General features: G+C 64.3%; 49 protein-coding genes and 2 tRNA genes (2 of these 51 running past the window's edge). 30 read left to right on the top strand and 21 right to left on the bottom strand.

What is annotated here, in order from left to right; all coding sequences use genetic code 11:
- Positions 1-1,119, bottom strand: partial view of an acyl-CoA dehydrogenase gene (locus BGP02_RS06575; protein WP_268566736.1) — the 5' portion only. The gene continues 75 nt to the left of window position 1, outside the view; the window shows 1,119 of its 1,194 coding nt (coding positions 1-1,119); it begins with the start codon at positions 1,117-1,119; the stop codon falls past the left edge of the window.
- A 231-nt stretch (positions 1,120-1,350) separates the two neighbouring features.
- On the opposite strand from BGP02_RS06575, the gene BGP02_RS06570 reads away from it, so the two are divergent.
- Positions 1,351-2,199: an IclR family transcriptional regulator gene (locus tag BGP02_RS06570; protein WP_261938154.1), complete on the top strand. Its 849-nt coding sequence runs from the start codon at positions 1,351-1,353 to the stop codon at positions 2,197-2,199.
- Between the two features lie 387 nt (positions 2,200-2,586).
- On the opposite strand, the gene kynA is transcribed toward BGP02_RS06570, so the two are convergent.
- The 5 genes from kynA to BGP02_RS06545 form a co-directional block, all read right to left on the bottom strand.
- Entirely contained in the window at positions 2,587-3,555 is a 969-nt protein-coding gene (gene kynA / locus BGP02_RS06565; RefSeq protein WP_268566735.1) for a tryptophan 2,3-dioxygenase, read from the bottom strand.
- 16 nt (positions 3,556-3,571) lie between these two features.
- Positions 3,572-4,825: a kynureninase gene (kynU, locus tag BGP02_RS06560; protein ID WP_017231668.1), complete on the bottom strand. Its 1,254-nt coding sequence runs from the start codon at positions 4,823-4,825 to the stop codon at positions 3,572-3,574.
- Positions 4,826-4,900: 75 nt separating this feature from the next.
- Entirely contained in the window at positions 4,901-5,566 is a 666-nt protein-coding gene (kynB, locus tag BGP02_RS06555; protein WP_017231669.1) for an arylformamidase, read from the bottom strand.
- Between the two features lie 255 nt (positions 5,567-5,821).
- Positions 5,822-6,286 (bottom strand): MarR family winged helix-turn-helix transcriptional regulator, encoded by a 465-nt coding sequence (locus BGP02_RS06550; RefSeq protein ID WP_017231670.1) that lies wholly within the window; start codon positions 6,284-6,286, stop codon positions 5,822-5,824.
- Between the two features lie 8 nt (positions 6,287-6,294).
- Positions 6,295-6,813 carry a flavin reductase family protein gene (locus BGP02_RS06545; RefSeq protein WP_130026652.1) on the bottom strand — a complete coding sequence of 173 codons (519 nt, stop codon included), beginning with the start codon at positions 6,811-6,813 and terminating at the stop codon, positions 6,295-6,297.
- A 160-nt stretch (positions 6,814-6,973) separates the two neighbouring features.
- On the opposite strand from BGP02_RS06545, the gene BGP02_RS06540 reads away from it, so the two are divergent.
- The 10 genes from BGP02_RS06540 (at position 6,974) to msrA (ending at position 16,689) form a co-directional block, all read left to right on the top strand.
- Positions 6,974-8,023: a 2,5-dihydroxypyridine 5,6-dioxygenase NicX family protein gene (locus tag BGP02_RS06540; protein ID WP_268566734.1), complete on the top strand. Its 1,050-nt coding sequence runs from the start codon at positions 6,974-6,976 to the stop codon at positions 8,021-8,023.
- Complete coding sequence (locus BGP02_RS06535; RefSeq protein WP_261938155.1) at positions 8,020-8,817, top strand: alpha/beta fold hydrolase; 798 nt, start codon at positions 8,020-8,022, stop codon at positions 8,815-8,817. Before BGP02_RS06540 ends, BGP02_RS06535 begins: the two co-directional genes overlap by 4 nt.
- 9 nt (positions 8,818-8,826) lie before the next feature.
- A complete protein-coding gene (locus BGP02_RS06530; protein ID WP_017235003.1) occupies positions 8,827-10,071 on the top strand; it encodes an acyl-CoA dehydrogenase family protein in 1,245 nt (414 codons plus the stop codon).
- 45 nt (positions 10,072-10,116) lie between these two features.
- Complete coding sequence (locus BGP02_RS06525; protein ID WP_286798232.1) at positions 10,117-11,667, top strand: class I adenylate-forming enzyme family protein; 1,551 nt, start codon at positions 10,117-10,119, stop codon at positions 11,665-11,667.
- A gap of 245 nt (positions 11,668-11,912) precedes the next feature.
- Complete coding sequence (locus BGP02_RS06520) at positions 11,913-12,659, top strand: IclR family transcriptional regulator (protein ID WP_017235005.1); 747 nt, start codon at positions 11,913-11,915, stop codon at positions 12,657-12,659.
- 37 nt (positions 12,660-12,696) lie between these two features.
- Positions 12,697-13,434, top strand: a complete 738-nt coding sequence (locus BGP02_RS06515) for a transporter substrate-binding domain-containing protein (RefSeq protein ID WP_017235006.1) — start codon at positions 12,697-12,699, stop codon at positions 13,432-13,434.
- Positions 13,435-13,546: 112 nt separating this feature from the next.
- Positions 13,547-14,215, top strand: a complete 669-nt coding sequence (locus tag BGP02_RS06510) for an amino acid ABC transporter permease (RefSeq protein ID WP_017235007.1) — start codon at positions 13,547-13,549, stop codon at positions 14,213-14,215.
- Positions 14,212-14,988 (top strand): amino acid ABC transporter ATP-binding protein, encoded by a 777-nt coding sequence (locus BGP02_RS06505; protein WP_017235008.1) that lies wholly within the window; start codon positions 14,212-14,214, stop codon positions 14,986-14,988. The genes BGP02_RS06510 and BGP02_RS06505 overlap by 4 nt, the downstream gene beginning before the upstream one ends.
- Positions 14,989-15,007: 19 nt before the next feature.
- Positions 15,008-15,955, top strand: coding sequence for a formimidoylglutamase (gene hutG / locus BGP02_RS06500; RefSeq protein WP_286798231.1), 948 nt, complete (start codon positions 15,008-15,010; stop codon positions 15,953-15,955).
- A gap of 158 nt (positions 15,956-16,113) precedes the next feature.
- Positions 16,114-16,689, top strand: coding sequence for a peptide-methionine (S)-S-oxide reductase MsrA (msrA, locus tag BGP02_RS06495; protein WP_232424681.1), 576 nt, complete (start codon positions 16,114-16,116; stop codon positions 16,687-16,689).
- A 166-nt stretch (positions 16,690-16,855) separates the two neighbouring features.
- On the opposite strand, the gene BGP02_RS06490 is transcribed toward msrA, so the two are convergent.
- On the bottom strand, positions 16,856-17,206 hold the full coding sequence (locus BGP02_RS06490; RefSeq protein WP_017235011.1) for a hypothetical protein: 351 nt from the start codon (positions 17,204-17,206) through the stop codon (positions 16,856-16,858).
- A gap of 420 nt (positions 17,207-17,626) precedes the next feature.
- Between BGP02_RS06490 and BGP02_RS06485 the strand changes: the two genes are divergently transcribed.
- Entirely contained in the window at positions 17,627-19,165 is a 1,539-nt protein-coding gene (locus BGP02_RS06485; protein WP_261939847.1) for an MFS transporter, read from the top strand.
- 169 nt (positions 19,166-19,334) lie between these two features.
- The gene (fabV, locus tag BGP02_RS06480; RefSeq protein ID WP_261938157.1) at positions 19,335-20,528 is read left to right on the top strand and encodes an enoyl-ACP reductase FabV; all 1,194 of its coding nucleotides are present in this window, start codon (positions 19,335-19,337) and stop codon (positions 20,526-20,528) included.
- A 203-nt stretch (positions 20,529-20,731) separates the two neighbouring features.
- On the opposite strand, the gene BGP02_RS06475 is transcribed toward fabV, so the two are convergent.
- The 4 genes from BGP02_RS06475 to BGP02_RS06460 all read right to left on the bottom strand — a co-directional run bounded on the left by BGP02_RS06475 (position 20,732) and on the right by BGP02_RS06460 (position 26,195).
- Positions 20,732-21,865, bottom strand: coding sequence for a DUF72 domain-containing protein (locus BGP02_RS06475; RefSeq protein WP_286798230.1), 1,134 nt, complete (start codon positions 21,863-21,865; stop codon positions 20,732-20,734).
- Positions 21,862-23,073 carry a class I SAM-dependent methyltransferase gene (locus BGP02_RS06470; protein ID WP_261938159.1) on the bottom strand — a complete coding sequence of 404 codons (1,212 nt, stop codon included), beginning with the start codon at positions 23,071-23,073 and terminating at the stop codon, positions 21,862-21,864. The genes BGP02_RS06475 and BGP02_RS06470 overlap by 4 nt, the downstream gene beginning before the upstream one ends.
- A 113-nt stretch (positions 23,074-23,186) precedes the next feature.
- A complete protein-coding gene (gene pdxH, locus BGP02_RS06465; protein WP_017235016.1) occupies positions 23,187-23,834 on the bottom strand; it encodes a pyridoxamine 5'-phosphate oxidase in 648 nt (215 codons plus the stop codon).
- Between the two features lie 282 nt (positions 23,835-24,116).
- A complete protein-coding gene (locus BGP02_RS06460) occupies positions 24,117-26,195 on the bottom strand; it encodes an AsmA family protein (RefSeq protein ID WP_254441004.1) in 2,079 nt (692 codons plus the stop codon).
- Here BGP02_RS06460 and tcdA point away from each other — a divergent pair.
- Positions 26,194-27,030 (top strand): tRNA cyclic N6-threonylcarbamoyladenosine(37) synthase TcdA, encoded by an 837-nt coding sequence (gene tcdA, locus BGP02_RS06455; RefSeq protein WP_502688465.1) that lies wholly within the window; start codon positions 26,194-26,196, stop codon positions 27,028-27,030. The genes BGP02_RS06460 and tcdA overlap by 2 nt on opposite strands.
- Before the next feature lie 210 nt (positions 27,031-27,240).
- Here the strand turns inward: tcdA and BGP02_RS06450 are convergent, their stop codons facing one another.
- Positions 27,241-28,893, bottom strand: a complete 1,653-nt coding sequence (locus tag BGP02_RS06450) for an AMP-binding protein (protein ID WP_286798229.1) — start codon at positions 28,891-28,893, stop codon at positions 27,241-27,243.
- A 408-nt stretch (positions 28,894-29,301) separates the two neighbouring features.
- Here BGP02_RS06450 and BGP02_RS06445 point away from each other — a divergent pair.
- Both BGP02_RS06445 and BGP02_RS06440 read left to right on the top strand, forming a co-directional pair.
- Positions 29,302-29,378, top strand: a tRNA-Arg gene (locus BGP02_RS06445).
- A gap of 154 nt (positions 29,379-29,532) precedes the next feature.
- Positions 29,533-29,609: transfer RNA gene (locus BGP02_RS06440), tRNA-Arg, on the top strand.
- A 169-nt stretch (positions 29,610-29,778) separates the two neighbouring features.
- Here the strand turns inward: BGP02_RS06440 and BGP02_RS06435 are convergent.
- The 3 genes from BGP02_RS06435 to BGP02_RS06425 are packed head-to-tail and all read right to left on the bottom strand — an operon-like array spanning position 29,779 to position 34,315.
- Positions 29,779-31,242 (bottom strand): efflux transporter outer membrane subunit, encoded by a 1,464-nt coding sequence (locus tag BGP02_RS06435; RefSeq protein ID WP_286798228.1) that lies wholly within the window; start codon positions 31,240-31,242, stop codon positions 29,779-29,781.
- 6 nt (positions 31,243-31,248) lie between these two features.
- Positions 31,249-32,982: a DHA2 family efflux MFS transporter permease subunit gene (locus tag BGP02_RS06430; RefSeq protein ID WP_286798227.1), complete on the bottom strand. Its 1,734-nt coding sequence runs from the start codon at positions 32,980-32,982 to the stop codon at positions 31,249-31,251.
- Positions 32,975-34,315 carry an HlyD family secretion protein gene (locus tag BGP02_RS06425; protein WP_286798226.1) on the bottom strand — a complete coding sequence of 447 codons (1,341 nt, stop codon included), beginning with the start codon at positions 34,313-34,315 and terminating at the stop codon, positions 32,975-32,977. Before BGP02_RS06425 ends, BGP02_RS06430 begins: the two co-directional genes overlap by 8 nt.
- Positions 34,316-34,417: 102 nt before the next feature.
- Between BGP02_RS06425 and BGP02_RS06420 the strand changes: the two genes are divergently transcribed.
- From BGP02_RS06420 to BGP02_RS06410, 3 genes are all read left to right on the top strand, one after another.
- Positions 34,418-35,167: a CerR family C-terminal domain-containing protein gene (locus BGP02_RS06420; RefSeq protein ID WP_150563442.1), complete on the top strand. Its 750-nt coding sequence runs from the start codon at positions 34,418-34,420 to the stop codon at positions 35,165-35,167.
- A 201-nt stretch (positions 35,168-35,368) separates the two neighbouring features.
- Positions 35,369-35,842 carry an Lrp/AsnC family transcriptional regulator gene (locus BGP02_RS06415; protein ID WP_017235024.1) on the top strand — a complete coding sequence of 158 codons (474 nt, stop codon included), beginning with the start codon at positions 35,369-35,371 and terminating at the stop codon, positions 35,840-35,842.
- A 65-nt stretch (positions 35,843-35,907) separates the two neighbouring features.
- Positions 35,908-37,095, top strand: coding sequence for an alpha-hydroxy acid oxidase (locus BGP02_RS06410; RefSeq protein ID WP_261938163.1), 1,188 nt, complete (start codon positions 35,908-35,910; stop codon positions 37,093-37,095).
- Positions 37,096-37,579: 484 nt separating this feature from the next.
- Here BGP02_RS06410 and BGP02_RS06405 read toward each other — a convergent pair whose 3' ends face one another.
- On the bottom strand, positions 37,580-38,014 hold the full coding sequence (locus BGP02_RS06405; protein WP_150563440.1) for a hypothetical protein: 435 nt from the start codon (positions 38,012-38,014) through the stop codon (positions 37,580-37,582).
- 135 nt (positions 38,015-38,149) lie between these two features.
- Positions 38,150-39,076, bottom strand: a complete 927-nt coding sequence (locus BGP02_RS06400) for a LysR family transcriptional regulator (protein ID WP_150563439.1) — start codon at positions 39,074-39,076, stop codon at positions 38,150-38,152.
- A 305-nt stretch (positions 39,077-39,381) separates the two neighbouring features.
- On the opposite strand from BGP02_RS06400, the gene BGP02_RS06395 reads away from it, so the two are divergent.
- The 3 genes from BGP02_RS06395 (at position 39,382) to BGP02_RS06385 (ending at position 43,323) form a co-directional block, all read left to right on the top strand.
- Positions 39,382-40,701 (top strand): MFS transporter, encoded by a 1,320-nt coding sequence (locus tag BGP02_RS06395; protein WP_017235222.1) that lies wholly within the window; start codon positions 39,382-39,384, stop codon positions 40,699-40,701.
- Between the two features lie 134 nt (positions 40,702-40,835).
- Positions 40,836-41,624 (top strand): substrate-binding domain-containing protein, encoded by a 789-nt coding sequence (locus tag BGP02_RS06390; protein WP_026132209.1) that lies wholly within the window; start codon positions 40,836-40,838, stop codon positions 41,622-41,624.
- Between the two features lie 148 nt (positions 41,625-41,772).
- On the top strand, positions 41,773-43,323 hold the full coding sequence (locus BGP02_RS06385) for an amidase (RefSeq protein ID WP_286798225.1): 1,551 nt from the start codon (positions 41,773-41,775) through the stop codon (positions 43,321-43,323).
- Between the two features lie 29 nt (positions 43,324-43,352).
- Here the strand turns inward: BGP02_RS06385 and BGP02_RS06380 are convergent, their stop codons facing one another.
- Complete coding sequence (locus BGP02_RS06380; RefSeq protein ID WP_150553051.1) at positions 43,353-43,595, bottom strand: DUF3820 family protein; 243 nt, start codon at positions 43,593-43,595, stop codon at positions 43,353-43,355.
- A 108-nt stretch (positions 43,596-43,703) separates the two neighbouring features.
- Between BGP02_RS06380 and BGP02_RS06375 the strand changes: the two genes are divergently transcribed.
- From BGP02_RS06375 to BGP02_RS06365, 3 genes are all read left to right on the top strand, one after another.
- The gene (locus BGP02_RS06375; RefSeq protein ID WP_286798224.1) at positions 43,704-44,327 is read left to right on the top strand and encodes a cysteine dioxygenase family protein; all 624 of its coding nucleotides are present in this window, start codon (positions 43,704-43,706) and stop codon (positions 44,325-44,327) included.
- 221 nt (positions 44,328-44,548) lie between these two features.
- On the top strand, positions 44,549-46,129 hold the full coding sequence (locus tag BGP02_RS06370; RefSeq protein WP_286798268.1) for a rhodanese-related sulfurtransferase: 1,581 nt from the start codon (positions 44,549-44,551) through the stop codon (positions 46,127-46,129).
- A 168-nt stretch (positions 46,130-46,297) separates the two neighbouring features.
- Entirely contained in the window at positions 46,298-47,422 is a 1,125-nt protein-coding gene (locus tag BGP02_RS06365; RefSeq protein ID WP_286798223.1) for a glycosyltransferase family 9 protein, read from the top strand.
- Positions 47,423-47,628: 206 nt separating this feature from the next.
- On the opposite strand, the gene BGP02_RS06360 is transcribed toward BGP02_RS06365, so the two are convergent.
- Together BGP02_RS06360 and BGP02_RS06355 are read right to left on the bottom strand one after the other, a co-directional pair.
- Positions 47,629-48,789 (bottom strand): iron-containing alcohol dehydrogenase, encoded by a 1,161-nt coding sequence (locus tag BGP02_RS06360; protein ID WP_017235228.1) that lies wholly within the window; start codon positions 48,787-48,789, stop codon positions 47,629-47,631.
- Positions 48,790-48,950: 161 nt separating this feature from the next.
- The gene (locus BGP02_RS06355) at positions 48,951-50,399 is read right to left on the bottom strand and encodes an NAD-dependent succinate-semialdehyde dehydrogenase (protein ID WP_017235229.1); all 1,449 of its coding nucleotides are present in this window, start codon (positions 50,397-50,399) and stop codon (positions 48,951-48,953) included.
- Between the two features lie 245 nt (positions 50,400-50,644).
- Between BGP02_RS06355 and BGP02_RS06350 the strand changes: the two genes are divergently transcribed.
- A complete protein-coding gene (locus tag BGP02_RS06350) occupies positions 50,645-51,466 on the top strand; it encodes an IclR family transcriptional regulator (RefSeq protein WP_286798222.1) in 822 nt (273 codons plus the stop codon).
- Between the two features lie 537 nt (positions 51,467-52,003).
- A complete protein-coding gene (locus BGP02_RS06345) occupies positions 52,004-52,645 on the top strand; it encodes a flavodoxin family protein (protein WP_286798221.1) in 642 nt (213 codons plus the stop codon).
- A 54-nt stretch (positions 52,646-52,699) separates the two neighbouring features.
- Here BGP02_RS06345 and BGP02_RS06340 read toward each other — a convergent pair whose 3' ends face one another.
- On the bottom strand, positions 52,700-53,416 hold the full coding sequence (locus BGP02_RS06340) for a GntR family transcriptional regulator (RefSeq protein ID WP_017235232.1): 717 nt from the start codon (positions 53,414-53,416) through the stop codon (positions 52,700-52,702).
- 176 nt (positions 53,417-53,592) lie between these two features.
- Here BGP02_RS06340 and BGP02_RS06335 point away from each other — a divergent pair, with 176 nt between their 5' ends.
- The 3 genes from BGP02_RS06335 to BGP02_RS06325 form a co-directional block, all read left to right on the top strand.
- Complete coding sequence (locus BGP02_RS06335; RefSeq protein ID WP_150563431.1) at positions 53,593-54,813, top strand: pyridoxal-phosphate-dependent aminotransferase family protein; 1,221 nt, start codon at positions 53,593-53,595, stop codon at positions 54,811-54,813.
- A gap of 187 nt (positions 54,814-55,000) precedes the next feature.
- A complete protein-coding gene (locus BGP02_RS06330; protein WP_017235234.1) occupies positions 55,001-56,278 on the top strand; it encodes an MFS transporter in 1,278 nt (425 codons plus the stop codon).
- Positions 56,279-56,443: 165 nt separating this feature from the next.
- Positions 56,444-57,305 carry the start of an FAD-binding and (Fe-S)-binding domain-containing protein gene (locus tag BGP02_RS06325; protein WP_286798267.1) on the top strand. 2,135 nt of this gene lie beyond the right edge of the window, so the window shows 862 of its 2,997 coding nt (coding positions 1-862); it begins with the start codon at positions 56,444-56,446; its stop codon lies off the right edge, out of view.

Genomic DNA, 57,305 nt, shown 5'->3' with positions numbered 1-57,305 from the left:
GTTGACTACTTCGAGGTTCACCAGATGGCGGGCGATGCCGAACTCATCGGAGATGCCGTTGCCCCCTAGCATGTCGCGCGCGAGACGGGCAACATCAAGGGCCTTGCCGCACGAGTTGCGCTTCATGATCGAGGTGATCTCGACGGCGGCGGTGCCCTCGTCCTTCATGCGCCCCAGGCGCAGGCAGCCTTGCAGACCCAACGTAATTTCCGTCTGCATGTCGGCCAGTTTCTTCTGGATCAACTGATTGGCGGCGAGCGGGCGACCGAACTGCTGACGGTCGAGCACATACTGGCGTGCTGTGTGCCAGCAGAATTCGGCGGCACCCAGTGCACCCCAGGCGATGCCGTAGCGGGCCGAGTTCAGGCAGGTGAACGGGCCCTTCAGGCCAGAGACGCCCGGCATCAGATTCTCTTCGGGCACGAACACCTGGTCCATCACGATCTCGCCGGTGATCGACGCCCGCAGACCGACCTTGCCGTGAATCGCCGGGGCGGAGAGCCCCTGCCAGCCCTTTTCCAGAATAAAGCCGCGAATCTTCTCCTCGCCACTCTCGTCGGCGAGCTTGCCCCAGACGACGAAGACGTCAGCGATCGGTGAGTTGGTGATCCACATCTTGCTGCCGCTCAACTCATAGCCACCGGCGACCTTCTTGGCGCGCGTGGTCATGCCGGCGGGGTCGGAACCGTGGTTGGGTTCCGTCAGGCCAAAGCAGCCGATCCATTCGCCGCTGACCAGCTTCGGCAGGTACTTCTGCTTCTGCGCTTCGCTGCCGAATTCGAAGATTGGCACCATGACGAGCGACGACTGCACCGACATCATCGAACGATAGCCCGAATCCACGCGTTCGACTTCACGCGCAATCAGGCCGTAGGCCACATAGTTCAAGCCCGGGCCACCGTAGGCTTCAGGAATCGTCGGGCCGAGCAGGCCGATCTCGCCCATCTCGCGGAAGATGGCCGCGTCGGTGCGCTCGTGACGAAACGCCTCGAGCACGCGCGGTGCGAGCTTGTCGTTCGCGTAGGCGGCTGCCGCGTCGCGAATCATGCGCTCCTCGCTGGTGAGCTGCGCATCGAGCAACAGCGGATCTTCCCATTGAAACTGTGCATTGCCTGCCATGACCTATCTCCTCCGATGTTCTCGAAAAATGCGCTGACACAATTCTCGTCGGCCCCGCCTGATCGGCCGGCGGACCTTGTGGCCACCCGAACCCATGACGTGCTCCGACTTGACTAAAGTTCCGCAATGCGGAACAATGTTCCAAAACTGAAGTTAGTTTAACACTAAAATTTTTGGCTCGGCAACGGTCACTTGTTGCGCGGGTCGCCCCTTTTTGATGCGGAGCGCGCGATGGTTGTGGTCAAAACGTCCCTGTCTGCCTTTGCCGGTGCGCCGGCGCATGGTGTGCCGCCGTCACATGACGAGCGCAAGTTCGTCACGGCGCTGGCACGTGGTCTTGAGCTGTTGCGTGCCTTTGGGCCTGACGATGTCCTGTTGGGCAATCGCGACTTCGCCGCGCGCACCGGGCTGCCGAAGGCGACCGTCAGCCGGCTGGCCTACACGCTCACTGAATTGGGCTATTTGCGTTACGACGCCGATTTGGGCAAGTACGCGCTCGACGCCGGCGTGCTGGCGCTGGGATATGCCTTCCTGAACGGCACCGACATGCTGACGCTGGCACGTCCGCACATGCGCGCGCTGGCCAAGGAAATGGGGTGTTCCATTTCGCTCGGTTGCCGGGAGGGCATCGACATGATGTATCTCGAGACCATCCGCAGCGATTCGGCGCATCTCACGCTGGGCCTGACGGCAGGATCACGCTTGTCGATGTTGACGAGTTCGATGGGGCGCGTCTACCTGGCGGCCATGACGCCTGTCGAGCGGGAGACGTTACTGGCCGATCTGCACGATGCCTATGACGCGAATCCGACGGCGCTGCGCAATGTCGGTTGGGACGCGCTGAAGTTGGGCGTCGACAAGGGCATCGAGACGTACCGGCGCGAGGGGTGTTGCTATTCGTTTCGCGATTGGCATGAAGGGGTGAACGCGGTCGCGGTGCCGTTGCGCGACGTGAGACAGAACCGATGGCTCGCGATCAGTTGCAGCGGCCCGTCGTCATCGATTCCGGATGCGGTCTTCCGCGAGGAGATCGCACCCCGATTGAAGCAACTCGCCGCGCGCCTCAGTGGGCAGGTGTAAGTCGGTGTAAGTCGGCAAAAGCCGGCAAACGGCGGTGGTCCATCGGGTTGGGGGCCGCCCGCGGCACTCCATTGCCGGTTAAGTCGCACCGCGGGCGGCCCCCAACCCGATTCGCAACCGCCTTCGACGCGACGACACCCACCAACACGACCCGGCCAACAAAGCCAAAACGACCGCAGTAATGACAGCAGAGACGAGCAGAGACGAGCGGGAACGAGCAGGGGAACGTAGGGGCGCACGATGGCGGTGATTGTCCGTCCCCTGACGTAGCGACTTAACCGGCATTGGAGCGGAGTCAGGGGACGGGCAAGCGCCGCAGCCCTGGGCATGTGACAGGGCTGCGTGCGAATCTATGCGATGGGTGTCATCAGCGCACTGAAAAAAACCTCACAGCAACGTTCGCACATGCCAAAGCTCGGGGAACAGTACGACATCGAGCATCTTGCGCAAGTAGGGGGCGCCATTGGTACCACCGGTGCCTTGTTTGAAGCCGATGATGCGCTCGACCGTCGTGACGTGGCGGAAGCGCCATTGCCGGAACGCGTCTTCGAGATCGACCAGTTCCTCGGCCATCTCGTACAGTTCCCAGTGTTGCGATGGGTTGCGATATACCTCGAGCCATGCGGCCTCGACGGTGGCATCGTGCGGCGTCGGCGTCGTCCAGTCGCGTTCCAGGCGTTCAGGGGCAATGGCAAATCCGCGCCGTGCCAGAAGGCGCACCACCTCGTCGTAGAACGAAGGGGCGCCCAGCGCGGCCTGCACCTGCGCGAAGACATCGGGGCGATGCGAATGGGGCTTCAACATCGCCGCATTCTTGTTGCCCAGCATGAATTCCAGAATGCGGTACTGATACGACTGAAAGCCCGATGAGCTGCCCAGCGACGGGCGCATCGACGAATACTCCGACGGTGTCATCGTCGCGAGAACGCTCCACGCCTGCACGAGTTGCTCGAGAATGCGCGACACGCGGGCGAGCATTTTGAACGCGGGGGGCAGGTCGTCGTTGTGCACCGCCGTACGGGCCGCCTGCAACTCGTAGAGGGCAAGCTTCATCCACAGCTCGCTCGTCTGATGCTGGATGATGAACAGCATCTCGTTGTGGTCGGTCGAGCGCGGATGCTGTGCATTCAGAATTGGATCGAGCGACAGGTAGTCGCCGTAGCTCATGCTCTTCGAAAAATCGAGCTTCGCCTCATGCCATTGCGTGGCATCGGTCGGCGCATCCGCCGGTGCGGACGATGCGTCCGGCGTTGCGTCGTCCGGGCCTTGATGGCCGAACGGGCACCCGCCCGATGCGGGCGTCGTCTGGGCCGGGATGTTCTGCGGGTCGGGCGCGCAGGAAGGGGTCTTGCTCATGCTTATGACTCCTCGCTCAGGTCACCGCGCCGCGGCGACGAAACTCGGGCTTGTCCCACGAACCCGTGGTCAGCACGTCACGCAAAATTTCGACAGAATCCCAGACATCGGCAAAGCTCGTATAAAGCGGTGTCATGCCGAAGCGCATGATGCGCGGCTCGCGATAGTCGCCGATCACGCCGCGCGCGATCAGCGCCTGAATCACGGCGAACCCCTCCGGATGTTCGAAGCTTACCTGCGACCCGCGCGCCGCGTGAGCGCGCGGCGTCACCAGCGTGAGCGGGAATTCGGCGCAACGCGCTTCCACCAGTTCGATGAACAGATCCGTCAGCGCCAGCGATTTGCGACGCAGGGCGTCCATCGAGGTCTGCGCGAAAATATCGAGACCGCACTGCACCAGCGAAAGCGAGACGATCGGCTGCGTGCCGCACAGGTAGCGCCCGATGCCATTGTCCGGCGTGTATTCCGGCTGCATCGCGAACGGCGTGCGATGGCCCCACCAACCCGACAGCGGCTGCCAGAAGGTATCTTGAAGACGCTTGTTAACCCAGACGAATGCGGGGGCCCCTGGACCGCCATTCAGATATTTGTACGTGCAACCCACGGCGTAGTCGGCGTTGGCGCCGTTCAGATCGACAGGCACCGCACCGGCGGAGTGGCACAGATCCCACACGCACAGCGCACCGGCTGCGTGAATCTCGGCCGTACGCGCGGCCATGTCGTACATGGCGCCGGTGCGATAGTTCACATGCGTGAGCAACACCACGGCGACGTCGTCGCCCAGCGCGGCAGGGAGTTCTTCCGGCGAATCGATCAGGCGCAGCGAGTAACCGTCGTCGAGCAGGCGCGTGAGGCCTTGCACGATGTACAGGTCGGTCGGGAAGTTGCTGCGCTCGGAGACAACCACCTTGCGTTGCGGCGCGAGGGTGCGCTGCGCATCAAGGGCGGCGGCCATCACTTTGAAGAGGTTGCTCGACGTGGTGTCCGTCACCACCACTTCGCCTTTGCCAGCACCGACGATGGGGGCCAGGGCGTCGCCGAGCGTGCGCGGCAGCGCGAACCAATCGGCCTCGTTCCAGCTGCGGATGAGACCCACGCCCCATTCGGCCGTAATCACCTCCTGGGCGCGTTGGGCCGAGGCCACCGGGCGCGCCCCCAGCGAGTTGCCGTCGAGATAGATCACGCCGGGCGGCAGATCGAATTGGGCGCGCAGCGCGGCGAGCGGATCGGCCGCGTCAAGGGCCAGGCATTCGTTGCGAGAAGACGTCATGGTTTGCGTTTTGTCAGTGAAAGCAATGCGGAAAATGGAAGTCGTGTGTCATGCGCTCGGCGCGGTATGTGTCGCTCAAAGCGAGCGCAGCACCGCACGCACCGGACTCGCATCGAGTCGCATGAACTTGAGCGGCAATGCGATGAGTTCGTAATCGGACGGTGCAATGGCATCGAGCACCAGTCCTTCGAGGATCGCCATGCGATGCGCCCGAATGCGGTGGTGGGCGTCCATCGTCTTGCTCTCCTGGGGATCGAGCGACGGCGTGTCGATTCCGACCAACTTCACCCCATGCGCCGCGAGCAGGTCGATCGTCTCGGGCGCGACGGCGCAAAACGCACTGTCCCAGCGAGCGACGGGGGCCTGTGCATACGTGCGCAATAGCACGCGTGGCGGCACGTCTGTCAGGTAGGGGGCCACCCGATCCGGCGTGACGACCGGCGACGCGCCAACGCAATGAATGACCCGGCACGGCCCAAGATAAGTCTCAAGCGCCACTTCCCCGATAAAGGCGCCGTCGTCGTCGTAATGACGCGGCGCGTCGGCGTGGGCGCCCGTATGCGGCGACAGCGTGATGCGCCCGACGTTGACCGGGCAGCCCGGTCCGATCTGCCACACCGACTGTTCCGAGAACGGCGTGTCACCGGGCCAGACCGGCGTGTCGCTCGAGAGTGGCGCGCTGATATCCCACACGCGGCGCTCGACGGGCGTGTTGGCTGGGCGGTGGCGGGGTTCGGTCATGGGTGTGCGCAAAATCGTCAATCGATATGCGCATCTTAGAAGAATTCGCTTCGCAAGTGCTTGCGTATTCGGGGATGGCGAGGCGTGAAATTGATCGAAAAAATCGTATTTTCTTAATTTTAGGAAAGAATATTCGACAAGATTGCGAAGTGATCGAATATTCGACGATTCGCCGCGCAAGGCGATCTGCGATTTCGGACGCTGCCGCGCGGTGATCGGAATGCGCCTACACGGGCGTTGCGCCCGCTGTGTCCCTTACGTTCCAGACGGTCCCGACGTCCCCTGCGTCATCTCGTCGATCAACCGGCGCAGGGTCGCTTTGAGCAAGGTGGATTGTTCTGTACCGAAGCGGGCGAGCACGCCGGCTTCGTGACGTCGCGCGCTGGCGAGCAGCGGGGTTACGCGCTCACGTCCGGCCTGGGTGAGCGAGACCATCGACTGGCGGCGGTCCGTGGCGCTCTCGCCGCGCACGACGTCGCCGGTCGCTTCGAGCCGGTCGACGATCTTGGTGAGCGTCGGCTGCTTGGCGAGCACGATGTCGGCCAGTTGATTGATGGTGCGCGCGCGACCGTCGGAGAGCGTGGCGAGAACACGCCACTCCGTCACACCGAGCCCGGCCGCCGCGACTTCACGGTGAAATTCGTCGGACACCAGCGTGCTCGCGCGCGCGAGCAGATAGGCCAGGTAGTCGTCGACGAACGGTGCACCGGCGGCAGACATGAGGCGGCTCAGCCGAGCGACTGCGGCTTGTGGAAGCCACCGGCGTGGAAGATCAGCGGCATGCGCTCGCCAACGTCGGCATGTACGCCGCAACGCTCGACTTCGCCAACAAAGATGACGTGGTCGCCTTCGTCGTAGCGGCTGCGGTTATGACATTCGAACCAGGCCAGCGCACCGTCGAGAACCGGCGTGCCCGACGCAGAGAGCGTATAAGGCACACCCGCAAAACGGTCGCCCTTCATCGTGGCAAAACGCTTGCAGATGTCAAGTTGATCGGACGCCAGCACATTCACGGCATAGTGCGAGTTCTCGCGAAAGACCGGCATGCTGCCTGCGCGCGTGGCAAGACTCCACAGAATGAGCGGCGGCGTGAGCGACACTGAGTTGAACGAACTGGCGGTGATCCCGATAAGCGATCCGTCGTCGGCGCGCGTGGTAATCACGGTCACCCCGGTCGCGAATTGACCGAGCGCATGACGAAAGGCCGCGTTGTCGAAATCTGGCGCTGAGGCGCGTTTGGCGTTCACTGTCCCTGCACTCCCGTCCGGCAAATTTGATCGGGTTGATTTGTATGAATATTCATATACTATGGCACGAACAACAGATCGACAAGACGCATGACGGCCAGCCGCGTGCCAGAGGGGAATGTCCCCGGCAGGCGAGAAGGTCAGACGCTCAGGAGACGATATGCTGATCGAGCGAATCGAGCATAAGTGGATCGACGTATTTGCCGAGACCTTGCGGCGCTGCGGTATCGGACCCGGTGATGTGGTGGCGATTGTAGCCGAAACGCAATCCCGGCCTGTCAACGTGGAATTAGCGCAACTTGCCGCCGAATCGCTTGGCGCCGCGCCATTTCGGCTGGTCGTGCCGAGTCGGCGCGTGAGTGCGCCGGTGCCGGTGCGCTCGACCGGCGCGAGCGACGCGCTGGGTGGGTTGGCGCCCGTCGTCGCCGCGCTCAAGGCGGCCACACTGGTCGTCGACTGCACGGTCGAAGGCCTGTTGCATGCCCCTGAACTGCCCGACATTCTCGGCGGCGGTGCGCGCGTGTTGATGGTCTCGAACGAACATCCCGAAATTCTGGAACGTTGCGCGACCGATCCGGCGCTCGAACCGATAGTGCGCGCCGCGATCAAGCGTTTGCGCGCAGCCGCCCAAATGCACGTCACCTCCGCCGCCGGTACCGATCTGCGCATCGGGCTTCGCGATGCGCGTGTGGGCGGCGTCTGGGGCTGGTGCGCCAAGCCGGGGCAGGTGGCCCACTGGCCGGGCGGTCTGGCGCTGGCATTTCCCGCCGCGCACAGCGTGAACGGACAGCTTGTGCTGGCCCCCGGCGACATCAACCTCACATTCAAGCAATATCTACGCGATCGCATCGCGCTCACCGTCGAAGACGACTATGTCGTCGCCATCGATGGCGAAGGTGTGGACGTCGACCTCATGCGCGACTACTTCGCGGCGTGGGGCGATCGCGACGCCTATGCCGTCTCGCACGTCGGCTTCGGCCTGAACCCTCGTGCCCGCTGGGACGCACTCGCCTGTTACGACAAACGCGATTGCAACGGCACCGAGCAGCGCGCCTTTGCGGGCAACTTCCTGTACTCGACCGGTGCCAACGAAGTGGCGGGACGTCACACGCTCGGGCATTTCGACCTGCCGCTGCGGCGTTGCACGATCGCGCTCGACGGCGACGTCGTGGTGCGCGACGGGCAATTGCAAGGCGAGTTCGCGTCATGACGCGCCTCGTGCCCGCCTGTCGCATCGCCGGTGACGGCCCGCTCACGCTCGTGCTGCTGCATGGCATCGGCGGCAATCGTCACGTGTGGCCCGCGCAATTCGAGATGTTCGTGGCGGCCGGTTATCGCGTGGCCGCCTGGGACATGCCCGGTTACGGCGAGAGCGCCATGCCCGCCGAGGCGACAATGGCGGCGCTGGCCGACCGCTTGCGAACGCTGCTCGACGCGTTGGGGCCCTCGCGTTTCGTGCTCGTCGGCCACAGCATGGGCGGCATGGTCGCGCAGGAGCTGATGGCGCGCGGCGCGCCGTTCACGCGCGATATCGCCGCGCTGATCCTGTGCGGCACGTCGCCCGCGTTCGGCAAGCCCGACGGCGACTTTCAGCGCGAGTTCGTGCGGCAGCGCACCGCCCCGCTCGACGCAGGCAAGACCTTGCGCGAAATGGCTGAAGCCATCGTGCCGGGCATGCTTGGCGACCCATCCGCGACCGCGCGCGCGAGTGCGCACACACTGGCCGTCGATGCGATGGGCGCGCTCACGCCCGCGGCCTACCGCGCGGCGCTCCAGGCGCTGGTCGGTTTCGAACAGCGCGCCGCACTCGCGCGTCTTGCCGTGCCGGTGCTGCTGATCGCCGGTGAGCACGACGCCAACGCGCCAGCGAAAGTCATGGCGCGCATGGCCGACGCCATCCCGGCGGCGCGCTACGTTTGCCTGCCCGGCGCCGGGCATCTCATGAATCTGACGCATCCGGCGGAATTCAATGCCGAGGTGCGCGCCTTCCTCGAATCACTCTAGGAGACCACCGTGGCCTATCAGCCCCCTTCGATCGTCGGCGAGCATCATCCGCTCACGGACAAGCAACGGCGCCTGCTGGCGCTGGCCGAGCAGGTGGGACGCGAGTCGCTCGCGCCGCGCGCCGCCCGCTGGGATCGCGAAGCGTCGTTCCCGTTCGAGAACTACGACGACATGCGCGCCGCCGGTTTGCTGAAGTTGTGCATTCCCGAATCGGACGGCGGCCTGGGCGCCGATTTCGCCACGTACATGATGGTCTCCGCCGAACTGGGCCGCCATTGCGGTGCGACGGCGCTTACGTTCAACATGCACACATGTTCGATGATGTGGACCGGCATTCTCGCCGACGATCTCGACATGACGCCCGAGCAACGCGCCGAGCATGCGCGCTATCGCGAGCATCACTTCGCGCGCGTGATCCAGGACGGGGCGATCTATGCGCAACCGTTCTCCGAGGGCAGCGCGGCCGCGGCGGGCAAGGCGCCGTTCGGCACGACGGCGACGAAAGTCGACGGCGGGTGGAAGATCAACGGACGCAAGATCTTCGCGTCGCTCTCGGGGGCGGCGAACTACTACGGCGTGCTGTGCACCGAAGACAAGCCCGAGTTGTCGATGAAGGACACGTTCTATATCGCGGTGCCCGGCGACGCCCCGGGCGTCACCGTGACCGGCGACTGGGATCCGCTCGGCATGCGCGGCACCGTCTCGCGCACGCTGCTTTTTAAGGATGTGTTCGTTCCCGACGAACTGCAATTGATGCCGCGCGGCGTTTACTATCAGGCCGCCAGCCGTTGGCCGCACATGTTCATGACGCTGGCCCCGACGTACATGGGTATCGCTCAGGCCGCGTACGATTTCACCGTGCGCTATTTGCGAGGGGAAGCCGAGGGCATGGGGGCGCCAGTCAAGCGTCGTATGTATCCGACCAAGCAGATTGCCGTCGCGCAGATGCACATCATGCTCGAGCAGACGCGCGCGCTTTTCCTGCGCGCGTTGCAGGACGGCCGGGCCGACCCGGGCAAGGAGGCGCGTCTGCGCGCCTATGCGGCGCAGTACACGATCATGGAGAATGCCAACGAGCTGTGCCGTCTGGCCATTCGTACGTGCGGCGGACAGTCGATGCTCAAGACGCTGCCGCTCGAACGCCTGTATCGTGATTCGCGTTGCGGTGCGCTGATGTTGCCCTGGACCGCGGAGCTGTGCCTCGATCGCATCGGCCGCGAGGCGCTTTACGAACCGGGCGAGCGCGACGAGTAAGCTACGCACTCACGCCTCACCGTCTCTCTTGTCACGGAGAATCAGTTGACGCCCTTTGTAGAAGCGCTTGCCCGTCACGCACGTGCCACGCCGCAGCGGCTGGCGCTGCGCTGCGGCGTTGGCGACGAAGCGCAGCAGACCGACTTCGCCGCACTTTGGCGCCGCATCGAACGTGTGGGCGGCCATCTGCGCGGCACGTGGCGGATCGCCCCGGGCGAGCGCGTCGCGTGCCTGGGGCTGAACGACGAGCTGCAACTGGCGCTGTTGTTCGCGTGCGCACGTGCCGGCGCCATCTTCCTGCCGCTGAATTTCCGTCTCGCCGTTCCCGAACTGGCGGCCATCGTGCGCCATGCCGGGGTGCGCGTGCTTTGGTCAGACGCGACGCACCGCGACATGGCCCGTCAGATTCGCGATGCGCTCGAAGTCATCGGCGACACTGAGCTGCCGCCACCGGCCATTGCGTCGATCGAAGGGCTGATCGCGGTGCCGTCGATCAAGCCGGTCGATTACCCGGACGTTGCCGCCGATGCCCCCGTGTTGCTCGCCTATACGTCGGGCACAACGGGCGAGCCCAAGGGGGCCTTGCACACACAGGCCGGGCTGCTGGCCAACGCCGAGGCCAGTTGGTGGGCGCACGAGATGCGTGCCGAAGACCACGTCCTCTCGACCTTGCCGATGTTCCACGTCGGCGGTTTGTGCATCCAGACGTTACCGGCGCTGTTGCGCGGGGCGAGCGTTACGTTGCATCCGCGCTTCGATCCGGCCGCCTGGCTCACCGACGTGGCGAAACATCGGCCGACGCTGTCGTTGATGGTGCCCGCGACAATGCGCGCGGTGCAATGCCACCCGCTATGGCAGACGACCGATCTGTCCTCGTTGCGCGGCGTGATGGCCGGGTCCAGCGTTGTGCCGATGTCGGCCATCGACGCCTTCCATGCGCGCGGCATCCCGCTCGGGCAAGTCTATGGCGCGACCGAGACCGGGCCGGTGTCGATCGCGTTGCGCTTCGGCGAGGCGAAGGCACATCCCGGCACGGTTGGCCGGGCGTGCCCCGGCGTGGAAGTCCGCCTGACCGATGCCGCGGGCCGGCCGGTTCTCGCCGGAGAGGTTGGCGAGATTCTCGTGCGCGCGCCGAATGTGATGCGCGAGTACTGGCGCGCGCCGGACCACGCTTCATTTGAAGGCGGCTGGTTTCACTCCGGCGATCTGGCACGGTTGCGCGACGACGGCTGTTTCGAAGTCGTGGGTCGCAGCAAGGACATGATCATCTCGGGCGGCGAGAACATCTATCCGGCAGAAATTGAAAACGCGCTGGTCGACTGTCCGGGCGTGTTGGAGGCCGCTGTCGTCGGGGTGCCGGATGAGCGATGGGGCGAGGTGCCCGTTGCCGTCGTCGTGTCCGCGTCATCGGCGAGCGCGACGCAACAATCCGTGCTCGATTTCCTCGGCGCACGCATCGCTCGCTTCAAATTGCCGCGACGGGTGGTCATCGTCGACGCGCTGCCGAAGAGCGCCCTTGGGAAAGTACAGAAGCCGATTCTCATTGGCTGGTTATCGGCCGCCTCCGAATCGCAAACGTCGATGCTCGGTCGATAATAAAAAAGATCACCCGGTGTTCGCTGAAAAACGCCGAATCCCTTGTTTCATAAGGGGTTCGGCGTTTTTTTGTGCGTCGCCCGCGTAATGCGTAAGGGAAAATCCCTATGCGTAATCCTTTGGATTGTTACCATCCGGTGGGAATTCAATTTTTTACTTTGGGAATTGCGTCGCAAGATAGCGCCCATGTCGTCATCAACGGGGTAGCCCGCTGATTTCTTTGCTTTCTTTGGCTTTTTAAGACGATGGACACCACCGAAGCGCAATCGGTCTCAGAGCGCGTGTTGCAAGTGCTTGTGACGGTCGCACGTCATGGACGACCGATCGCGGCACGCGAGATCGCCGCGCAAACGAGCTTGCCGCTCTCTACCGTTTACCGCCACCTCGTGCCGCTCAAGAAGTGGGGCCTGGTGCAGGAGCACGCCCATGAGGCGCTCTACGAACCGGGCCCGGTCGGCGTGCAATTGGCGTGGGGTTTCGACCACAACTCGCATCTTGTCACTCAGGCACGCGAAGAAATCGAAGCCCTCGTGCAGCGCACCGGCGAGACCGTGGGTCTGCTGGTCGCCGCGAATGGCCAGGTCGTTTGCCTTGATATGCACGAGAGCGAGCAATCGCTGCGTTGCTCCTTTGCGAAGGGGCGTGCCCACCCGCTGGTGCATGGCGCTTCCGCCAAGGCGCTGCTCTCGTTCCTGCCGCAAGCCACGCGCGAGAGCTTGATCAGCCGACAACTGGCGGGCCAGCCGGTGGCGCAGGAGCGTCTGGTTGCGCAGGTCGAGGAGATCCGCAAGCAGCGGTATGCGGTGTCCGAAAGCGAAGTCGACTTCGGCGTCTGGGGCGTGTCGGCCCCGGTGTTCGCCGCCAAGGAGCGTCTGGAAGGCACCATCACCTTGATGGCGCCGGCCGTGCGTGTGGCTCAGCGCCACGATGAGCTGATTCGCCTCACGTTGGCGGCAGCCGAGCGTATTTCGAATCGATTGCAATACTTTTAACCGGTTATCCGACCGAGACTACACGAAGGAGTCCCAGATGAAATTGCGTCACATCCTGTTCACGATGGCGCTGGCCATCACCTGCTCGAGCAAGGTTTTCGCGGCCGACGACGTGCTGCGTGTCGCCACCGATGCGACCTTCCCGCCGTTCGAATACGTGGAAAACGGCAAGCGTACCGGGTTCGACGTCGAGATGATCGAAGCCCTCGGCAAGGTCATGGGCAAGAAGATCGAGTGGATCGACATCGATTTCAAGGGCCTGATCCCGGCCGTGCTGTCAAAGCGTGCCGACGTGGCTGCATCGGCGATCTATATCACCGACGAGCGCCTGAAGGTCGTGAATTTCACGCATCCGTACTACACCGGCGGTCTGGCGATTCTGGTCAAGGCTGACAACACGGCCATCAAGGAACCGGCCGACCTGAACGGCAAGAAGGTGTCGGTCCAGGTGGGCACGAAGTCGGTGCAGTTCCTGAAGGAAAGCTACCCGAAGGTCGAGCGCGTGGAAGTCGAGAAGAACGACCAGATGTTCGAACTCGTGAAGATTGGCCGCGCCGACGCCGCCGTGACCGGCAAGCCTGCGGCGCTGTTGTACGCCAAGGCGAACCCGGTCGTGAAGGTGCTCGACAAGACGCTGACGGTCGAGCGCTATGGTTTTGCCGTGCGCAAGGGCGACACCGAGCTGACCAACGAGATGAACAAGGCGCTTGAGAAGGTGCGTGCCGACGGCACCTACGCCGCGCTGGTCACCAAGTACTTCGGTGCTGCGAAGTAAGTTTTTCACCAACGTAATGCCAACGTAATACCGGGCGGGTGGATCGTCGCCCCGAATGGGGAGACGGCGCCCGCCGACGCAATAAAGCCGTAGAGCTACTGACGGAGTACGCATGGAACTCGATTTTTCGCCGGTGTGGGCCAACTGGCAAGACCTCGCGCGGGGCGCGCTCGTGACCGTCGAGGTAACGGCCTGCGCGCTGGCGCTGGGCTGCGTGTTGGGTTTGCTGATCGGCATGGGCCGCCTGAACCCGGCGCATCGCATTCGCTACAGCATTTGTACCGCCTACGTCACATTCATTCGCGGTACGCCGCTGCTGGTGCAACTCTTCATTTTGTTCTTCGGCCTGCCGCAGTTCAACATTCTGCTGCCGGCATTCCTGTGCGGTGTACTGGGCCTGGGCATCTATAGCGGCGCCTACGTCTCGGAAATTGTGCGTGGTGCCATCCAGTCGATCGAACGTGGTCAGATGGAAGCCGCCCGCTCGCTCGGCATGCCTTACGGCATGGCCATGCGTTCGGTGATTCTGCCGCAGGCGATCGTGCGCATGATCCCGCCGCTGGGCAATGAATTCATCGCGCTGATCAAGAACTCTGCGCTGGTGTCGCTGCTCACGATTCACGACGTGATGCACGAAGGCCAGAAGATCATCAGCGTGTCGTACCGCTCGCTCGAAGTGTATCTGGCGATTGCGTTTGTCTATCTGATTCTGACCGGCACCACCACGCTGCTGCTGCAGCGCGCCGAGAAGTCCCTGCGTGCCGGAGGTGCCGTGCAATGAACGAAGCGAAGAAGGAATTCGGCGCGCCTATCCTGAAGATCGAAGGACTGGGCAAGGCTTACGGTAGCCTTCAGGTACTCAAGGGCATCGATTTCGAAGTCGATGCGCGCCAGGTGGTCGTTGTCATCGGCCCGAGCGGCTCGGGCAAGAGTACGTTCCTGCGCTGCTGCAACGGGCTGGAGACGGCCGAGCAGGGCACGATCGAGATTGTCGGCCACAAGCTCGTCGATCACGGCAAGATGATGGGCGAGAACGCCCTCAATCAACTGCGCACCGAAGTGGGCATGGTGTTCCAGTCGTTCAATCTGTTCCCGCACTTGACGGTGCTCGAGAACGTTACGCTCGCGCCGCGCAAGCTGCGCGGCATGAAGGCCGCCGAGGCCGAGACACTGGCCCGCGAACTGCTCGCAAAGGTGGGGCTGGCTGCAAAGGCGGACGTCTTCCCCGGCACGCTCTCGGGCGGCCAGAAGCAGCGTGTGGCGATTGCCCGCGCGCTGGCCATGCAGCCGCAGGTCATGTTGTTCGACGAGCCGACGTCGGCGCTCGATCCGGAACTGGTGGGCGAAGTCCTGCAAGTGATGAAGACGCTGGCGAACGACGGCATGACGATGCTCGTCGTCACGCATGAGATGGGGTTCGCACGCGAAGTGGCGGATGTCGTGGTGGTGATGGACCAGGGCCGGATCATCGAAGCCGGGTCGCCCGAGCAGATCTTCACCGCGCCGCGCGAAGCGCGTACGCGGGAGTTTCTGCAAGCGGTTATTGCACGGTAAGGCAAGGCAGGCAAAACGTATGACAATCGATCGAACGGTCTGGCAAGGCCGCGTGGATACCGGTGAAGCCGGCCACACCCTGCGTCTGCATCAGGTGCTGCGCGACTACGACGCGTCGCAGGTCGCGGGTGGCGCCGTTGTGCTGGGGTTTTGCAGTGACGAAGGCGTACGCCGGAATCACGGACGTTTGGGCGCCGTCGCCGGCCCGGACATGCTGCGTCGCGCGCTGGCGAGCTTGCCTGTGCAGGGCTCGCCCGAGGTGTTCGACGGCGGCAATATTGTGTGTGCCGACGGCCGGCTCGAAGCGGCGCAGGCCGCGCTCGGCCATCGCGTGGCCGAGGTACTGGCGGCGGGCGCCCGTCCGGTGGTACTGGGCGGCGGACACGAGATCGCCTACGGCACATTCCTTGGCGTGGCCGAGCATTTCGGCGACCGCCTGCGCGACGAGCCGATCCTGATCCTCAACTTCGACGCCCACTTCGATTTGCGTGCCCAGCCGAGCGCCAGTTCGGGGACCCCCTTCTGGCAAATCTCGCAGTGGCTCGCGGGCCGACAGGCGCCTTTCCGCTACGCGTGTCTTGGCGTGAGCCGTTACAGCAATACGGACGCACTGTTCGAGCGGGCGGCGGCGTTGCAGGTGGACTATTGGCTCGATGAGGCCATGTTGGCGCATCGTCTGCCGGAGATGTGTGAACGACTCGATGCAATGCTCGCCGAGGTGAGCCACGTGTACCTGACCATCGACATGGACGTTTTGCCGGGCGAGAAGGCGCCGGGGGTGTCGGCGCCGGCGGCTCATGGCGTGGCGCTCGAAGTGGTCGAGGCGCTGATCGGTGTGGTGCGTCGTTCGGGCAAGCTGCGCGTGGCGGATATCGCCGAGTACAACCCGACGTACGACCGCGACGGTCTCACGGCCCGCGTCGGTGCGCGTCTGCTGCATCCGCTCATCACGCAATTTCAGTGCTAGGTCGTTAGTCATGCGCGGGCGCGACATGCGGGCCGCATAGGGTTATTTGCGCCGTTCACCGGACTTCTGCGCGACAATAGGGCGGGCGATCGAACCATGGATCGCCCGCCCTATTGGTTTGGTGCGCCGCGGCAAAATCATAGTCGACAAGCGAGGTCATGATGACAGAGCAGACGAACTCCCTGAGCAATACCCATATGGAAGTTGCCACGCTGGCCGGTGGTTGTTTCTGGTGCCTCGAGGCCTGCTACCAGCAGCTCGATGGCGTCAAGTCCGTAGTCTCGGGCTACGAGGGCGGTCATGTCGACAACCCGACCTACGAGCAAGTCTGCGAGGGCGAGACCGGTCACGCGGAAGTGGTGCGGCTGACGTACGACCCCGGCGTCGTCACGTTTGAGGAACTGCTGATCGTGTTCTTCCAGATCCACGATCCGACGACCGTCAATCGCCAGGGCAACGACATCGGCACGCAGTATCGCTCCGCCATCTTCTATCAGGACGAGGCGCAGAAAACGGCGGCAGAACATCTCATCGCCGAGTTGATGGCCGAGATGACCTATGCGCATCCGATCGTCACGCAAGTGGTGCCCGCGCAGACGTTCTGGCCCGCCGAAGCGTATCACCAGAATTACTTCCGCCAGCATCCCGATCAGGGCTACTGCGCGTATGTCGTGGCGCCGAAGCTCAAGAAATTCCGCGAGAAGTTTGCGCGCAGGCTCAAGACGGCGGCTTAACGCGGACCGCGGGCGCTCAACGGGCGCTCAACGGGCGTTCGGCGGGCGTTGCTCGGGAGGCTTGGCCGACGGACCGTGCCGTTGCGGACCGGGCATCGCCTGGCGCGACTCGCCGCGTAATTCAGCGACGCGCGGGGCGCGCCCGCCGTCGAAGCGCATTGGCGTGTCATCCAACGATACGCACGGGCGCGTCTGCGGTTTCGGCGAACAATATCAGGCAAGGCTCGCCGACGTCGGCGGCATGCGCGTAGGCGGCGTCGAGGCTGTCGAAGTAAAACGCTTCGGCGGCGCGCGGTACCTGTTGCGTGACGATCTCGAAGCGATGGTGATCGAAGCGAATGTCTAGATACGTAACGCTCCCGTAGCACCAAACCACATAGCCAGCAAATGGCAACGTAGCGGGCAGTGGGGGAAGTGCTGGGGGTGGGAGCGTCGCGTGCGGCGCGTCGCCCGACGCCGCAGCGGCCTGCGTCTCCAGCCAGCGTCGATAGTCGTTGCGCACGGGGCGATGTCTCATGGGCGTATCTCCTGATGGGGGCCAACGACGGGCGATGATCGGCAAACGCGGTCAACGACCGGGACACACTCATGATGCCGAGTGCGTATGCCGTTGGGCTAAAGGAGTCTCCGAAAGAGGTATCGGACAACGCCGCGTTCTGGCGAAACGAGGGCGGCGACGCGCGGTGGGGCGGTAGCCGTGTTCGTGAATGTGACTCGATCTGCCGTTGAATTTTCTTCGAAGACAGTTGCCATCGTGGATTTCGCACGGTCGGATCCCCGCCCGCCGGGGCATCGCGGGCGATAGGGCCCGGAAACCCGCGCCGCGCCTAACCGTTCATATGTTCATTAATTTTCACGTAAAATGGCGGCTCCCCTCCATGTAGTCTTCAGGTAGCCCGCCGTGCGCCCCCTGCCTTTTCGCGATGCGTTGATGGCCATGATTGGCATTGCGCTCGTCAACATGCTGGTCGCTCTCGACCAGACCGTCGTCAGTACTGCATTGCCGTCCATCGTCGCCGAACTCAAGGGCTTTGAGTATTACGCCTGGATCGCGAGCATTTACCTGCTGGCCTCCGTCGTGACCGTGCCGGTGTTCGGAAGACTTGGCGATTACTTCGGTCGTCGCCGGTTCGTGATCGCCTCGGTGCTGACCTTTACCGTCGCCTCGGTGCTTTGCGGTCTGGCCCCCAACATGCCGTTCCTCGTTTTCGCGCGCGGATTGCAGGGGATCGGTGGCGGCATGATGGTCGGTACCGCTTTCGCCTCCGTGCCCGACCTGTTCCCGGACGCTCGCTCGCGCGTGCGCTGGCAGGTCGTGATCACCACGGCCTATGGCATCGGCACGGCGGCGGGGCCATCGCTGGGGGGGCTGCTCTCCGAGCATTTCGGCTGGCGCTCGACATTTTTCGTGAACCTGCCGGTCGGTCTGGCGGCGCTGTATTTTGTCTGGCGATACCTGCCCAAGTTTCCGTCGGCACATCAAGGCGACGTGCGCGTCGACTGGCGTGGCGCACTGTGGATCGCCGTCGTACTCGGCGGCTTCCAGGTGTTCATCGAGAACTTGCCGGCCCATGGCGCATCGCTCGGGAATGGGCTGTTGATTGCCGGGGTCGCGATCGGCTTCTGGGTATTGCTGCGCACGGAACGGCGCGCCACCCATCCCATCGTGCCGCTCGACATGTTCCGTCACCCGCAGCTCGTGGTGCTCTTCACACTGTCGGTGCTGATCGGCTTCGTGATGTACTCGCTGATCTTCTTCGCGCCATTGCTGTTGCAGGGCGGCTTCGGTCTCAGCCCGCAGGCGGCCGGCTTGATCGCGACACCGCTCGCCGCGTGCATCGCGCTGGGCAGCTTCATCAATACGCCGATCGTGGTGCGCCTGTCGCGTCCGACCAACATGCTGATCCTCGGGTTCTGTCTGCTGGCCGTGGCCTCGGCCGGGGTGGGGCTGTCCCATCGCGTGACGTCGCACGGCATGATCGCCCTGATGATGGGCTGTGCGGGCATTGGCATCGGCTTCATCCTGAACAACATGAACGTGTTCGGGCAGGAAATCGCCGGGCGCGAACGTTTCGGCATCACCACCGCGCTGTTGCAGTCGACGCGCATGGTCGGCGGCATGCTCGGCACGACGATTGTGGGCACGCTGGTCAATCACTGGTATGCCAACGGGGTGGCCGGTGTGGTGTCGGGTTACGACGGTACGCCGGCGGCCCATGCCGTCGGGCGCGCGCTCGACCCGCGCATCCTGATCGATCCGGTCCTGCGTGCCGACCTGTTGACCGATCTGCGGGCCATGGGAATCGACGGCATGCCGCTGGTCGAAACCGCTCGCCAGACGCTCGTGAACGCCGTCCACGCGGGGGTGCTGCTCACGGGCATCGCGGCGATTGCCGCCGCATTGCTGGTGCGCCGTATCCGGCAGATTCAGTTTCCCAAGCGACACGATCGCTCGGCCGTGGCCGCACCCGAATAAGCCGAGAACCGTTCGGCGTTGTCCGAACGGACTTCGCCGGGTGTCTGAAAGCCAAAGCATGGGGTGCGAGAACCCCCCGTCAAAATGCCGGCTCGGTCCCGACCTCGTTTACAATGCGCGGTGTTTGCCGGGTGAGCCGGCATCTCCGATTTTTGTGAACGAGGTTTCCATGATCATCAAGCCACGCGTGCGCGGCTTCATCTGCGTCACCACCCATCCTGTCGGCTGCGAGGCCAACGTCAAGCAACAGATCGCGTATGTGAAGGCGCAGGGTGCGATTGCGAACGGCCCGAAGAAGGTGCTCGTGATCGGTGCGTCGACCGGCTACGGCCTGGCCGCGCGCATTACCGCCGCCTTCGGCAGCGACGCCGCAACGCTGGGCGTGTTCTTCGAGCGCGCCGGTAGCGAGACCAAGCCGGGAACGCCGGGTTGGTACAACACGGCAGCCTTCGACAAGTTCGCCACCGAGAAGGGGCTGTACGCGAAGAGCATCAACGGCGACGCCTTCTCCAAGGAAATCAAGGCCAAGACCATCGAGACGATCAAGCAGGATCTCGGTCAGGTCGATCTGGTCGTCTACAGCCTGGCGTCGCCGCGCCGCACGCATCCGGAAACGGGGCAGGTGTTCAGCTCGGTGCTCAAACCGGTGGGCAAGTCGGTGACGTTGCGCGGTATCGATACCGACAAGGAAGTCGTCAAGGCGTCGGTGTTCGAGCCGGCCACGCAGGAAGAGATCGACAACACGGTGGCCGTCATGGGCGGCGAAGACTGGCAGATGTGGATCGATGCGCTCGCCGAGGCGGGCGTGCTTGCCCCGGGCGCCAAGACCACGGCGTTCACGTATCTCGGCGAGAAGCTCACGCACGACATCTACTGGAATGGGTCCATTGGCGCGGCCAAGAAGGATCTCGACGAGAAGGTGCTGGGCCTTCGCGCCAAACTCGCGGCCAGCGGCGGCGACGCGCGCGTGGCCGTGCTCAAGGCGCTGGTCACGCAAGCCAGCTCGGCCATCCCGATGATGCCGCTCTACCTCTCGCTGCTGTTCAAGGTGATGAAGGCCAAGGGCACGCATGAGGGGTGCATCGAGCAGATCTACGGCCTGTACAAGGACAGCCTGTATGGCGCGACGCCAAAGCTCGACGACGAAGGCCGTGTGCGCACCGATCAGAAGGAGCTTTCGCCCGACGTGCAAGCTGAAGTCGCAGCACTGTGGGACAAGGTGACCGACGAGAACCTGTATGACCTCACGGACTTCGCCGGCTACAAGCACGAATTCCTGCGCTTGTTTGGATTCGAGATCGACGGTGTGGATTACGAGGCCGACGTGAATCCGGACGTGCCGATTCCGCATCTCGTGGCGTAAAGCGTAAGGGCGTTCGGGAGCGTTCAAGCACCTCCCGGGACGTTCAGCCGCTTCGCAGTGCAATCACGATGGCCCGAGTTTGGCGCAGATGCCGGCTCGGGCCATTGTCGTTTTCGCGAGGGGTGCGTGCCGCGTGCCGAGCGTGGCGTGGTTGTGTCTTCACGTCTTCACGTCGTTCCGTCGTCGCATCGGGCAGGCCATCGTCACTCCGCGCTGGCGAGCGACGGTGTCGAAGACAACTCGACGATACGTTCGGCCAACGCGCGGCACGACAGTGGCGACGAGCCTTCGGCCTTGTTGTTGACGATCACGTACACGGGATGGCCAGCGACGGCGTAGTGGGCGGCCAGCGCGGCCAGCACGTCGCGCGTTACCGGGTCGGGATCGACAATCTTGTCGAACGGCGCGTATTTCGCCTTGGCTTGCTCGTAGCGATGGCCACTGTTCAGATTCCAGCGCACCACGAGTGGCCCGGCGCCCGCTTCGTCGAGCATCGCCAGTGCCGCGGCCTGCCGCTCCACATGCGGCATCCGCGCGTGCAGGCCGAGGCAATAGCGCACCCCCAACGGCCCGAGCGAGCGCATGAGACGCGGCGTGAGCAACGCGCCGTCGCGAATTTCCAGTGCGTAGCACGGCCCGGGAGCGGCGAGGCCTTCGGGCGTAGTGTCCCCCTGTGGCAGTGGCGGCAGCGCGGCGAAGAACGCTTCGATACGGTGAATCAGGGCGGGGATGTCGCGCAGCAGATCCGACGGCAAGGGCGACACTTGAAACACCAGCACGCCCGCCTTCGACCCGAGCCCGGTCAGGCACGGGGTCACGAACTGCTCGGCGGCAATTCGCGCGTCGAGAAAGCAGGGGTTCGCGCTCAGGCCTTCGCCTTTTTCTCCGCGCAAGAGGGCGTCGGTCACGACGCTGGGCGCCTTGACCAGGAAGCGGAAGTCCTCCGGCACCTGCTGCGCGTACTTCTGATACTCGACAATCGACATCGGTTTGTAGAACGACCGGTCGATCCCCACGCAACGCAGCACCGGATGGCTCGCGTATGCGGTGAGCCCCTGACGCGAGAGCTTGGTGTCGCTGTAGTCGTCGTCCCAGACAATGCCTTTCCAGCCCGGGAACGACCACGACGAGGTGCCCAGGCGAATCGAGCTGGGTAGCCGCTCGCCCAACCGATGCACGTCGCCGGGAAGATCTGCCGCACCGACACCGCCGCGGCGTGTTTGACCGGCGCGAGGGGCGTGGCTTGCTGGTGCCTCGGTGTCGCCATCGACCTGCCTGGCACGTCCGCCTGTCGCGGGATCGTCAGGCGCCGTGCCAAACAGATCGAACTGGCTCATCGGTTCTCGTACATGTAACGGCGCGACCAGGGCAGACGCGTGGCGGATTGACCCGCCTTGCGGCAGACCACCTGATAGAGCGAGACGTGATCATGCTCGAACGCGTACGCGCAGCCCGCCAGGTACACGCGCCAGACGCGGAAGCGCTCTTCGCCCGCCAGTTCGCGCAGACGCGGGGCGTGCGCTTCAAAGCGCTCGGACCAGAGCGCGAGGGTGCGGGCATAGTGACGGCGCAGGCTTTCCACATCACTTGCTTCGAGTCCTCCGCGCTGCATCGATTCGAGCGCGAGGCTGATGTGCGGCAACTCGCCGTTGGGGAACACGTACTTGTCAATGAAATCGCCGCCGCCCATCGCCGTTTCGCCGCTATCCGGATCGGTCGACGTGATGCCATGGTTCATGGCGACGCCGTCGTCCTTAAGCAGCGACGCCATCTTGGCGAAGTAGTCTTTCAGGTTCTTGCGTCCAACGTGCTCGAACATCCCCACGCTGGTGATGCGATCGAACTGACCTTCCACGTCGCGGTAATCCTGGATGCGGATTTCGATCCGATCCGTCAGGCCGAGTTTCCTGACCCGTTCGGTGGCCAGATCGAACTGATTCTGCGACAGCGTGATGCCGACACATTTCGCCCCGAACTTCTGCGCAGCGCGAATCACAAGGGCGCCCCAGCCGCAGCCGATATCGAGCAGTGTCTGCCCGGGCTGCAAGGCGATCTTGGTGAGAATGTGATCGATCTTCTTCTCTTGCGCCGTATCGAGGTCTTCGTCGCCGTTCTCGAAGTAGGCACACGAATAGACCATGTTCTTGTCCAGCCAGAGCTGGTAGAACTCGTTCGACACGTCGTAGTGGAACTCGATCGAGCGCTTGTCGGACTTCTTGCTGTGCGTGTAGTGGCGCACCGCACGTTCCAGCGGGCCGAGCGTGGTGAGGCTGCTGCCGGCGAGGGCGTAACTCATGTCGATGACGTCGACGAGCTTGCCCTCGACGTCGATCTCGCCCTTCACATAGGCCTCGCCGAGATTGTCCAGGCTGGGACTCAACAGACGCGTCACAGCCGCGGGGCCATTGATGCGCAACGTTACGCTGGGGTTATCGAACGCGCCGAAATCGTAGTGCTGTCCATTCCAGAGCGCGAGGCGGATCGGCAGGTTGGAGGATGTCTTGACGCCGCTGACCCAGTTTTCGAGTTTTTTCTCCCACAACATGGATATGCTCCAAGTGTCACCAAAAAAACTTCATTCCGTAGCGCACGGCACAGTGACGTCTCCTCGTCAAACGGGCAGGCAGGCGTACCGCGTCGGCGTCGCCGACATCATGATTACGGGGACAGGCGCGCGACGCGCCAGGATCCGTCGGCAAGCTGGAAATATTTGATGCGATCGTGCAGGCGCGACTCGCGGCCCTGCCAGAATTCGAAGGTCTCCGGCAGGAGCCGGTAGCCCCCCCAATGGGGCGGTCGCGGCGGGGCGTCGCCGAACTGGCGCCGGAATTCCGCCTCGCGTTGCTCGATGATGCTGCGATCCGACACTTCGGCGCTCTGTACCGAGGCCCAGGCCCCCAGACGGGAGCCCACCGGGCGCGAATGATAATACGCGTCGCTCTGCGCTTCGCTCACCTTCTCGACACGGCCCTCGATGCGCACCTGGCGCTCGAGTTCGATCCAGTGGAACAGCAGGCAGCCGTAAGGCGTGGCCGCCAGTTCGCGGCCTTTGCGCGACTCGTAATTCGTGAAGAACGTGAATCCGTTTTCGTCCGCGCCCTTGATGAGTACGATGCGAGCGTCGGGCCGGCCGTCAGGCGTGACGGTGGCGAGCGTCATGGCATTGGGCTCGGGCAGTTGGGCCGCGAGCGCTTGCTCGAACCAGCGTCGGAATTGATCGAACGGGCTGGGCGCGACATCGGTCTCGGAAAGTGAGCCGAGGGCGTAATTTTTGCGCAGGTCCGCGAGAGAAAGCGTCTGGGTCACGACGATCGGTGTCGGTCTGTTGCGGGTGGGGTTGCGACACAGTATAGCGAAGACTCGGCGAACGTGCGCAAGAGGCGATTTGCCGCATTGCCGGCGCATCGATTCTCCGAATGCACCGTGGGACGGGCGATTCGCGTCATGTGCTTGATATTTAAGGAGTGAACTAATGGAGGGTGCGGTTGGCGCCATCCGCGACGTTGCGTGGCGCGGCAGCGACAATTCCCTAGCGCGGGCATGGGCATTGCGTTGACCGAGCGACGGCGACGTGATCGGCATGGGCGGTCAGGGCGTTTCGCGGCCCGGCCCGAACGTCGGGGCCGTGGCCGATGCGCGGGGTTCGCGCTGGCCGCCGGCCGGATTGCCGTTCGCGCCGGGCACCGGCTTGACCGCCGACGGATGGCGGCTGGGGGGACGCTTCAGGCTGGCGAGCAGTTCGCCGCAAGGGCTGTCCTTGCCCGGGCCGAGTTCGAGCAGTGGCACGAGTGCCGTGTACGGCGCGAGCACGCCCAGTGCGATCGCGCCCCCGGCGCGGGCGATCAGCGTGGGGACATTCACGCCGACGTCCGGATGCTTGAATGTGCCCCGCACATAGAGCGGCGAGCGCAAGGACAGGAGGCCGAAGTGCTTCGGCTCGGGCCGGATGGTCAGATTGAAGTGCTCGCGCTTGAGATCGACCTGTCCGGTAACGCCAATGCTCGTGTCGTCGGTGTCGACGACGAACGTACGCGCGTCCATGACACCGTCGCGCACGGCAAAGTCGGCGGCCGCGCATCGCATCTCGATCTGCTTGTCGCCGAAGAGTTTGGTGACGACGATATTACCGACGTTGAGCCCCAGATACTCCAGCAGCAGCTTGCTCATCGAGCCGCGGTCGATCAGTGTCTTGATCTCGCCATTCGACGAGCCGGCCAGCGCGGCAATCGAGTTGCCGGTCGCCGTGAGTGCGGCGTCGCCGTTGACCTCGCCGACGCTCGTCTTCATCAGATTGACGTCCGGCAGCAATTGCTTCATCTGCAGGTGGCGGAGCGAGACCTGCGAATCGACCTTCATCGGCGTGGTCTGCCCGTCGAGCACGAGGGTCGAGGTGATGCGTCCGCCCGCAACGCCGAATTCCAGTGGCCGGAGCGAGAGTACGCCGTCGTCGAGCACGAGATGGGTGACGAGGTTGTCGATCGGCAGGCGTTTGTCCTTGATGATCTTGCGGCCGGTGAACTGCACGTCGGCGTCGATGGCACGCCAGCGATCGGTCTTGAACGGGTCGACCGGCAGCACCTTGTCGGACGGCGGCGCCTTAGGCTTGCCCGTCAGATCGCCGCCGCCCGAAGGGTTCTGTGCGCCGACAAGCGGACCGAGATCGACCAGCCGCAATTGATTCGACACGACCGCGCCCTGCAGGATATTGCGCGGCTGCCGCTGACGAAAGACCAGGGTGCCGGACAGATCGCTCTGCCCGACCTTGCCCTGGAAGCGTTCATAACGCCACACGCCCGCCGTATGCAGCAGATGACCGTTGGTCTCGTAGGCCGGGGTTTGCGGCAGCAGCACGCCGGTAATCGGATACAGGTCGGCCATCGTCGGCCCGGACAGGCGCAGATGCATGTCGAGCGCGGAGAGCGTGGCCGGATTCGTGAACGTGCCAATGGCTGCGATCTGCGTGCGTCCGATGCGCACGTCGGCATCGAGCGGGAAGGGATCGCCGGTATCTTCGAGTGAGAGCACGTCGCCTGCGCGGGCGTGACCGGTGACGGCGACCTTGCGAAAGGTGCCTTTGAGCGAAATGCCGATGCCGTAAGGTGCCTGGCCGTCGATGGTGGCGATGTTCGCGTTCAGATCGAGCTGCTGCGGCACGAGATTGGCGTGGACCTCACCGTCTTCGAGAATCAGGCGGCCGATGCGCAGTGTCCACGGCGACGGTTTGCCGTCGCCCTTCGTGAAGGTCCAGTTGTTTTGCCCGTCGGCCCGCTGCTCGATGAGCACCTTCGGCGCGGACAAGGCGACTTCGGGCAGGACCACGTGCTTGTCGAGCAGCGGCAGCCATTCAAGTGAGAACGTGAGCCGGCCCAGCGTGATCATGTTCGGCGTCTGGCTCCACGCTACATTGCCTAACACGATATCATTCGCGATCAGGCGAGGCCGCGGCAGCCAGCGCCCCAGCCCCGGGGCATTGGCGTTCGGGGCCAGCCAGTGCAGCGAGAGGTCACCCCGGATGTCGAACGGACGACCGGTCGCGGTGCTCACCTCCCGGTTGATGAAGGGCCGGGCGTAGTTCCAGTCAAACCACGTGATGAACGCCGCGAATGCCAGCACGATGGCGACCATCGTGATCGCCAGCCATTTCAAGGACGTTACCCATCGCATCATGAACAGTACCCCGTCGAATATGTTTGCTCCGGTGCCCACTCCGCCACCGGAGGAAGATTTTGACGCCGGCCGCCGTTTCGGCGGCGTCGCGCGTTTGTACGGTAACGACGGTCTCGCGCGCCTGCGTGACGCGCACGTGGCCGTCATCGGCATTGGCGGCGTTGGCTCGTGGGTGGCCGAGGCACTGGCGCGCAGCGCCGTGGGCCGGCTCACGCTCATCGATCTCGATAACGTCGCCGAAAGCAATGCCAATCGTCAGGTGCATGCCCTCGACGGCAACTTCGGCAAGCCGAAGGTGACCGCGATGGCCGAGCGAATCCTGGCCATCAATCCCGCCTGCCAACTCACGCTGGTCGAGGACTTCGTTGCCCTGGACAACCTCGACGCCATGCTGGGCGGCGGCTTCGACTGGGTCGTCGACGCCATCGACAGCGTCCGCGTGAAGACGGCACTCATCGCGTGGTGCGTGGCGCATGCGCAGCGTCTGATCACCGTGGGTGGGGCCGGCGGTCAGATCGATCCGACACGCATCCGTATCGACGATCTCACCCGCACGATCCAGGATCCACTGTTGGCCAAAGTGCGCGCGCAATTACGCAAGCAACATGGTTTTGTCCGTGGGCCGAAAGCCAAGTTCAACGTACCCGCCGTGTACTCGGATGAGCCGTTGCAGTACCCGGAAGCGGCGTGTGCCCCCGCTGAAGCGGCGAATGCCGTTGCGGGCCCGCAGGGCCTGAACTGCGCCGGTTTCGGCTCGAGCGTGTGTGTCACGGCCACCTTCGGCATGGCGGCCGCCGCTTACGTTTTGAAGCGAATCACGACGCGTGCCGCCTGAAAGCTTCGCTGACGTGCTCCTGTTGTACCAAGGTGTGCACGTCACGTCTGTAACCAAAAGTTACCAATCGAGGCCGATCTCTCGATCGAGACGACGATGTTTCGCCGTCTGAAATGACAATGGCCGGGATGGCTCCCGGCCATTGTCAACGCGGCGCCCACGTTTCTGAATGTCGTTACGGACGACGAGACAACTCGACGACGTGAATCGTTAGCGCAGTTCGCGGCGCAGCACCTTGCCGACCGGCGTCTTGGGCAGTTCCGTGCGGAACTCGATCACGTGCGGCACCTTGTAGTTCGTCAGGTGTTCGCGGCAGAAGTCGACGATGGCCTTCTCCGTCAGGTCCTGCGCCTTCTTGACGATCACGGCCTTCACCGCTTCGCCGGTACGCTCGCTCGGCACGCCGACGACGGCCGATTCGAGCACGCCCGGGCACATGGCCAACACGCTCTCCACCTCGTTCGGGTACACATTGAAGCCCGACACGATGATCATGTCCTTCTTGCGATCGGTGATGCGCACGTACCCTTGTTCGTCCATCGTGCCAATGTCGCCCGTGCGCAGCCAGCCGTCGGGCGTGACGGTCTTGGCGGTCTCGTCAGGGCGGTTCCAGTAGCCCTTCATGACTTGCGGGCCGCGCACACAGATTTCCCCTTCCTGTCCGAAGCCGAGCGCTTCGTTGGCATCGTTGCGGATACTCACCTCCGTCGACGAGATCGGCAGGCCGATGGAGCCGTTGAACTCGCTGCCGAGTGGGTTGATGCACACGGCGGGCGATGTCTCGGTCAGACCGTAAGCTTCGATCAGCGCATGGCCCGTGACCTTCTGCCAGCGCTCGGCCACCGCCCGTTGCACGGCGGCGCCGCCGCCGAGTGCGCATTTGAGTGCGCTGAAGTCGAGTTGGTCGAAGCCCGGGGTATTGAGCAGTCCGTTGAACAGCGTGTTGACGCCGGTCATGAACGTGAACCGCCACTTCCCCAATTCCTTCACGAAGCCGGGCATGTCGCGCGGGTTGGTAATCAGCAGGTTCAGTGCGCCCAGTTGGAGGAACACCAGGCAGTTCGCCGTCAGGCAGAAGATGTGATAGAGCGGCAGGGCGGTGACGATGATTTCCTTGCCTTCCTCGAGTCCCTCGCCGATCCAGGCGCGCGCCTGCAACATGTTGGCGATCATGTTGCGATGCGTGAGCATGGCGCCCTTGGCAACGCCGGTGGTGCCGCCCGTGTATTGCAGGAACGCGATGTCGTCGTGACCCAGTGGCACTTCCTGATGCTTGGCGCGTGCGCCGTTCGCCAGCGCGGTGCGGAACGGCACCGCGTGCGGGATGTGCCACTCGGGCACCATCTTCTTCACGTGGCGCACCACGTAGTTCACGATCCAGCGCTTCGGCGCGGGCACGAGGTCGCCGATGGCCGTCGTGATCACGTGCTTGACCGGCGTGTTGGGCAAGGCCTTTTGCAGCGTGGCGGCGAAGTTCTCGATCACGACGATGGCGCCGCAGCCGGCATCCTGGAGTTGATGCTCGAGTTCACCCGCGGTGTAGAGCGGATTGACGTTGACGACGACCATCCCGGCACGCAGGATGCCGAAGACGGCGACCGGGTATTGCAGCAGGTTCGGCGACATGATTGCCACGCGCGAGCCGCGCTCGAGTCCGGGCAGGCTTTGCAGATACGCGGCGAAGTGGCGCGATTGGCGCTCGAGCTCGGCGAATGTCATCGTCACCCCGAGATTGGTGAACGACGGACGATTCGCGAACTTCCGGCAGCTCTGCAGGAACAGATCGTTCAGCGAACGATACGTGTTGACGTCGATCTCGGCCGGCACGCCGGGCGGATAGCTCTTGAGCCAGACTTTTTCCATGAGCGCCTCCTTGAATATGGTTTTTATCGCATCGTCGTCGCCGGGGGAAGAGCGTAGGCGCGCGGTGCGTGGTTTCGTCGCATTTTTCTTTTGGCCGCGCGAGAGAGGGAACCGAACCGATTGTCTTGCCGATCCGGTCTCGCGCGTGCGGCAAACGCGCCCTTCGACGCGCTGCAAAAAGCCGTAGCATACCGTGCTGTCGCGCATGGGCGCACATGGAAAGCCCTGATTCGACGCGGGTTTGCGTGGAGTAATTGCTCTAGCTGCAAAGACTTGCCAGTGCGGATGATTCCGCGCTAATCCCGCATGGAATGCGCGATACGGTAGGGAAATCGGAGTTATGACAAAAGAATTGCAAAAATCACTTGCGTGGTAGGCGGGTTTCTTACATAATTCTGTTCTCACGACGCGGCTGTAGCTCAGTTGGATAGAGTACTTGGCTACGAACCAAGGGGTCGTGGGTTCGAATCCTGCCAGCCGCGCCACTTATTTCGAGGGTCTCCTCACGGGGAGACCCTCAGTTTTTCGGGAGAGTCCTTCCCAGTGACGCGCCGCATGTCATGCACATTCGGCCCGCGTCGATGAGAAGGCGAACCGACAGCAGCAGCATCGCCTGATCGGGTCTCGCGTGTAGTAAATGCGGCTGTAGCTCAGTTGGATAGAGTACTTGGCTACGAACCAAGGGGTCGTGGGTTCGAATCCTGCCAGCCGCACCAACTCAGTTGGTAAAAACGCTCCAGACGCGAAAGCTTCTGGAGCGTTTTTTCATTGGCGCCGCCGAAAAGTACGGTGCCATGCGATGCCCGTCTTGCCTGCGCCGCCCGTCAAGATGACCGCGCCGCCCGATTGTCATCTTGTTCGGCGATGCATCGTATCGCGTGTCCCTTACCCCGTCGTCGAACCCGGCGTCGATCCCACCTGCCATCCCAGACCCAGCGCCTTCTGTAGCGTCACGAACGACTTGAGCAGTTGCGCATCGCCCGCGACCCGGTCCTGCTCGGCGGAAAAGCGCGTGCGTTCGGCATCGAGCCAATCGAGCGTGCTTGCGGTGCCGGCGCGATAACGTTGACGCGTGAGCGTTGCGGCCCGCGTGGCCGAGGCCTCCACACTGCGCAGACGGTATACGTTTTCGCGCTGATGCCCGTAACGTGCCAGTGCCACGTCGGCGTCGCGCAACGCGCTGAGCACGGCACTTTCATACTTCGCCTGCGCCTGATCGCGACCGGCCTTCGCGCCGTCGACGCTCGCCTGCACGCGTCCAAAATCGAGCACATTCCATTGCAGGCGCGGTAGCGTCATCCAGCTGAAGTTGTCTTTACGCACCAGATGGCCCGGATCCAGCGCCGAATATCCGAGTTCGCCCATGATCGAGAGCTTCGGAAACCAGTTGGCCGTTTGCACACCGATCTGGGCGTTCTGCGACGCCAGGCGACGTTCTGCCGCACGGATGTCCGGGCGTGCCTGCAACAACGCGGACGGATCGCCGATGGCGACCGTCTTCGGCACGCTCGGCAAGGCCCTGGGAACCGACAGCTCGGTGTCCAACGCACCCGGCGCACGGCCGGTGAGCAGCGCCAACTGATCGAGCGATTCGATGACGTCCGCTTCGAGCGGCAGCACGCGCGATTGCGTCTGTTCCACCTGCGTGATGAGTCGTTCGACGTCGAGTTCCGACGCGACGCCCCCCGCGCGACGCTGGCGGGTGAGATCGAGCATCTCGCCTTCGAGTTGTGCCGAGTCGCGCACCAGCGCCAGCCGTGCCTGCTGATCGCGCAAGGCGACGTAGGCCTGTGCGACTTCGGCGGCGAGTTGTACGTGGGCGTCCGCGAGATCCTCCGACGCCGCATCGGCGTCCGCGCTGGCGGCCTCGACAGCGCGTCGCGTACCGCCGAACAGATCGATCTCCCAACTCGCGTCGAACCCGGCGACATACAAGTCGAGCGGGCCGCGACCGCTGCCGCTGCCGCCATTGCCGCCAAGCAGGCTCAGATCGGGCGAGCGCGTGCGCAGCGTCGCGAGATCGACGCCCGCCTTGGGCAGCAGGTCGGCCTGATGATTGCGCAGGCTCGCGCGAGACTGGCGCACCTTCGCCTGTGCCGCGCGGATATCCGGGCTATGGGCGATGGCGTCGTCGATCAGCGCCGTGAGTTGCGCATCGCCAAGCGTCGTCCACCATCGGGCGACCCCCGGCGTATGCGCCGCGATGCCGGCTCCGGCATGCGCATACGTGGCGCCCGTGCGCAGGGCGTTGGCCGCTACCTCGGGCGCGCCACGATAATCGGGGCCAACCGTGCAGCCGGTGACGAGAAGGGCGGCCGCGAGGGCCATCGTTCGGAAATGCAGCGTCATGATCGTTCAATGTCCGCCCGAACTGAAGCCGGTCGGTTGCTTGAGCAGCAGGGCCAGCGGCACGCAAAGCAGCAGCGCGATCCCCAATGCATAGAAAGTTTCGGAAAAGGTCATCACGCTCGCCTGCTGCGCGATCTCGGCGGCCAGCTGTGCGGTGGCCTGCAATTGCGCATGCACGCTATCCCCCGTCTGCGCGAAGAAGCTCGCCGCGTTGGCGGCAAGATGCGCCTGACCCAGCGAACTGTTGGCAGTGATCGTCTCGCGCAGCATGGCGTCGTGATAGGCGGTGCGCCGGTCGATCAGCGTACCGAGCAACGCGAGTCCGACGGACCCGCCCAAGTTGCGGGCCATGTTGTACAGACCGGCGGCGTCTCCCGCGTCCTGCGCCTCGACGGCCGCCATCGACGCCTGGTTGAGCGGCATCATCGCGAGCATCTGTCCCACGCCGCGCAGCAATTGCGACATCGTGAAATCATGCCCCACGCTTTGCGCGGTCAGATCGATGTCGAGCATGCAACTGGCGAAGAAGCACAGCAGCCCGAGAATCACGAGCAGACGAATGTCCACGCGGCTGATCAGGCGCGGCAGGAACGGCATCATCAGAAAGGCAGGCAGCCCCGAGAGCAGCATGATGTTGCCCGACTGCTGCGCGTTGTAGCCCGCGATCGTCGCGAGGAACTGCGGCAGCAGATACGACACGCCATAGAGTCCCGCGCCCACCGTGAACACGATGTAGATCACGCTCGCGTAATTCCTGTTACCCAGCAGCGAGAGCTTGACGATCGGTTTCTCCGCCGTGAACTGCGCCACCAGCATCATGGCGATGCCGATGGCCGACACGATCGAGAGCCAGACGATCAGCGGCGAGTCGAACCAGCGTTCGCGCTGTCCTTCCTCCAGCACCACGGTCAGCGTACTCAGGCCGATGGTCAAGCCCACGATACCCAGCCAGTCTGCCTTGAAGAACGCCTGCAGATGGGTCGGTTCGCGCTTCAGGCCGAGCATGAGCAACGTGACGATAGTCGCCGAGATCGGCAGGTTCAGGAAGAAGCACCAGCGCCAGTTGGCATTCTCGGTGAGCCAGCCGCCGACCACCGGGCCGAGCAGCGGGCCGAGCAGTACGATCAGGCCGAACATTGCCATGCCCACGGGCATCTGGTGGCGGGGCAGGCGCGTGCGGATGATCATCTGCGCTGTCGGAATCATGGCGCCGCCGGCAAAGCCCTGTCCGATGCGGCCGACAATCATCTCGGCCAGACTGCTCGATGCGCCGCACATCATCGAGAAGAGCGTGAAGAAAACGGCGTTGAGCATCAGAAAGCGCCGTAGACCGAGCACGCGCGTGAGCCACGCGGCGAGCGGAATCATGACGATTTCCGACATCAGGTAGCCGGTCGAGATCCAGGTGCCCTCGGTGCCCGACGCACCGATCTGCCCCTGTATTTGCGGCAGGGCGGAGTTGGTGATCGAGATATCGAGCGTGGCCAGCAGGGCGCCCAGTGCGCCGGCCGCCACGGCGATCCAGTCCGACGCCGACGCGTTGCGCGGCGTGGCGGCGTTCGCGGCGACACCGCCTGGGTTTCCCCCGCGTCCGCCAGGTCCCCCATGCCCGCCGCTGCCGGCCGCCACGGCACTCCGCGCCTGGTCGCGCGTCGGCTCGACGGGCAAGGGCGACGGAGACGACGCAAACGACGAAGGCGAAGTGATCGACGATGTGTCCATCGCGCCACGCTCAGCCACGTCGCGCCCCAACGTTTGCCGATGACGGTGCGGCGTCGGCGTTCGACGGCGCGCTGGTGACGGGGCCGACGAGGGCGTTCAGTGGCGCGCTGAGCGCGAGCTGTACCACGGGGTCGCCCGCCCGATCTGCTTGATCGGCCCGACTCGCCTGCTTGGCGGGGGCGGCCGTATCGCGGCGATGGGTGTCGACGTCCGCCGTCACCGACAGGCCCGGCAGCAGCACCGTGCGCAGCGATGCCGGCACGTCGAGCCGGATGCGCACCGGCACGCGCTGCACGATCTTCGTGAAGTTCCCGGTCGCATTCTGCGCGGGCAGCAAGGCGAACTGTGCGCCCGTGCCCGGCGAGAGCGAATCGACCACGCCGTGAATCGGCTGACTCGGCAGGGCGTCGACGTGAACCGTCACCGGCTGGCCGGGCCGCATATGACCCACCTGCGTTTCCTTGAAGTTCGCCGTCAGATACACGTTCTGCACCGGCACGACGGTCAGCAACCGCGTGCCCGGCTGAGCGAACTGGCCCACGCGCACGGCGCGATCGCCGACGCGGCCGGCCAGCGTGCTCTTGACCACTGTGTCGGCGAGATCGAGTTCCGCCTTGCGCGCACTGGCCTGTGCGACCGTCAATTGCGCCTTGGCCTGCGCCAGCGCGGCGTCGAGCGTGTCGGCCTGACGCTCGCTCGCCTGAACGCTGGCTTGATGGCTCTTGAGCGTGGCGTCGGCGCGGGTGCTGGCATTGCGCAGCTCGGCAAGACGCTCGTCGGTTTCCGCGCCGGTGGCCACGAGCGGAGCATAGCGTTTGACCTGACCCGCCGTGTAGCGCGCGTCCGCACGCGCACCGTCGAGTTCGGCGCGCGCTTGCGCGATCGTCGCGGTGTGCTGGGCGCGTTCGGCTTCGGCGCGCGCGACATCGGCTTCGCGTGCCTGCACGGTTGCCTGTGCCTCGTCGAAGGCGGCCTGGTATTGGCGCGCGTCGAGCCGCACGAGCGACTGACCAACGCTCACCGTTTCGTTGTCGCGCACTAACACTTCCGTTACGTAGCCGCCCACTTTGGGCGCGACAGTCATGCTGTCGGCTTGCAGGTAGGCATCGTCGGTCGACTCGATGAAGCGCGCAACGAACCACCAGTGCGCGCCCCAGCCAAGACCCGCGACGACGCCCACTGCCAGCGCACCCAGCAGAATCGTTTTGCGACGACGGTTGGCCGGCGCCTCGGGCCGGCCCGGCGTCTGCGTGGTCTCGGCGGCTTCCACGGTCCTGGCGGTCGGGGTGTCGGCGTGGCGTGCGATCGGCGGTGTCGAGGTTGTCGGTTTGACCGGTGCTGCGGTTGACATGAGGGAGCCTTCAAATTATTCCGTTTGGCAAAATTATTCCAGTTGATCGATTTGTGTCAAGTGTTATATTTTTGACGAAAGTTTTGGCAAGCAAGGACAGACATGACAGGAACTTCACGCGCCGGGCGAGCACCACGCACGCCTGTGCGAACGCGGCATGCGGTCGACACGGGGTATCAACGTGGTGAGGAAACGCGCGCGCGCATCATCCTGGCGGCGATCAAGTGCTTTGGCGAGTTCGGTTTTGCGGGGGCCTCCACGCGGGACATCGCGAACGAGGCCGGTGTGAACGCACCGGCGCTGCAGTATTACTTCGACAACAAGGAGGGGGTGTACACGGCGTGCGTCGAGTACATCGTGGGTCTTGTCATGGGGCAGATGGGCGAAGCGATCGAGGCGGCCGAGCGCGTGGTGGCCGAACCGGAGGCGACCGACAAGCAGCTTATCGACGCATTCTGCGAGCTGCAGAACCGCAAGGCGGGGTTCATGGAGGAAGTGCCGGAGATCGAGGGTTGGCACATGTTCATGGCCCGTGAGCAGGCAGGGCTTGGACCCGAGGCGGGTTTCAAGGTGTTCCACGAGCGCTTTTCGAGCCGGCTCGCCGCGGTAGGGGCGAACATTGTGACGCGGCTCGCGGGCGTGGCGCCCGACGATGAGGCAATGCGGGTTCGGGCCGTGTGCATCAGTACGCTGGGCATGGCGTTTCGCGTGATGCGCCGCTCTGTCGACAGTTCGATGGGGTGGGCGAGCGAGCCGAATCCCGAACGCAACCGGATGGTGCGCGAGGCGGTGCTCGAACAGACGCGGTACCTGCTGCAACGCATCGTCAAGCAACGCAAGTCGGGTGGGTAGGCACGTCGCAACGCGAAAGCGGCGCGACAGCGGCAATCTCGGAAAGCGGCGTTCACGGCCCGGATAGCACACCGTGCCCGGGCTTGGCCGGGCGTTACGAGTTCAACGCAAAAAATGGGATTTGCTGGCCATTTGTGGCGGACAACTGGCGGCGATTCGAAGGATCTGCCAGAATCCTGGGGAACTTGATGGATTCTGCCAATGAACCTTGACCTTGCCGATCTGCGTATCCTGCGCCATCTCGAACTCAACGGGCGCATCTCCAACCAGGAGTTGGCGGATGCCGTCGGGTTGTCGCCATCGGCCTGCCTTCGTCGGGTGAAGTTGCTCGAGGATCGCGGGGTGATTTCCGGATACCGCTGCATCGTGGACGCACAGCATATCGGCCTCGAGTTCGAAGCCCTGGTCCAAATCTCGCTGCGCCCCGATGTCGATCAATGGCACGAGAAGTTTCTCGCTTGCGTCCAGAATTGGCCTGAGGTGGTGACCGCACGCATCGTCACTGGCTCGGCCAATTACATCTTGACCGTCAGGGCCCGGAATCTCGCGCATTACTCGGATTTCATCGTGAACGAGTTGTACCGTGCGCCGGCGGTCATGGCGATCCAATCGAACATCGTGCTCAAGACAATCAAGCAAACCCAGTCGCTCGTCGATCTGGTGAAGCAGAAATAAAAATATCGACGATATTCACCAGTTCCCGAAAGACGGTCGGGACTTCCCGGAAGAAGAGACGCAGCATGGCAGTGATTACCACCATTGAGGACTTGCGGGTGCTCGCGCAGCGGCGCGTGCCGCGCATGTTTTACGAATATGTCGATTCCGGCTCATGGACCGAGTCGACGTATCGGGCGAACGCGGCGGACTTTGGCGGGATTGCGTTTCGCCAGCGTATCGCGGTCAACATCGAGCATCGCAGCACGCGCGCGACGATGTTGGGCGAGCCGGTCGCCATGCCGGTGGCGTTGGCGCCCACCGGCATGACCGGCATGCTGCATGCGGACGGCGAGATTCTCGCGGCGCGCGCGGCCGAGGCGTTCGGCGTGCCGTTCACACTCTCGACTGTTTCGATCTGTTCGATCGAAGATGTGGCCGCGCATACCAAGGCGCCGTTCTGGTTCCAGTTGTACGTGATGCGCGATCGCGACTTCATCGAGCGACTGATTGATCGCGCCAAGGCGGCGGGGTGCTCGGCGCTGATGGTGACGATGGATCTGCAGATCAGCGGCCAGCGCCATCGCGACATCAAGAATGGCCTGTCGGCGCCGCCGAAGCTCACGCTGCCGAACATTGCCAACATGATGACCAAGCCGCGCTGGTGCCTGGGCATGTTGGGCACGCGCCGTCGCACGTTCGGCAACATCGTGGGGCATGCGAAGGGGGTGGACGACATCGGTTCGCTCGCGGCGTGGTCGGCGGCGCAGTTCGACCCTCGCCTGTCCTGGGACGACGTGGCCTGGATCAAGAAGCGCTGGGGCGGCAAGCTCGTGCTCAAGGGCGTGCTCGATCCGGACGATGCGCGCGCGGCGCGCGACGCAGGGGCGGATGCGATCGTGGTGAGCAACCACGGCGGACGTCAGCTGGACGGGGCGATCTCGACGATCCGGGCGCTGCCCGACATTGTCGCGGCGGTGGGACGCGACACGCAGGTGTGGCTCGACGGCGGCGTGCGTTCCGGGCAGGACGTGATCAAGGCGATGGCGCTGGGCGCGAAGGGGACGTTGATCGGGCGACCGTTCCTGTACGGGCTGGGGGCGATGGGCGAGGCGGGCGTGCGTCGCGCGCTGGAGGTCATTGCCAGGGAGATGGACGTGACGATGGCGCTGACCGGTCGCACGAGCATCGAGCGTCTCGACACGTCGATGCTCATCCCGGGAAGCTATCCGACGGGCATTGGATCGTACCTTGTGGAACCCGGCAGGCGGTGAGCCGTCTGTCGTGCCCGTGAGAGAAGCCGCAGCCATCGTGCTGCGGCTTTTTCATTGGCGTAGGGGCTTTCCGATATTCGGCCTACCCGCTTCCGCCGGATCGTGGGGGCGGCGATGATGCAAGGCATGGGTCAGATGGCCGTGAGATGGCGGTGCAGGAGTTTGCAACAAATTTGTTGTGATTTCTGTGCGGCATACACGACAGATCTGTTGTAATTTTCGGTTCCATCGCGGGTGAGGTATGACGTACAGCGAATTCCGAAGGTGGCTTTTGTATGCACGTCAATCAGGTGCAGGTGGATCGGCTACTGAAGCTCGGCTACGCCTCTCGCCTCGACGCGGTGGGGAACGCCTTTGCCGCGTTGGGTAAGCGGCTGGAAGTTCGCGTGGTATAGCGCCGTCGCGGCGACCGCGCCAAGCTGGCATTCCCAACGACAACGCCCCGCAATCGCGGGGCGTTGTCGTTCAGGCAGACGCGGGTCGATCAGTGATGATGCTTGCGATGGCCGTGGCGCTTGCCACGGTAGCCGTAGCCATCGTTGTCGTACGAGCTGGAGCGCGACATGTTGCCGCCGAGCGCGGCGCCGGCGCCGCCGCCAACGGCCGCACCGATCAGACCACCCGAGCGTCCGCCCATCGCATTGCCAGCCGCCGTGCCGGCACCACCGCCGAGCGCGCCGCCAACGATGGCGCCTGTGCGCTCGCGCCGATTGGACGTGATCGCCCCGCCGGCCCCGCCGCCGACGGCGCCGCCAAGCACCGCACCGGTGCTGCCGCCGAGCGCGCCGCCCACGGCCGCGCCCGCCACGCCGCCCAGCGCACCGCCAACGGCATTGTTCATATCACTGGCCGACGCGGCCAGCGAGGTCGTTGCAACCACGGCGGCGATCGCCACCATCGGGAAAATTCGTTTGATCATAGGTCGTGAATAAGATGCGGATGAATGCGGACCCAGTATAAAGACACGCGACCGTGCCGCCGTCACCCCAATGTTTCATGTCTCGTAAGGCCGGTAACAAAATGTTTCAGTGCGTGCGTTGAAAGCGGTTAGCTTTTATGAGGCATCGCCGCCCGTGCGACGCCGCGATGGCACTTTCATCTCGGCCACGTAGCGATATAACTGTGCCGCCGCCGGCGAGAGCGGCCGCGCCTTGCTGCGTATCATTCCCATGCGCCGCGTCACTACCGGATCGACCAGCGGCACGCTCGTGAGCAACGGATGTTCGCTACCCGGCATTGCCATCGTCGGCACGGCCGCCACGCCGAGCCCCGCTTCGACCAGACCGAGCATGGTGGTGACGTGCTGCGTCTCGCAGATGCTTGGCGGGCGCTGGGGCAGCGAGGTGAGCGCTTGATCGAGCAGCAGCCGGTTGCCCGAGACGCGGCCGACACTGATGTAGTCGTATTCGTAAAGCTCACGCCACGTCACCCGCTTTCTGCCCGCGAGTGCATGGTCGCGCCGGCAGGCCGCCACATAGCGCTCCTGCAACAGGAGCTTGAACTCGATGTTCGGCTCCTGGCTGCCGATGAAATTCAACCCGAAATCGGCGTCGCCATTCGCCACCGACGCGAGCACCTCGTTGGCACTTGCGTCGAGCACCGAGATGCGGATGCGGGGAAACGCCTGGTGGTAGCGTGAGATCACCTGCGGCATGAAGTAATACGCGGCCGACGGCACACAGGCAATGGTCACATGTCCGAGGCTCGACGAGGCCACATCGCGAATACCCAGCAGGGCGTTGTCCAGATCGTCCAGAATCCGCTCCGCGTCGCGGGCGAAAGCGCGTCCGACGGTTGTCAGCGCCACGCGCCGCGTGCTGCGCTCGAAGAGCTTGACCCCGAGCGCGTCCTCGAGCTTGTCGATACGGCGCGAGAGCGCGGGCTGCGAGAGATGGATCGACTCGGCCGCGCGGCGAAAGCTCGCCAGTTGCGCCACCGCGCGAAATGCCTGCAAATCGTTCAGATCGAAGTTGATCGCCATGACGTTGGGAGCAGAAAGTCGGGTAGACGCCTCGAGGCACGCCGACGTCCAGCGCACGCCGAGGCTTGGTTGCGATGCGGAGTGTAGCCCGTTACCGCTTGGTAGACGCATCAACATCCTACGATTGATCGCATATGTGCATCAATACTTCCAAAACTTGCAATTCACAAGCCGGGAACTTCCGGCGCACCATTGGCAACTTCTAAAAAGCGCTCATGACGATTCAAACGTCCCTGGTAGAGGCGCATTCCGACGACACATTGGCGGCCCGATCTCCCGGGCTGCCGGCAACACGGAGACAGCGCATGTCACAGCGCCCCAACGACGCGGTTTCGCGTCGCCCCTCGAAAGCCGGCGCGATCCTGCGCGTAACGGCCGGCAACTTCCTCGAGCAGTTCGATTTCTTTCTGTTCGGTTTCTACGCCACTCAGATCTCACACGTGTTCTTTCCGGCGGGCAGCGAGTTCGCTTCGCTCATGATGACCTTCGCCGTCTTTGGCGCGGGCTTCCTGATGCGACCGCTCGGCGCGATTGTGCTGGGCGCTTACATCGATAACGTCGGCCGCCGCAAGGGGCTGGTCACGACACTGGCGATCATGGCGAGCGGCACCGTGCTCATCGCGTTCGTGCCGGGGTACGCCACCATTGGTCTCGCGGCGCCGGTGCTCGTGCTGATCGGACGTTTGCTGCAAGGTTTCTCGGCCGGTGCCGAGCTGGGCGGCGTGTCCGTGTATCTTGCGGAAATCGCCACGCCGGGCCGCAAGGGCTTCTACACGAGTTGGCAGTCGGCGAGCCAGCAGGTCGCCATTGTTGTGTCGGCGGCGCTCGGCTTCACGCTTTCGCTCACGCTCACCGCGCAGCAGATCGCGGCATGGGGCTGGCGTGTGCCGTTCATCGTGGGCTGCATGATCGTGCCGATGATCTTCGCGTTGCGCCGCTCGCTCCAGGAGAGCGAAGAATTCAAGCAGCGCAAGCGTCATCCGTCCTTGGGCGAAGTGTTCCGCTCGATGGCCGCCAACGCCGGCGTGGTGATCGGCGGCACGCTGCTCGTGGCCCTTACCACGACGGCGTTCTACCTGATTACCGTCTACGCGCCGACCTTCGGCAAGAGCGTGCTGCACCTGTCGAGCGCCGATGCGTTGCTCGTCACGCTGTGCGTGGGTGTGTCGAACTTCATCTGGCTGCCGATCGGTGGCATGCTGTCCGACCGCATTGGCCGCCGCCCGGTATTGCTGCTCTTCGCGGGACTGACGCTCGTATCGGCCTATCCGGTGCTCACGTTCCTGGTTCAGGCCCCGAGCTTCACGCGCATGCTGATCTCGCTGCTATGGCTGTCGTTCCTGTACGGCATGTACAACGGCGCGATGATCCCGGCGCTGACCGAAGTCATGCCGCCGGACGTGCGCGTGGCCGGCTTCTCGCTTGCGTATAGCCTCGCGACGGCGCTTTTCGGCGGCTTCACGCCTGCGCTGTCGACTTATCTGATCCACGCCACGGGCGACAAGGCCGCGCCGGGCTACTGGATGAGTATCGCCGCGCTGTGCGCGATTTGCGCGACGCTGGCGCTCTACCGCCGCCGCCCCGGCGGGCAGGGGAGTCCCCGTACTGAACTCGCCGCAGGCTAAGCCACGCGGCAGGCGCGCCCCGTTCGCGGGCGCGCCCGGCAACGCTTCCCCAAACCGGGTGCCGACGCGCATCCATCCCCAAAAGCAAAATTCAGAGAGACACTGCCATGAAAGCCATCGCCCTCCCGGCGCGCATGCGCGCGCCCCGACATCTGCTTGCCGCGCTCGGCGCCGGCATCGCCCTGACCACGCTGCTCGGTGCCACGTCGGCCAGCGCGGAAGACCTGCACGTGATGAACTCCGGCGGCTTCACGGCCGCGTACAAGTTGTTGTTGCCCAAGTTCGAGGCGTCGAGCGGCGATCATGTGGACACCGCGTGGGGGCCGTCGATGGGCAAGGCGCCCGAGGCAATCCCCAACCGTCTGGCGCGTGGCGAGTCGGCCGATGCGGTCATCATGGTCGGCTACGCCCTCGACGGTCTTATCAAGGCCGGTAAGGTGCGCGCGGATTCCCGCGTCGATCTGGCCGATTCGCGCATCGGCGTCGTCGTGAAATCGGGCGATGTGGTGCCCGATGTCAGCACGCCCGAAAAGCTCAAGGCCGCGCTGCTCGCCGCGAAATCGGTCGCGTACTCCGACAGCGCCAGCGGTGTGTACGTCGAGCGCGAACTCTTCAAGAAGCTGGGCATCGTCGACCAGATGCGGGGCAAGAGCGTGATGGTGCAGAAGACGCCCGTGGCCGAAAAGGTCGCTGCCGGCGACTATGCGCTGGGACTGCAACAGGTCAGCGAGCTGCTGCCGGTCAAGGGCGCTGCGTTCGCGGGCAAGATTCCCGAGTCGCTGCAATCGGTCACGCGTTTCGCCGGTGGCGTGCCGGTGAATGCGCCGCATCCGGACGAAGCGAAGAAACTGCTGACGTACCTGGCCGCGCCCGCGGTGGCGAAGGAAGTCGAGTCCACCGGTCTCGATCCGCTGGCACATTGATGTGCCGGTCTTCATTGAAGATATGAACTAACGTGTTGCCTGCGTCGGGGGAGATAATTTTCCCTCGGCATCCTTGGCGGGTTTGACCGACAATGACGCGTCAGACAACGGCGTTGCACAGGACGACGCCACCGCCAAGGAGACCGACATGGCCTCAGCGCCAGTTCAACCCGCTCAGCCGATACAGGCTGCCGATTCGCGTGCCGGCGCAGCCGGCCCCTCGGCCCCCCACGCCCCGCCCTTGAACCAGATCGTCGCGCTCGACGCGCTGGCGTTGTCCGACGCCATTCACACGCGCCGCGTGTCGTGTCGCGAGGTCATGCAGGCGTATCTCACGCACATTGCGCATTACAACCCGGCGGTCAACGCCATCGTCTCCTTGCACGATGCCGACGCCTTGCTTGCGCAGGCCGACGAGCGCGACCAGCAGTTGGCCAATGGCCAGTCCCTGGGGTGGATGCACGGCATGCCGCATGCCGTGAAGGATTTCGCCGCGTGCGCGGGATTTCCCACGCGCAAAGGCTCGCCATTGACGTCGGCGGCGCCCGACACGCAGGACAGCATCGGCGTTGCGCGCATCCGCGCGGCGGGCGCGATCTTCATCGGCAAGACCAACGTCTCCGAGTTCGGATTGGGCTCGCATAGCTACAACCCCGTCTTTGGCGTCACGGGCAACGCTTACGACGCGACGCGCAGCGCAGGTGGCAGCAGCGGCGGGGCGGGCAGCGCGCTTGCGCTACGCATGCTGCCGGTCGCGGATGGCAGCGACATGATGGGGTCGCTGCGCAATCCGGCTGCGTTCGGCAACGTGTATGGCTTCCGGCCGTCGCAGGGCCGGGTGCCCTATGGTCCGGCGCCTGAGTTGTTCGTCCAGCAACTGAGCACCGAGGGGCCGATGGGGCGTTCTGTCGCCGACGTCGCCAAACTGCTCGCCACGCAAGCGGGCTACGACGCGCGCAGTCCGCTTTCCCTGGCGCAGGCGCATGGCGCGGTGCCGTTCGCGAGCGCGTTGCAACGCGACGTCAAGGGATTGAAGCTGGGCTGGCTGGGCGACTATGGCGGCCATCTGCCGATGGAAGACGGTGTGATGGCCCTGTGCGAGGCATCGTTGCGCGACTTCACGGCGATGGGGTGCGAAGTGCAATCTTGTGCGCCCGACTTCGCGCCGGAGCGATTGTGGCAGACGTGGCTCACGTTGCGTCACTGGCTCGTGAGCGGCTCGCTGGGCGAGTTGTATGCCGACCCTGCGCGCCGCGACAAGCTCAAGCCGGAGGCGCAGTGGGAAGTCGAGGGCGGGCATGCGTTACGCGCGGCCGATGTATATCGCGCGTCCGTTGATCGCAGCGAGTGGTATCGCTCGCTCGCGCGGCTGTTCGAGCGTTACGACTTCCTGCTGCTGCCTTCGGCGCAGGTCTTCCCGTTCGACGCACAAATGCACTGGCCGTCGTCCGTCGCGGGCAAGCCGATGGACACCTATCATCGGTGGATGGAAGTGGTGATCGGGCCGACGCTGGCCGGACTGCCGGCGATCAGCGTGCCGGTCGGATTCGATGCGCGCGGGTTGCCGATGGGACTGCAAATCATCGGACCGGCGCAGGCCGATCTCGCGGTGTTGCAACTGGCGCATGCGCACGAGCAGCAAACGCAGTGGGTGCGTCGCCGGCTGCCGCCGATGCTTGCCGGTACCGCGAGGGGGTGATCGGCGGGCAAGGGACGGGTCCGTTCGGCTTACCTTGGGCGGGCGGCGCGTGCCTGCGCCCGTAGCGGGCGCAGCAATTCACCCAGCGCGTTGTGATCGATCTCGTGCATGAGGGCGAGCAGGCGACCGATGTCGCCCGGCGGAAAACCCTCGCGGGCGAACCAGCTCAGGTAATTGCCGGGCAGGTCGGCAATGAGCGTGCCCTTGTGTTTGCCGAACGGCATGGGCGTGGTGACGAGGCGCATCAGCGCGTCGGCATCGAAATCGAGCATAAGCGACAGGCGCGGATAGCGCGCGGGCACGAAGAGAGGCAAAGCGTTACGCTACCACATGCGTTCCACCGGGTCGGCCGGGGAGCGCGCCCAACTTTGGGGGTTCGTATGCATCAACGATTGGATGGCCTCGCGGCGTCGGGCGAGGTGCCCGGCCCGGATGGCGAAGCGCTCGATCCGTTGCGCACGTTCGTCGCGGGGCTTTCGCGACTGCTGGCGCGTCATCCGGACGAGACAACGCTGCTCGACGCCGGCGCGGGTCTGCTGGCACCACTCGTCGCATGTGACGACTGGTTGCCCGCCGCGTTCGCGGTGCCGCATCCCGAGCACTATCAGCAATACCTGTTGCATTGCGATCCGGCGCAGCGCTTTTCCATCGTGAGTTTCGTTTGGGGGCCGGGGCAGGTCACGCCAATTCACGATCACACCGTGTGGGGCCTGATCGGCATGTTGCGCGGGGCGGAGGATTCGCAGCCCTATCGGCTCGACGCGCAGGGCGTACCGGTCATGACGGGGCCGCCGGTGCGTCTGTCGCCGGGCGATGTGGAGGTGCTCTCGCCGCGGTTGGGGGACATTCACCGTGTGAGCAATGCCTACGCCGACCGGGTCTCGGTGAGCATCCACGTGTACGGGGCGAACATTGGCACCGTGCGTCGCAGCGTGTTCACCGAAGCGGGCGAGCGCAAAAGCTTCATCTCCGGATACGCCAATGCGCAATCGCCGAATCCATAAAGAAAGGCGCCGCAACGTGCCGACGGCCCTCACCACGCGTTCGGGCGCCTTCTGCCACAATAGATTTCTGGTTGCGCGAATGCGCGAGCCCACCGCGCCGATACGCGAATCGAATCGACGCTTGCCGAATTCAAGGAACCACCGTGTCCTCTTTCTCGACCGATGCGCCGTCGCAGACGGCTGCGCCGACTGCCGTTGCTGAAGACCTCGCTTTCCCCGAACTGACCTATGCCGACGTGCGTGCCGCGCTGCTCGCCCGTGAGGAAATTGCATTGCTCGACGTTCGCGAAGAAGATCCATTCGCGCAGGCGCACCCATTGTGGGCGGCGAACCTTCCGCTCTCGCGCGTGGAGATCGACGTCTGGGCACGCATACCGCGCCGCGACACGCGCATCGTCGTCTACGGCGAGCATGGCGGCGAGGATCTGGCGCCGCGCGCTGCCGGCGTGCTGCGCAAGCTCGGCTACACCGACGTCAATTGTCTCGCGGGCGGCCTCGACGGTTGGATCGCGGCCGGCGGTGAAGTCTTTCGCGACGTCAATGTGCCGAGCAAAGCCTTTGGCGAATGGGTCGAAGGGTTGCGGCATACCCCGTCGCTGTCCGCGCAGGAAGTTCAGGCACTGCTCGATGCGCACGCCGATGTGGTCGTCGTCGACGCGCGCCGGTTCGACGAATACCAGACCATGAACATTCCCGGCTCGACCAGCGTGCCCGGTGCCGAACTCGTGCTGCGCGTGCGCGAACTCGCCCCGAACCCGGCCACGCGTGTGATCGTCAATTGCGCCGGACGCACACGCAGCATCATCGGCACGCAATCGCTCGTGAACGCCGGTCTGCCGAATCCGGTGGCGGCGCTGCGCAACGGCACCATCGGCTGGACGCTCGCCGGTCAGACACTCGAGCGCGGGGCCGATCGCCGGCCCCCGGCCGTGGTGAGCGACGCTACCCTGAACGTCGCGCGCGCTGGGGCCCGTGCCATCGCCGATCGTGCGGGCGTGCGCCGAATCGCGGTGGGCGACGTGCCCGCACTGAATGCGCCTGGGCGCACCGTCTATCGCTTCGACGTGCGTACGCCGGAAGACTACGCAGCCGGGCACTTGCCCGACTTCGCCAGTGCGCCGGGAGGGCAACTGGTGCAGGAGACCGATCATCATGCGCCGGTGCGTGGCGCGTGGATCGTGCTCGCGGACGACAACGGCGTGCGTGCCGACATGACCGGTTCGTGGCTCGCCCAGATGGGCTGGACCGTCTACGTCGTCGAGCCGCATGGCGACGAGGCGCGCAGTGCCCAGGGCGGATGGCCGTTGCATACGCCGAGCGCGGCCGATGTCGAGACCGTCTCGCCGGCGGTGCTCGCGCGCTGGCTTGACGAGTCAGCGCCTGGCCAGATCGTGGTGCTCGACGTCACCTCGGGCGTCAACTACGTCAAACGCCACATTCCGGGGGCGTGGTTCGTCATTCGCGCGCGCCTGGCCGAGGCCTTGCGGGAGATCGGCCCTGCGCAGCGGTACGTGCTCACTTGCGGCTCCAGCTTGCTTGCGCGCTTTGCGGCGGCCGATTTGCGGCGTCTGACCGATGCCGAAATCGTGGTGCTCGACGGTGGCACGCAGGCGTGGATCCAGGCTGGGCTGCCGCTCGAATCGGGACCGACGCGGCTGGCGAGCCCGCGCGACGATCGCTATCGTCGTCCGTACGAGGGCACGGACAATGCTGCCGAGGCGATGCAGGCGTACCTCGATTGGGAGTATGGGCTCGTCGACCAGTTGCATCGCGATGGAACGCACCATTTCCGGGTGGTGTGAGCGAGTCAAAGGGACGCCCGGTGGTGCAGGGCGGAGGGAGCGTTGCGTTGCCGTCAATCGGGGGCAGACGTGGCATACTCCCCACCTTCTGACGCCGCCGCCTGACGCCACGATGTGAACCCAATTCACGCGCGGGCGAACCGGTGCCGACTCGCTTTCGAACCCATCATGCCATTGCAGCGCTTCATTGCCCGCCGACTGGGCGCTCTCACCGAACCGAGCACCCGCATTCCTTATGCCTGGGTGTACCACGAGCCCGACGTATTCCTGCAGCGCACGTCATCGTTGAGCGTTGCCAAAAAATACCTGCATCGTCGCTTGCGTCTTGCGTTGAGCGGGCAGTCGAGCCGAGAGGTGCGTCGGGTGTCGCCGGGTGCGCGCGTGCTGTGGATCTATGGGGGCAAGGCATCGGTCGGTGATGCGGTGATGGATATGTCGGGCCGTGCGTTGTTGCGTGGGCGCGAGGGTCCGGTCGATTTGTTGATTACGCCGGGCTTGAAGGGCGTGTTCGAGGGCGACGATATTTTCCGTCACGTGTACGACGATCCGGCGAGTGTGAAGCCGGGCGATTACGACGTCATTGTATTGCAGGAGTTCAACTATCCGACGCTGCGGCTGAAGCGGAAATATTTCCCGTCGCTGCCGTTTGCGTGTTTGTTCCGATTCTTTCACGGGCCGGACCGGAACCAGACCCAGTTCAGCCTTGCGGCGGTCAACGACGTCTTTTCGCTGGGGTTGGCGTCCGACGACTTGTTCGCGCGCGCCAAGCCTTACTTGCGGCAGGAAACGGCGCTGCCGGCGTCGGTCGTGGGGCAAGTATTGCCGGGGGCGTTCCTGGTGTTGGCGATGGGGGGTGTCGAGCCGCGCCGGACGTATGCGCATTGGCGGGAATTCCTTCAGGCGTATGACATTGCGTACCAGCCGGGGATGCCGGATGGCGTAGTGTTGCTGGGGTCGGGCAATGGTGTGGATGCGGCAAACGCGTTAATGGAGGCGAAATTTGTCCATCTGAAGCTGACATCTTTCGTGGGTCGGTTGACGTTGCGCGAAGCGAAGCGGGTGATTGCGAATGCGGCGTTATTCGTGGGTGCCGATGGTGGGTTGATGCATGTGGCGCACACGACGTTGACGCCGAGCGTCACGTTGTTTGCGAAGGCGGAGCCGCCGTATCTCAGGCTCACACCGGGATGTCAGTCGACGCCGTTGCAGACCGATTCGGATGTGAGTGCGGTGGATGCAGCCGAGTTGGCGGAAACGGTGGTGTCGACGCTGGCGAGTATGCCGACGAGGTGAGGGATGGGGGGGGGTGTTACGGGAAGAGACGGATCGGGGCCCCTTTCTGCAGCGAGTTGGGTTTATGTCTGAGAGGCGGAAAGGGGCCCCGGTCCGTCGTTGAAGCACTGAAGGGGTACGAAGCAGAGGTACGAAGCAGAGGTACGAAGCAGGGGGCCGCATCAGCGACCACAATCGGCGTCATGCAACACCGAGCAGGCGCCCGATCAAAGCGCCGCGCTATAAATGGCAAATGCATCGGCCTGGGTCACTTCGCGCGGGTTATTCACGAGAAGTCGGGTTTGCAGCATCGCGTCGCTGGCCAGACGGGCGATGTCGGTTTGTTTCACGCCGACTTCGCGCAGCGTGCGGGGGATGGCGGTGTCGACGATCAGCGATTCGATGTGTCGGATGAGGGCATCGGTCTTGGCTTCGTCGCTGCCTGAGGCCTTGGCGGGCAGAATCACATCGGCCAGTTCCGCGTAGTGCTGGCTGGCGGCGGGGGCATTGAAGCGCATGACGTGAGAGAGCACGAGCGCGTTCGAGAGGCCATGTGCAACGTGAAAGATGCCGCCGATCGGATAGGCCAGGGCGTGAACGGCGGCGACCGGCGAATTGGCGAACGCTTGTCCGGCGAACATCGCGCCAACCAGCATGGCTTCGCGAGCGGCGCGATCGTTGCCGTCGTGACAGGCGCTCAGCAGATTGCGCGAGAGTAACGCCAACGCTTTCACGGCGAGCGTGTCCGAGATCGGATTCTTCAAATGGGCGGACGTATAAGCTTCGATCGCGTGCACCATCGCGTCGATGCCTGTGGCGGCCGTGGCCGCGCGGGGTAGACCGAGCGTGAGTTCCGCGTCCAGAATCGCCAGATCCGCAAAAAGCTGCGGCGAGACAACCCCCATCTTCGTCGTCTCGCCTGTCGTCACGATCGACACGGCCGTCACTTCCGAGCCCGTACCGGCCGTCGTCGGCATCTGCACCAGCGGCAGGCGCGTGCCTGTCACCTTCTTGATGCCATACATCTCCTTGAGCGATTGCGCGCCAGGCAGCAGCACCGCAAGCAGCTTCGCCACATCCATCGACGAGCCGCCGCCCAACCCCAGCACGATCTCCGCGTCGGCAGCGCGAGCGCGTTGGGCCGCTTCCAGCACCACATGCTCCGGCGGGTCGGCGATCACATCGTCGATCACCGACACCTGCCAGCCATGCCTGGCGAGATCCGCCAGTGCCGGGGACAGCAAGCCGCTCTTGTGTAGAAAGCCGTCCGTCACCACACACAAACGCGTGCCCGTCGGATATTGCTCGCGCAGCAATGCCCCCAGACGACGCGCTGCGCCAAATTCCACAACGACGGTCGGAACCGTCTGGAAACGAAAAGCGTTCATGGCCGATATCCTCGTGAGACCTTCACTACCGCGTGCGCGACAAGCCTGCCGCGATCTATCCGGTCGATGCGGTTGACGTCGGCGGGCGCCGCGCCGCGCGCCACCGAACGATGCGAGCCTGAGCGTGAGCCTGATCCTGAACCTGATCTGTTACCCAGCCATCACAATTGCAGGCACAGGTACTTCATTTCGAGGTATTCCTCGATGCCATAACGCGACCCCTCGCGACCCACCCCCGATTGCTTGATGCCGCCGAACGGCGCCACCTCATTCGAGATCAGGCCGGTGTTCAGCCCCACCATGCCGTACTCGAGCGCCTCTGCCGTGCGCCATGCCCGTGCGATGTCGCGCGTGTACAAATAAGCCGCGAGCCCGAACTCCGTATCGTTCGCAAAGGCGACGGCGTCCGCGTCGTGCGTGAAACGGAACAGCGGCGCGACCGGACCGAAAATTTCCTCACGCGCCACGCGCATTTGCGAAGTGGCCTCCGCAATCACCGTCGGAGTGTAATAAGTGCCGCCCAGCGCGTGCGCGGTGCCGCCCACCAGCACGCGAGCGCCGCGCGACTTCGCGTCGTCCACCAGCGCCACGACCTTCTCGACCGCCTTGCCCTCGATCAGCGGGCCGACCACCACGCCGTCTTCCAGACCGTTGCCCACCTTCATGCCCGCCACGCGCTTGGCGAATTTTTCGGCGAAGGCGTCGTAAATGCCGTCCTGAATATAGAAGCGATTCGCACATACACAAGTCTGCCCGCCATTGCGGTACTTCGCCGCGATCGCGCCGTCAACGGCGGCGTCGAGGTCGGCATCGTCGAACACGATGAACGGCGCATTGCCCCCCAGCTCCAGCGACATGCGCTTGACCGTCGGCGCACACTGCGCCATCAGCAGTCGGCCCACCGCCGTGGACCCCGTGAACGACAACTTGCGCACCCCCGGATGCGACGTCAACACCCCCCCCACCGCGCGTGCGTCGCCCGTTACCACCTGGAACACACCGCCCGGAATGCCGGCGCGGTGCGCCAGCTCGGCCAGGGCAAAAGCGGAGAGCGGCGTCAGTTCCGACGGCTTCACCACAATCGCGCAGCCCGCGGCCAACGCCGGGGCCACCTTCCGCGTAATCATCGCTGCCGGGAAATTCCACGGCGTGATCGCCGCGCACACGCCGACCGGTTGCTTGAGCGTGACCAGACGCTTGTCCGAGGCGGGCGTGGCGAGCACGTCGCCATCCACACGCTTGGCTTCTTCCGCAAACCACTCGATGAAACTCGCCGCATAGGCGATCTCGCCACGCGCCTCCGCCAGCGGCTTGCCCTGCTCGCGCGTCATCAGATACGCCAGGTCGTCCGTGTTGGCGACCATCAGATCGAACCAGCGGCGCAAGACCGCAGCACGTTCCTTGCCAGTGCGCGCGGCCCACGGCTTTTGCGCAGCTTCCGCGGCCGCGACGGCCCGCGTCGTCTCCGCCGCGCCGAGTTCCGGCACCTTGGCCAGGACTTCACCGGTGGCCGGGTCCAGTACGTCGAGCGTCTTGCCGCTGTCGGACGCAATCCATTGGCCATCGACCCAGGCGAGTGTCTTGAAGAGGGAGGTGTCTTTAAGTTGCATGGCAGTTGGCCGGGCTCGCCGGCAGTTCCGGTTGGGGAAACGACGCACGGCAGTCTCTCGAATTGCCGCTTGCCGTTCCATCTATTGAACGATATTCTATGTATTGAACCTCATTCTACGTAGCGAACGTTTTCCGTGCAACTCAGGGTTTTCCGAAGGCGGCATTCCCATCACTTGCCCGTACCCTACGGGCGGCGTAGCCCGCCCCGATCCATTTCGACCCTTCTGAAGCCGATTTCCGATTCATGCCCAAGCGCAAACTTGATATCTCCGCCAACGAAGCCCGCGACGGCGAACCGCTCAAGACCACCGCGCCCGCTGTGGTGCGCGCCGTACGCATCCTCGATGTGATTGCGGCGGCGGCCGAGCCGATCGCGCTGGCCGATCTGGCGAGGGAGACGGGCGTGCCCAAGAGCACACTGCACGGCCTGTGCGACACGCTGGTCAAGTTGCGGCTCGTGAAGCGCCACGCCAATGGCGGCATGACGATGGGCTCGTACGTGATGGGATGGGCGAATGCGTTCCTGTCGCAGACCCACGTCACCGAAGAATTCCGCGCGGTCTGGGAGGCGTCGTCCGCCTTCGAGCAGGAGACCGTCACGCTGTCTGTGCTCGATGGCACCGACGTGATCTATCTCGCCTGTCACAACGGCAATCGGCCGCTCGGCGTGACCTTCCGCATCGGCATGCGGTTGCCCGCGCCCTACACGGCGACCGGCAAGGCCATGCTCTCGACGCTGCCGGCGGATGAGGCCGCCGATCTGCTCGCCGGTGCCTGGCCCGCGCCGCTCACGCGTGCCAGTGTGGCGACGTATGCGGCGTTGGCCGAAGAGATGGCGCAGGCGCGTCGCGATGGCTACTCGATCGACAACGGGCAGATGCGCGAAGGCATGATCTGCTTCGGTGCACCGGTATTCGATGCGAGCGGTGAGCGCGCCGTCGCGGGGCTCGCCGTCAGTTTCGTCACGAACGACATCGACCTGGCAACGGGCCGGCGCCTCGGGCGCCAGATTCGCGAACTGGCCGATCAGTTGTCGGTACGGCTTGGAGCATCGGCGCGACGCTGAGACATTGCGCCGGTATGGTGCTAACCGTCCTGCGTCCTGCCGCGTTACTGTCGGACCGGTTGGGAACCCCGTTGGCGATCGATTCCGGAGTGATCCTGGATTGATTTCGAAGTAATTTGAGACCAACGTCCGACGTCACCGGACAAAGAGGCTCGTTTTTCCTTCGGACTTATCCCAAATTCGGCGGCAAAAAAGGCGCGAGTTTGCGCAGGGATCTCGTTGATTTGTGGCGTGGCGAGCCCGTCCAGAGCGCAGGGTTACCGGATCGCCTCGATCCGGAAGGGAGCACGGCCCGACCTGCCGTCAGCGGCGTGCCATCTTCCTGTCAGGTACGTGATGACTGGCCGACAGCGTGGCGTCGCCGTTCGATTGTTATCGTTGGCGGAACAGTCATGTTCGATTCTGCCGGCTATTCCCCTAGGGTTTTCACTGGCATCATTTGGCCTTGACCGATGTCCAGACAAGCCAGCGGAAGCGCGGGGAAGCGCGATCCGGGCGGTGCCATGGGGCGGACATCCATTCGGGAAGCACTACGCCATGTCCAATATCGCAATCGTCTATTACTCGCAAGGCGGCGCGACCGCCATGATTGCGCATTCCGTCGCCCAAGGGGTCAACGACGCCGGTGCGCATGCGCAATTGCTCAGCATCGAGCCGCATCAATTCATCGACGGGCAGTGGCACGACGAGGCCATGCTCATGCGCCTGGCTTCGGCGGACGCCATTATTTTCGGCGCCCCGGCCTTCAAGGGCGGCATCGCCGCGCCGTTCAAGGCGTTTGTCGATGCGACGACCGGCATGTGGCGCCTGCTCGGCTGGCGCAACAAAGTCGCTGGCGGGTTTTCGTTCAGCTATCGTCCCGGCGACGACAAGCGCGACACGCTGGACTACTTCGCGGCGCTCGCCGCGCAGCAGGGCATGTTGTGGGCCGATGCCGACGACGCCGAGATTGCGCCGCGCGCGAGCGCATCCCTGCAACCGCTCGCCAGTTTTCCGGCCGTCACGGCACCCGGTGGGGATGTCGATGCCGCCTACGCGCTCGACCCGGTGGACGTGATCGCCGGCAAGCAATACGGTCGTCATGTCGCGGCGCTCGTCGCGCGTCTGGCCGGCGAGGTGCTCGAGTCACCGGCCGTGCTGGCACGTCGCGCACGCGAAGCGGCCGAGCGCCGGCTGTGATCGGAATCGGCAGCGTCTGAGCGCTGTCGATGCGTGTCAGACGGCCGCTCGAATTCAGTTGCTCGGCGCGCCTTGCGCCGGTTCGGCGTGGATTTGCAACACGGCGTCGCGTTTGGCGAGCAAATGCTTGCGCAGGATGTCGCCGAGGCGTTTGCCGTCGTGCTTTTCCAGCGCGTCGATCATCTGCTCGTGCTCGGCAATGGCGCGATCCCATTTGTCCGCGTGGAAGTTCGAGCGAAAACGCAGCGCCATCAACCGGCGGTTGATCGCGACATAGGTCTGGCGCAACGCCCCGTTGCGCGCGGCTTCATTGATGCGATCGTGAATCGCCTGATTGCGTGCGTAATAGCCCGGCAAATCCTGCTGCGCGCGGCACGCGAGCATCGCATAGTGCAGCGCCTTGATTTCGGCCAGCTCGACCGGCGTCATCCGTTCGGCGGCCAACTCGCCTGAAAACGCTTCGAGCGCGCTCATCAGCTCGAACATCTCCCGGATTTCTTTCTCCGTCATGCGGGCAACACTTGCCCCGCGATTCGGCGCAATCTCGATCAGTCCCTCGGCGGCCAGCACTTTGAAGGCCTCGCGCAGCGGCGTGCGCGAGATGCCTAGCGTCTCGCACAACTCCCGTTCATTGAGTTTCACGCCCGGCGATAGCACGCCCTCGATGATGAGCTTGCGCAGGTGCTCGACGACCGTGTCGTGCAAGCGCAGGCGCTCCACTCGGGGAATGTCTGGGGCGGCAATCGTCGATGTGTTTTCCATGCTTTGCATTCAAAATCCGTAAATCTCTATGGTCGTGATTGTAACGTATGGCGCGACGCGCTCGTGTCTCTAGGGTAAACGACTGTATTAAAACGGCTTCCTGCCTCTTGCGAAAGTAGCGTGCTCTGCTAAAGTATTTTGCATGCAAAATTCAAAAGAGAATTTTCAAGAGGAGAAAGACGTTCATGCTGAAGCTTGATTTTCATCCCTCGGGCCGCCATTTTCTGCAAATTCCAGGCCCCAGCCCGGTGCCCGATCGCATTCTGCGCGCCATGAGTTACCCGACGATCGATCATCGCGGCCCGGAATTCGGCGCGCTCGGCCGCAAGGTGCTCGCCGACATCAAGAAGATTTTCAAGACCGAGCAGCCCGTGGTGATCTACCCGGCATCGGGCACCGGTGCGTGGGAGGCGGCGCTGTCGAACACGCTCTCGCCGGGGGATTCTGTGCTGATGTTCGAGACGGGGCATTTCTCCACGTTGTGGAAGAAGATGGCCGAGAGTCTCGGCTTGAAGCCCGAGTTCATCGGCCTGCCGGGGACCGACGGCTGGCGCCGCGGGGTGCAGCCCGACATGATCGAAGCGCGTCTGCGCGCCGACACCGGGCACGCGCTCAAGGCCGTGTGCGTGGTGCATAACGAAACCTCGACGGGCGTCACGTCCGACATCGCGGCCGTGCGCCGTGCCATCGACGCGGCCGGACATCCCGCGCTGTTGCTCGTCGACACGATTTCGGGCCTGGGCTCGGCCGATTACCGTCATGACGAATGGGGCGTGGACGTCACCGTCTCGGGCTCGCAAAAGGGACTGATGCTGCCGCCGGGCATCAGCTTCAACGCGGTCTCGACCAAGGCGCTCGACGCCGGTCGCCACGCAAAACTGCCGCGCGCGTTCTGGGGCTGGCAAGACATCATCGAAGCGAACAAGAACGGCTACTGGCCGTATACGCCGAATACGAACCTGCTGTATGGCCTGTCCGAAGCGCTCGACATGATCTTCGAGGAAGGGCTGGACAACGTGTTCGCGCGCCACCAACGCCTGGCCGAAGCCACGCGCCGCGCGGTGCGCGCGTGGGGGCTGGAGATTCAGTGTCAGGACCCGTCGGTCTACAGCCCGGTGCTCACCGGCGTGGTCATGCCGCAAGGCGTGGACGCCGACGACGTGCGCAAGCGCATCTACGAACGTTTCGACATGTCGCTGGGGCAGGCGCTGGGCAAGATTCGGGGCACGATGTTCCGCATCGGGCATCTGGGCGACTGCAACGACCTCACGCTGATGGCAACGCTTTCGGGGTGCGAAATGGGGCTGCGGATGTCCGGCGTGAAACTCGCCGGGTCAGGCGTGGTTGCCGCAATGGACTACCTGGCGCAAGCGCGGGACACGCCGTCGCTCAAGGTGGCCGCCTGAGGCGTCGTCGTCGCAGGGACTGGGCGATGGGGGGCCGCCACCGTCTGGGGCGCCCCTGCAGTGAACGCTTGATCTGTCATTCAGACGGCACGGGGCCACACCGTAGAAGGGCCCCGGCCGCCGCAACACCTTTTGCGCCGCCGGCATGTTGCCGGCGCGCTTCACAGGCTGTTTCAGGAGACATGCAATGAAGCTTTTCAGAGCGACCCGGGTCGTGCTGGTGATGCTATGCGTCATGTATTTCATCACCTATCTCGATCGCGTCAACGTCAGCACGGCCGCGGCCGGCTTCGGCAAGGAATTCAATCTCAACAAGACGGAAATCGGTCTCGTCTTCTCGGCATTTGCCTACCCCTACCTGGTCTTTCAAATCATTGGTGGCTGGGTGAGCGATCGCTTCGGAGCGAAGCGTACGCTGCTCGTGTGCGGTGCGTTGTGGGCGGTCGCGACGATCCTCACCGGCATGGCGGGTGGTCTCGTCACGCTGTTACTCGCGCGCCTGCTGCTCGGCCTTGGCGAGGGCGCCACGTTCCCGGCCGCCACGTCGGCCATGTCGCGCTGGGTCGCCAAGGAGAAGCGCGGCTTTGCGCAGGGCATCACGCACGCGGCCTCGCGCATCGGTAACGCCGTGGCGCCCGCCGTCGTCGTGTTCATCATGGCCACGCATGGCTGGCGTGAATCGTTCTATCTGTGCGGGATCGTGAGCCTGGTCTGGGTCGCGGTGTGGGGGCTCACGTTTACCGAGCGCCCGCAGGATCATCCGCGCATCACGACCGAAGAACTCGCCCTGTTGCCGCCGGTGAAAGCCAAGCGCGCGTCGTTGCCGTGGGGACCGCTCTTCAAGCGCATGATGCCGGTCACCATCGTGTACTTCTGCTACGGCTGGACGCTTTGGCTCTTCCTGTCGTGGATTCCCCAATACTTCCTGCACAGCTACGACCTCAATCTGAAGAAGTCGGCGCTGTTCGCCTCGAGCGTGTTCTTCGCCGGTGTGCTCGGCGATACGTTGGGCGGTATCGTGACCGACAAACTGTACGAGCGCACCGGCAGCCTGAAGCGCGCACGTAGCTGGATGGTGTCGATCTGCATGCTGCTCACGCTGCTCTCGCTCGTGCCGATGCTGTTCACGCACCAACTGTATGTGTCGGTGGCATGCCTGGCGTTCGGCTTTTTCTTCGCCGAGATGACGATCGGGCCGATGTGGTCGATTCCGATGGATATCGCGCCGGAACACTCGGGCACGGCCAGCGGCATGATGAACACCGGGTCGGCACTGGCGGCGATTCTCTCTCCGGTGATCTCGGGGTATCTCATCGATCGCACGGGCAACTGGGAATTGCCGTTCGTCGGCAGCATGATGCTCATGGCCCTCGGTGTCGTGCTGGCCTTCCGCATGCAGCCCGAGAGCAAATTTTCCCTCGACGGCGATGCCGCCGCAGCGAGCAACACCCGTCAGGCCGTCTGACTTGCGCATAACCCCTGCCGGACCGGCGTCACGCCTGCCCGGCAGGATCGTCTCGCCCCGATTTGCCCTGGGTCCGTCTCGTCCAACACCCGCAACGTCATGAATTCCCAATCGAACTCTCGCGCGAACGCGCATCCGAATCTCGTCGGCCAGCCCGTGCCTCTGATGCCAATGCAGCGCGGCGGCGTTGCGCTCACGCCGTTGCAGGACCGTCTGCGTCGCGAGCTGCGCGGCGATGTGTGCTTCGATCGCGCGAGCCGTGGCCGCTACGCGACCGACGCGTCGATCTATCAAATTTTTCCGATCGGCGTGGTGGTGCCGCGCGATCAGGACGATCTGATCCTCGCCCTCGATATCGCGCGCGACCTGCGCGTACCGGTGCTCGCACGCGGCGCGGGCACGAGCCAGTGCGGCCAGACCATCGGCGAGGCGCTTGTCATCGACAACAGCAAGTGGCTGGGCCGCGTGGTAGCGTTCGACGCCGTGGCGCGCACGGTCACCGTCGAGCCGGGCATCGTGCTCGATCACCTGAACGCGTGGCTCAAGCCGCACGGCCTGTGGTTCCCGGTGGACGTGTCGACGGCCGCGCAATGCACCGTCGGCGGTATGACGGGCAACAACTCGTGCGGCTCGCGCTCCCTCGAGTACGGCAACATGGTGCACAACGTGCTGAGCATCGATGCCGTGCTGGCCGACGGCGCGCAACTGCATTTCGGCGCGCTCCATTCGCCGCCCACCGACGCCCGCACGCAGGCGATTCTCGCGAGCGTGCACGCCATTGCCATGCGCGAGCGCGAGGAATTGCGCGAGCGTGTGCCGCGCGTGCTGCGGCGTGTCGCGGGCTACAACCTCGATCTGTTCGACTGCCTCAACCCGCGCGCCTATACGGACGACGGCGTCGCCAACCTGTCGCATCTGCTGGTCGGCTCGGAAGGCACGCTGGCGTACAGCCGCCAGATCACGCTCAAGCTCGTGCCGCTGCCGGTGCACAAGACGCTGGGCGTGGTGAACTTCCCCACGTTCTATC

This window comes from Pandoraea sp. 64-18, assembly GCF_001899225.1.
Taxonomy (GTDB): domain Bacteria; phylum Pseudomonadota; class Gammaproteobacteria; order Burkholderiales; family Burkholderiaceae; genus Pandoraea; species Pandoraea cepalis.
This window is presented reverse-complemented; position numbering and strand designations above follow the sequence as displayed.

What these genes read in the sequence shown, in the direction of transcription:
- BGP02_RS06570 (WP_261938154.1), top strand. Translation starts at nt 1,351, where the DNA reads ATGGTTGTGGTCAAAACGTCCCTGTCTGCCTTTGCCGGTGCGCCGGCG.
- kynA (WP_268566735.1), bottom strand. Translation starts at nt 3,555, where the DNA reads ATGAGCAAGACCCCTTCCTGCGCGCCCGACCCGCAGAACATCCCGGCC.
- kynU (WP_017231668.1), bottom strand. Translation starts at nt 4,825, where the DNA reads ATGACGTCTTCTCGCAACGAATGCCTGGCCCTTGACGCGGCCGATCCG.
- kynB (WP_017231669.1), bottom strand. Translation starts at nt 5,566, where the DNA reads ATGACCGAACCCCGCCACCGCCCAGCCAACACGCCCGTCGAGCGCCGC.
- BGP02_RS06550 (WP_017231670.1), bottom strand. Translation starts at nt 6,286, where the DNA reads ATGTCTGCCGCCGGTGCACCGTTCGTCGACGACTACCTGGCCTATCTG.
- BGP02_RS06540 (WP_268566734.1), top strand. Translation starts at nt 6,974, where the DNA reads ATGCTGATCGAGCGAATCGAGCATAAGTGGATCGACGTATTTGCCGAG.
- BGP02_RS06535 (WP_261938155.1), top strand. Translation starts at nt 8,020, where the DNA reads ATGACGCGCCTCGTGCCCGCCTGTCGCATCGCCGGTGACGGCCCGCTC.
- BGP02_RS06520 (WP_017235005.1), top strand. Translation starts at nt 11,913, where the DNA reads ATGGACACCACCGAAGCGCAATCGGTCTCAGAGCGCGTGTTGCAAGTG.
- BGP02_RS06515 (WP_017235006.1), top strand. Translation starts at nt 12,697, where the DNA reads ATGAAATTGCGTCACATCCTGTTCACGATGGCGCTGGCCATCACCTGC.
- BGP02_RS06510 (WP_017235007.1), top strand. Translation starts at nt 13,547, where the DNA reads ATGGAACTCGATTTTTCGCCGGTGTGGGCCAACTGGCAAGACCTCGCG.
- BGP02_RS06505 (WP_017235008.1), top strand. Translation starts at nt 14,212, where the DNA reads ATGAACGAAGCGAAGAAGGAATTCGGCGCGCCTATCCTGAAGATCGAA.
- hutG (WP_286798231.1), top strand. Translation starts at nt 15,008, where the DNA reads ATGACAATCGATCGAACGGTCTGGCAAGGCCGCGTGGATACCGGTGAA.
- msrA (WP_232424681.1), top strand. Translation starts at nt 16,114, where the DNA reads ATGATGACAGAGCAGACGAACTCCCTGAGCAATACCCATATGGAAGTT.
- BGP02_RS06490 (WP_017235011.1), bottom strand. Translation starts at nt 17,206, where the DNA reads ATGAGACATCGCCCCGTGCGCAACGACTATCGACGCTGGCTGGAGACG.
- BGP02_RS06485 (WP_261939847.1), top strand. Translation starts at nt 17,627, where the DNA reads ATGATTGGCATTGCGCTCGTCAACATGCTGGTCGCTCTCGACCAGACC.
- fabV (WP_261938157.1), top strand. Translation starts at nt 19,335, where the DNA reads ATGATCATCAAGCCACGCGTGCGCGGCTTCATCTGCGTCACCACCCAT.
- BGP02_RS06475 (WP_286798230.1), bottom strand. Translation starts at nt 21,865, where the DNA reads ATGAGCCAGTTCGATCTGTTTGGCACGGCGCCTGACGATCCCGCGACA.
- BGP02_RS06470 (WP_261938159.1), bottom strand. Translation starts at nt 23,073, where the DNA reads ATGTTGTGGGAGAAAAAACTCGAAAACTGGGTCAGCGGCGTCAAGACA.
- tcdA (WP_502688465.1), top strand. Translation starts at nt 26,194, where the DNA reads ATGAACAGTACCCCGTCGAATATGTTTGCTCCGGTGCCCACTCCGCCA.
- BGP02_RS06460 (WP_254441004.1), bottom strand. Translation starts at nt 26,195, where the DNA reads ATGATGCGATGGGTAACGTCCTTGAAATGGCTGGCGATCACGATGGTC.
- BGP02_RS06450 (WP_286798229.1), bottom strand. Translation starts at nt 28,893, where the DNA reads ATGGAAAAAGTCTGGCTCAAGAGCTATCCGCCCGGCGTGCCGGCCGAG.
- BGP02_RS06435 (WP_286798228.1), bottom strand. Translation starts at nt 31,242, where the DNA reads ATGACGCTGCATTTCCGAACGATGGCCCTCGCGGCCGCCCTTCTCGTC.
- BGP02_RS06425 (WP_286798226.1), bottom strand. Translation starts at nt 34,315, where the DNA reads ATGTCAACCGCAGCACCGGTCAAACCGACAACCTCGACACCGCCGATC.
- BGP02_RS06420 (WP_150563442.1), top strand. Translation starts at nt 34,418, where the DNA reads ATGACAGGAACTTCACGCGCCGGGCGAGCACCACGCACGCCTGTGCGA.
- BGP02_RS06415 (WP_017235024.1), top strand. Translation starts at nt 35,369, where the DNA reads ATGAACCTTGACCTTGCCGATCTGCGTATCCTGCGCCATCTCGAACTC.
- BGP02_RS06410 (WP_261938163.1), top strand. Translation starts at nt 35,908, where the DNA reads ATGGCAGTGATTACCACCATTGAGGACTTGCGGGTGCTCGCGCAGCGG.
- BGP02_RS06405 (WP_150563440.1), bottom strand. Translation starts at nt 38,014, where the DNA reads ATGATCAAACGAATTTTCCCGATGGTGGCGATCGCCGCCGTGGTTGCA.
- BGP02_RS06400 (WP_150563439.1), bottom strand. Translation starts at nt 39,076, where the DNA reads ATGGCGATCAACTTCGATCTGAACGATTTGCAGGCATTTCGCGCGGTG.
- BGP02_RS06395 (WP_017235222.1), top strand. Translation starts at nt 39,382, where the DNA reads ATGTCACAGCGCCCCAACGACGCGGTTTCGCGTCGCCCCTCGAAAGCC.
- BGP02_RS06390 (WP_026132209.1), top strand. Translation starts at nt 40,836, where the DNA reads ATGCGCGCGCCCCGACATCTGCTTGCCGCGCTCGGCGCCGGCATCGCC.
- BGP02_RS06385 (WP_286798225.1), top strand. Translation starts at nt 41,773, where the DNA reads ATGGCCTCAGCGCCAGTTCAACCCGCTCAGCCGATACAGGCTGCCGAT.
- BGP02_RS06380 (WP_150553051.1), bottom strand. Translation starts at nt 43,595, where the DNA reads ATGCTCGATTTCGATGCCGACGCGCTGATGCGCCTCGTCACCACGCCC.
- BGP02_RS06375 (WP_286798224.1), top strand. Translation starts at nt 43,704, where the DNA reads ATGCATCAACGATTGGATGGCCTCGCGGCGTCGGGCGAGGTGCCCGGC.
- BGP02_RS06365 (WP_286798223.1), top strand. Translation starts at nt 46,298, where the DNA reads ATGCCATTGCAGCGCTTCATTGCCCGCCGACTGGGCGCTCTCACCGAA.
- BGP02_RS06360 (WP_017235228.1), bottom strand. Translation starts at nt 48,789, where the DNA reads ATGAACGCTTTTCGTTTCCAGACGGTTCCGACCGTCGTTGTGGAATTT.
- BGP02_RS06355 (WP_017235229.1), bottom strand. Translation starts at nt 50,399, where the DNA reads ATGCAACTTAAAGACACCTCCCTCTTCAAGACACTCGCCTGGGTCGAT.
- BGP02_RS06350 (WP_286798222.1), top strand. Translation starts at nt 50,645, where the DNA reads ATGCCCAAGCGCAAACTTGATATCTCCGCCAACGAAGCCCGCGACGGC.
- BGP02_RS06345 (WP_286798221.1), top strand. Translation starts at nt 52,004, where the DNA reads ATGTCCAATATCGCAATCGTCTATTACTCGCAAGGCGGCGCGACCGCC.
- BGP02_RS06340 (WP_017235232.1), bottom strand. Translation starts at nt 53,416, where the DNA reads ATGCAAAGCATGGAAAACACATCGACGATTGCCGCCCCAGACATTCCC.
- BGP02_RS06335 (WP_150563431.1), top strand. Translation starts at nt 53,593, where the DNA reads ATGCTGAAGCTTGATTTTCATCCCTCGGGCCGCCATTTTCTGCAAATT.
- BGP02_RS06330 (WP_017235234.1), top strand. Translation starts at nt 55,001, where the DNA reads ATGAAGCTTTTCAGAGCGACCCGGGTCGTGCTGGTGATGCTATGCGTC.